This window comes from Alteromonas sp. McT4-15 (assembly GCF_020515205.1).
Taxonomy (GTDB): domain Bacteria; phylum Pseudomonadota; class Gammaproteobacteria; order Enterobacterales; family Alteromonadaceae; genus Alteromonas.
The window spans coordinates 1-57,671 of record NZ_JAJALG010000024.1; the positions used below are offsets into that span (position 1 = coordinate 1).

49 protein-coding genes and 1 pseudogene (1 of these 50 running past the window's edge) are annotated in these 57,671 nt (G+C 44.4%); 17 read left to right on the forward strand and 33 right to left on the reverse strand.

Translation table 11 applies throughout. The features are described from left to right. Positions 1–234: 234 nt before the first annotated feature. The 3 genes from yiaA to LHL20_RS14995 are packed head-to-tail and all read right to left on the reverse strand — an operon-like array spanning position 235 to position 1,934. Positions 235–741: an inner membrane protein YiaA gene (yiaA, locus tag LHL20_RS14985; RefSeq protein WP_201284025.1), complete on the reverse strand. Its 507-nt coding sequence runs from the start codon at positions 739–741 to the stop codon at positions 235–237. Between the two features lie 9 nt (positions 742–750). After that, positions 751–1,551 (reverse strand): DUF2145 domain-containing protein, encoded by an 801-nt coding sequence (locus LHL20_RS14990; RefSeq protein WP_226433883.1) that lies wholly within the window; start codon positions 1,549–1,551, stop codon positions 751–753. A gap of 8 nt (positions 1,552–1,559) precedes the next feature. Continuing rightward, positions 1,560–1,934: a hypothetical protein gene (locus LHL20_RS14995; RefSeq protein WP_226433884.1), complete on the reverse strand. Its 375-nt coding sequence runs from the start codon at positions 1,932–1,934 to the stop codon at positions 1,560–1,562. A 133-nt stretch (positions 1,935–2,067) separates the two neighbouring features. Here LHL20_RS14995 and LHL20_RS15000 point away from each other — a divergent pair, with 133 nt between their 5' ends. Together LHL20_RS15000 and LHL20_RS15005 are read left to right on the forward strand one after the other, a co-directional pair. Beyond that, positions 2,068–2,802 carry a helix-turn-helix domain-containing protein gene (locus LHL20_RS15000; RefSeq protein ID WP_226433885.1) on the forward strand — a complete coding sequence of 245 codons (735 nt, stop codon included), beginning with the start codon at positions 2,068–2,070 and terminating at the stop codon, positions 2,800–2,802. Between the two features lie 99 nt (positions 2,803–2,901). Continuing rightward, positions 2,902–3,120 carry a VF530 family DNA-binding protein gene (locus tag LHL20_RS15005; protein WP_226433886.1) on the forward strand — a complete coding sequence of 73 codons (219 nt, stop codon included), beginning with the start codon at positions 2,902–2,904 and terminating at the stop codon, positions 3,118–3,120. A gap of 93 nt (positions 3,121–3,213) precedes the next feature. On the opposite strand, the gene LHL20_RS15010 is transcribed toward LHL20_RS15005, so the two are convergent. The 14 genes from LHL20_RS15010 to LHL20_RS15075 form a co-directional block, all read right to left on the reverse strand. Next, on the reverse strand, positions 3,214–4,089 hold the full coding sequence (locus LHL20_RS15010) for an MBL fold metallo-hydrolase (RefSeq protein WP_226433887.1): 876 nt from the start codon (positions 4,087–4,089) through the stop codon (positions 3,214–3,216). A gap of 73 nt (positions 4,090–4,162) precedes the next feature. Further along, positions 4,163–4,411, reverse strand: coding sequence for a DUF1653 domain-containing protein (locus LHL20_RS15015; RefSeq protein WP_159627765.1), 249 nt, complete (start codon positions 4,409–4,411; stop codon positions 4,163–4,165). 31 nt (positions 4,412–4,442) lie between these two features. After that, entirely contained in the window at positions 4,443–5,513 is a 1,071-nt protein-coding gene (gene dinB, locus LHL20_RS15020) for a DNA polymerase IV (protein ID WP_226433888.1), read from the reverse strand. Between the two features lie 280 nt (positions 5,514–5,793). Continuing rightward, positions 5,794–9,378, reverse strand: a complete 3,585-nt coding sequence (locus LHL20_RS15025) for an FG-GAP repeat domain-containing protein (RefSeq protein WP_226433889.1) — start codon at positions 9,376–9,378, stop codon at positions 5,794–5,796. A gap of 305 nt (positions 9,379–9,683) precedes the next feature. After that, positions 9,684–9,917 carry a (Na+)-NQR maturation NqrM gene (gene nqrM / locus LHL20_RS15030; protein ID WP_159627761.1) on the reverse strand — a complete coding sequence of 78 codons (234 nt, stop codon included), beginning with the start codon at positions 9,915–9,917 and terminating at the stop codon, positions 9,684–9,686. 9 nt (positions 9,918–9,926) lie between these two features. Beyond that, positions 9,927–10,967, reverse strand: coding sequence for an FAD:protein FMN transferase (locus tag LHL20_RS15035; RefSeq protein ID WP_226433890.1), 1,041 nt, complete (start codon positions 10,965–10,967; stop codon positions 9,927–9,929). Positions 10,968–11,093: 126 nt separating this feature from the next. Then, a complete protein-coding gene (nqrF, locus tag LHL20_RS15040; RefSeq protein WP_202262536.1) occupies positions 11,094–12,326 on the reverse strand; it encodes an NADH:ubiquinone reductase (Na(+)-transporting) subunit F in 1,233 nt (410 codons plus the stop codon). Positions 12,327–12,345: 19 nt separating this feature from the next. Next, entirely contained in the window at positions 12,346–12,954 is a 609-nt protein-coding gene (gene nqrE / locus LHL20_RS15045; RefSeq protein ID WP_014950794.1) for an NADH:ubiquinone reductase (Na(+)-transporting) subunit E, read from the reverse strand. 3 nt (positions 12,955–12,957) lie between these two features. After that, positions 12,958–13,590 carry an NADH:ubiquinone reductase (Na(+)-transporting) subunit D gene (locus LHL20_RS15050; RefSeq protein WP_014950795.1) on the reverse strand — a complete coding sequence of 211 codons (633 nt, stop codon included), beginning with the start codon at positions 13,588–13,590 and terminating at the stop codon, positions 12,958–12,960. A 10-nt stretch (positions 13,591–13,600) separates the two neighbouring features. Continuing rightward, positions 13,601–14,365 carry a Na(+)-translocating NADH-quinone reductase subunit C gene (locus tag LHL20_RS15055; RefSeq protein WP_202262537.1) on the reverse strand — a complete coding sequence of 255 codons (765 nt, stop codon included), beginning with the start codon at positions 14,363–14,365 and terminating at the stop codon, positions 13,601–13,603. Beyond that, positions 14,355–15,557: an NADH:ubiquinone reductase (Na(+)-transporting) subunit B gene (locus LHL20_RS15060; protein WP_159627755.1), complete on the reverse strand. Its 1,203-nt coding sequence runs from the start codon at positions 15,555–15,557 to the stop codon at positions 14,355–14,357. Before LHL20_RS15060 ends, LHL20_RS15055 begins: the two co-directional genes overlap by 11 nt. 3 nt (positions 15,558–15,560) lie before the next feature. Next, complete coding sequence (locus tag LHL20_RS15065; protein ID WP_226433891.1) at positions 15,561–16,901, reverse strand: Na(+)-translocating NADH-quinone reductase subunit A; 1,341 nt, start codon at positions 16,899–16,901, stop codon at positions 15,561–15,563. Between the two features lie 501 nt (positions 16,902–17,402). Beyond that, positions 17,403–18,581: an enoyl-ACP reductase FabV gene (fabV, locus tag LHL20_RS15070; RefSeq protein WP_226433892.1), complete on the reverse strand. Its 1,179-nt coding sequence runs from the start codon at positions 18,579–18,581 to the stop codon at positions 17,403–17,405. A gap of 260 nt (positions 18,582–18,841) precedes the next feature. Further along, positions 18,842–19,462 (reverse strand): FKBP-type peptidyl-prolyl cis-trans isomerase, encoded by a 621-nt coding sequence (locus LHL20_RS15075; RefSeq protein WP_269752166.1) that lies wholly within the window; start codon positions 19,460–19,462, stop codon positions 18,842–18,844. Positions 19,463–19,695: 233 nt separating this feature from the next. Between LHL20_RS15075 and ppc the strand changes: the two genes are divergently transcribed. Further along, positions 19,696–22,317 carry a phosphoenolpyruvate carboxylase gene (gene ppc, locus LHL20_RS15080; protein WP_202262539.1) on the forward strand — a complete coding sequence of 874 codons (2,622 nt, stop codon included), beginning with the start codon at positions 19,696–19,698 and terminating at the stop codon, positions 22,315–22,317. A 63-nt stretch (positions 22,318–22,380) separates the two neighbouring features. Here the strand turns inward: ppc and LHL20_RS15085 are convergent, their stop codons facing one another. Beyond that, complete coding sequence (locus LHL20_RS15085; protein ID WP_226433893.1) at positions 22,381–23,412, reverse strand: alpha/beta hydrolase family protein; 1,032 nt, start codon at positions 23,410–23,412, stop codon at positions 22,381–22,383. Between the two features lie 148 nt (positions 23,413–23,560). On the opposite strand from LHL20_RS15085, the pseudogene LHL20_RS15090 reads away from it, so the two are divergent. Beyond that, positions 23,561–23,806 (forward strand): annotated as a pseudogene (locus LHL20_RS15090) (DUF2071 domain-containing protein); the annotation flags it as partial. Between the two features lie 401 nt (positions 23,807–24,207). Here LHL20_RS15090 and mdh read toward each other — a convergent pair. Next, a complete protein-coding gene (gene mdh / locus LHL20_RS15095; protein WP_159627742.1) occupies positions 24,208–25,146 on the reverse strand; it encodes a malate dehydrogenase in 939 nt (312 codons plus the stop codon). Between the two features lie 236 nt (positions 25,147–25,382). Here mdh and argR point away from each other — a divergent pair, with 236 nt between their 5' ends. Then, entirely contained in the window at positions 25,383–25,847 is a 465-nt protein-coding gene (gene argR / locus LHL20_RS15100) for a transcriptional regulator ArgR (protein ID WP_159627740.1), read from the forward strand. A gap of 74 nt (positions 25,848–25,921) precedes the next feature. Here the strand turns inward: argR and LHL20_RS15105 are convergent, their stop codons facing one another. Together LHL20_RS15105 and LHL20_RS15110 are read right to left on the reverse strand one after the other, a co-directional pair. Beyond that, positions 25,922–26,605, reverse strand: a complete 684-nt coding sequence (locus LHL20_RS15105; protein ID WP_226433894.1) for a type 1 glutamine amidotransferase domain-containing protein — start codon at positions 26,603–26,605, stop codon at positions 25,922–25,924. A 186-nt stretch (positions 26,606–26,791) separates the two neighbouring features. Then, the gene (locus LHL20_RS15110) at positions 26,792–30,001 is read right to left on the reverse strand and encodes a TonB-dependent receptor (RefSeq protein WP_159627735.1); all 3,210 of its coding nucleotides are present in this window, start codon (positions 29,999–30,001) and stop codon (positions 26,792–26,794) included. 382 nt (positions 30,002–30,383) lie between these two features. Here LHL20_RS15110 and LHL20_RS15115 point away from each other — a divergent pair, with 382 nt between their 5' ends. The 5 genes from LHL20_RS15115 to LHL20_RS15135 all read left to right on the forward strand — a co-directional run bounded on the left by LHL20_RS15115 (position 30,384) and on the right by LHL20_RS15135 (position 35,262). Further along, complete coding sequence (locus LHL20_RS15115; RefSeq protein ID WP_159627733.1) at positions 30,384–31,280, forward strand: PhnD/SsuA/transferrin family substrate-binding protein; 897 nt, start codon at positions 30,384–30,386, stop codon at positions 31,278–31,280. Beyond that, on the forward strand, positions 31,277–32,227 hold the full coding sequence (locus LHL20_RS15120) for a hypothetical protein (protein ID WP_226433895.1): 951 nt from the start codon (positions 31,277–31,279) through the stop codon (positions 32,225–32,227). The genes LHL20_RS15115 and LHL20_RS15120 overlap by 4 nt, the downstream gene beginning before the upstream one ends. Positions 32,228–32,406: 179 nt before the next feature. Then, the gene (udk, locus tag LHL20_RS15125; protein WP_014950808.1) at positions 32,407–33,030 is read left to right on the forward strand and encodes a uridine kinase; all 624 of its coding nucleotides are present in this window, start codon (positions 32,407–32,409) and stop codon (positions 33,028–33,030) included. 12 nt (positions 33,031–33,042) lie between these two features. Next, positions 33,043–34,254 (forward strand): NupC/NupG family nucleoside CNT transporter, encoded by a 1,212-nt coding sequence (locus LHL20_RS15130; protein ID WP_159627729.1) that lies wholly within the window; start codon positions 33,043–33,045, stop codon positions 34,252–34,254. 168 nt (positions 34,255–34,422) lie between these two features. Beyond that, entirely contained in the window at positions 34,423–35,262 is an 840-nt protein-coding gene (locus LHL20_RS15135) for a 2OG-Fe(II) oxygenase family protein (RefSeq protein WP_159627727.1), read from the forward strand. Positions 35,263–35,324: 62 nt separating this feature from the next. Here the strand turns inward: LHL20_RS15135 and LHL20_RS15140 are convergent, their stop codons facing one another. Continuing rightward, complete coding sequence (locus LHL20_RS15140; RefSeq protein WP_226433896.1) at positions 35,325–36,479, reverse strand: tetratricopeptide repeat protein; 1,155 nt, start codon at positions 36,477–36,479, stop codon at positions 35,325–35,327. Positions 36,480–36,695: 216 nt separating this feature from the next. Between LHL20_RS15140 and LHL20_RS15145 the strand changes: the two genes are divergently transcribed. Then, a complete protein-coding gene (locus LHL20_RS15145; RefSeq protein ID WP_226433897.1) occupies positions 36,696–37,115 on the forward strand; it encodes an MAPEG family protein in 420 nt (139 codons plus the stop codon). Here LHL20_RS15145 and LHL20_RS15150 read toward each other — a convergent pair. The 4 genes from LHL20_RS15150 to LHL20_RS15165 all read right to left on the reverse strand — a co-directional run bounded on the left by LHL20_RS15150 (position 37,104) and on the right by LHL20_RS15165 (position 41,722). Further along, complete coding sequence (locus LHL20_RS15150; protein WP_226433898.1) at positions 37,104–37,784, reverse strand: 3'-5' exonuclease; 681 nt, start codon at positions 37,782–37,784, stop codon at positions 37,104–37,106. The two genes, LHL20_RS15145 and LHL20_RS15150, sit on opposite strands and share 12 nt — an antisense overlap. Before the next feature lie 31 nt (positions 37,785–37,815). Then, the gene (locus LHL20_RS15155) at positions 37,816–39,645 is read right to left on the reverse strand and encodes a DUF294 nucleotidyltransferase-like domain-containing protein (protein WP_226433899.1); all 1,830 of its coding nucleotides are present in this window, start codon (positions 39,643–39,645) and stop codon (positions 37,816–37,818) included. Between the two features lie 100 nt (positions 39,646–39,745). Continuing rightward, positions 39,746–41,452, reverse strand: coding sequence for a sodium:solute symporter family protein (locus LHL20_RS15160; protein WP_226433900.1), 1,707 nt, complete (start codon positions 41,450–41,452; stop codon positions 39,746–39,748). Between the two features lie 3 nt (positions 41,453–41,455). After that, on the reverse strand, positions 41,456–41,722 hold the full coding sequence (locus LHL20_RS15165) for a DUF4212 domain-containing protein (protein ID WP_159627715.1): 267 nt from the start codon (positions 41,720–41,722) through the stop codon (positions 41,456–41,458). A 258-nt stretch (positions 41,723–41,980) separates the two neighbouring features. On the opposite strand from LHL20_RS15165, the gene LHL20_RS15170 reads away from it, so the two are divergent. After that, complete coding sequence (locus LHL20_RS15170) at positions 41,981–45,427, forward strand: PAS domain-containing hybrid sensor histidine kinase/response regulator (protein WP_226433901.1); 3,447 nt, start codon at positions 41,981–41,983, stop codon at positions 45,425–45,427. A 35-nt stretch (positions 45,428–45,462) separates the two neighbouring features. Here the strand turns inward: LHL20_RS15170 and LHL20_RS15175 are convergent, their stop codons facing one another. Continuing rightward, the gene (locus LHL20_RS15175; protein ID WP_226433902.1) at positions 45,463–46,092 is read right to left on the reverse strand and encodes a mechanosensitive ion channel family protein; all 630 of its coding nucleotides are present in this window, start codon (positions 46,090–46,092) and stop codon (positions 45,463–45,465) included. Between the two features lie 230 nt (positions 46,093–46,322). Between LHL20_RS15175 and rimK the strand changes: the two genes are divergently transcribed. The 4 genes from rimK to LHL20_RS15195 all read left to right on the forward strand — a co-directional run bounded on the left by rimK (position 46,323) and on the right by LHL20_RS15195 (position 49,781). Beyond that, positions 46,323–47,228 carry a 30S ribosomal protein S6--L-glutamate ligase gene (gene rimK / locus LHL20_RS15180; RefSeq protein ID WP_202262553.1) on the forward strand — a complete coding sequence of 302 codons (906 nt, stop codon included), beginning with the start codon at positions 46,323–46,325 and terminating at the stop codon, positions 47,226–47,228. Between the two features lie 62 nt (positions 47,229–47,290). Next, entirely contained in the window at positions 47,291–48,310 is a 1,020-nt protein-coding gene (locus LHL20_RS15185) for a succinylglutamate desuccinylase/aspartoacylase family protein (protein WP_159627744.1), read from the forward strand. Positions 48,311–48,327: 17 nt separating this feature from the next. Continuing rightward, entirely contained in the window at positions 48,328–48,762 is a 435-nt protein-coding gene (locus LHL20_RS15190) for an ATP-dependent zinc protease family protein (protein ID WP_159627707.1), read from the forward strand. A gap of 71 nt (positions 48,763–48,833) precedes the next feature. Next, positions 48,834–49,781 (forward strand): amino acid ABC transporter substrate-binding protein, encoded by a 948-nt coding sequence (locus tag LHL20_RS15195; protein ID WP_226433903.1) that lies wholly within the window; start codon positions 48,834–48,836, stop codon positions 49,779–49,781. A gap of 35 nt (positions 49,782–49,816) precedes the next feature. Here the strand turns inward: LHL20_RS15195 and LHL20_RS15200 are convergent, their stop codons facing one another. Next, positions 49,817–50,461: a response regulator transcription factor gene (locus LHL20_RS15200; protein WP_202262555.1), complete on the reverse strand. Its 645-nt coding sequence runs from the start codon at positions 50,459–50,461 to the stop codon at positions 49,817–49,819. Between the two features lie 15 nt (positions 50,462–50,476). Then, positions 50,477–52,423, reverse strand: a complete 1,947-nt coding sequence (gene acs, locus LHL20_RS15205) for an acetate--CoA ligase (protein WP_226433904.1) — start codon at positions 52,421–52,423, stop codon at positions 50,477–50,479. A gap of 265 nt (positions 52,424–52,688) precedes the next feature. On the opposite strand from acs, the gene LHL20_RS15210 reads away from it, so the two are divergent. Further along, positions 52,689–53,852 (forward strand): DcaP family trimeric outer membrane transporter, encoded by a 1,164-nt coding sequence (locus tag LHL20_RS15210; RefSeq protein ID WP_202262557.1) that lies wholly within the window; start codon positions 52,689–52,691, stop codon positions 53,850–53,852. A 47-nt stretch (positions 53,853–53,899) separates the two neighbouring features. Here LHL20_RS15210 and LHL20_RS15215 read toward each other — a convergent pair whose 3' ends face one another. The 4 genes from LHL20_RS15215 to LHL20_RS15230 all read right to left on the reverse strand — a co-directional run. After that, positions 53,900–55,054 (reverse strand): Na/Pi symporter, encoded by a 1,155-nt coding sequence (locus LHL20_RS15215; RefSeq protein ID WP_226433905.1) that lies wholly within the window; start codon positions 55,052–55,054, stop codon positions 53,900–53,902. Positions 55,055–55,165: 111 nt separating this feature from the next. Continuing rightward, positions 55,166–56,218 (reverse strand): aldo/keto reductase, encoded by a 1,053-nt coding sequence (locus LHL20_RS15220; protein WP_226433906.1) that lies wholly within the window; start codon positions 56,216–56,218, stop codon positions 55,166–55,168. Between the two features lie 62 nt (positions 56,219–56,280). After that, positions 56,281–57,333: a chemotaxis protein gene (locus LHL20_RS15225; protein WP_226433907.1), complete on the reverse strand. Its 1,053-nt coding sequence runs from the start codon at positions 57,331–57,333 to the stop codon at positions 56,281–56,283. 257 nt (positions 57,334–57,590) lie between these two features. Next, positions 57,591–57,671, reverse strand: partial view of a hypothetical protein gene (locus tag LHL20_RS15230; protein WP_159627691.1) — the 3' portion only. Its footprint extends 90 nt past the window's final position; 81 of the gene's 171 nt are visible here — the last part of the coding sequence; its start codon lies beyond the right edge, outside the window; it ends in the stop codon at positions 57,591–57,593.

Sequence of the window (57,671 nt, forward strand, 5' to 3'; positions counted from 1 at the left end):
AGACAAGGAAGTGCACACGTCGTGTAGCCATCTACATAAGTGTGCGCAGACGCAGGATAAATGCTAAACAATTGCTGCCTGAAAGGTTCATCCAAGCGAACCTCATGCGGCTTCACTCGTCGCTAATTTGGAATAACCAAACCACGCAACTCCTTCATTGCCTGATACTCGCTTGGAATGAACAAAAAGTGTACCGCAAAGGTCAACACGCTCTAGCATCTCGTCTTACACTTTTTATTGGCTAACTTTGGCCTTCGTTTGCTCAACTTCCATTAAATATCGAGAGTTGTCGTTCTTTCCCTCTTCAATTTTTTCTTTGGGCTTGTGCTGCGCGGTTGTGCCGTTTAATTCAAGCGCAGCGCCATCTCTCACATTTTTCTGCACAGTAATGGCGGCGAACAAACTTAATGTAAACGCCATACCAAAGAATCCTTTCTCGCTAAGTAGTAGCTCGGCATTTATTAGCCCGATAACCAAGAGCACTATCGCACTTGCTACCGCTACGCCTGAGGCTAAAAAGTAAGCTTTGGTACTTGGAACACCTTCCATTTTATCTCTGACTGTTTTCTGCAAGCTGATCACCGAGAATAGGCCAAACAACATAATGGTGAAGTAGTACCCTTTCTCATTGAGTGCCATTGGCGCGTTGTACAGTCCAATGAAATATGCACCTACACCCACAACTAAGGCTACAATCGACGCTATTCGAAATGCTTTTGTTGGTTTGATACTTTGCTGCATGTCTTTCTCCTAAAGAATTTCCGTTTTACCACTTTGTGTAAACACTACCGCATGACTTGCAAGGTCATATTTCTTCATATAGCGCGCCAGACTGCCAAACGTAGTGGTTTCAATTTTTCTGCCGTGATCTCGGGTTGTTATGCCGTCGCTAAACATGCTAGCCAAACCAAGTTTCGCTCGACTCATATGCACTTTTTGCGCTTCAAAGTACGCTTTTGCATTCACTTTTAATTGCCCGACGTCAGTGGTTGAGTACACTGCTGCATTCAAAACATCTAAAGTGTATTCGGTACAATTTTGTCGTTCACTATTGAACGGGTTAGCGATGACCGAATAGCGCGGATTGTGTAACAATTTAGCTTTATCTTGCAGATACATTTCTACAAGTGCCTCTTGCACTTCTTGTGTAGGGATGATGATCCCGGCCTCTAATGCATATGCCGCCCAGAAGAAATCGACCGGATAATCCGTAACAAGATGGCTAATATCGGGTTGATCTGCATCTTGATATAAATTGTGAATGGCATAGCCCTTTGCAATATCGCCATTATCTAGTTCAATGTTTGAGTAGATGGCAATCGCTGTATGTGTAAAGCGTATGCCATTTGGCAAATCTTCTGCGGGTCGCCCACGTCTGGCAATAATAAATGCTCTTGCCCCCTCAGCGGCAGCATATCTCTCTACCGATTTTGAAAACTGTGCTATGGCTTCAGGTGTAAAGTTGGGTTTGCCTGTTTGTTCACTTCCAGCATAAACAGGCCCAACAGCTACAGAACTCAACACCATTATGAATAGTAAAAAGCGTTTCATACCGTCATCTATCGCGTGGTGGTTGTCGTGACTTTTACTTTGTTTGGCGCAGGGTCTGCCGTAATAATGGTTTCGGTGACCACCAAGGGACCATTGTGATGAGTATTACTTGTATGTGAATGTCTACTTTGTGCTATCGAATCTGCGCTTTCTGCAATCACACTTCCCGTTGCAAGAACCACACTGCCGGTAACGATAATTGGGGCAGCTACTACTGCGCTGGCGACTGTTGCGGTAGAGGCTAGGCCTTCAGACGCAGCAAGTACGCTATGCTTACTTGCTTTACCACTGTGCGTTACTGAATCGTCAGCATAGACAGCGTTGACACAAAGAGCACTGCTCAACGCAGCGGCTAACATCAATGTTAATGGTGTATTTTTCATATCACTCACTCCTAAGGTGGAAAGCTAAAATGTTGCTTTCGTCACTTCCTACACTAGAGAGAGGATTAAATTTCGTAAACCATAATAATTAATGTAGTATTAATTTACACCAAGAGTATAAATATTTAATACCATGAGCCAGATTAATCTGATCTATGACACGCTTAAACAATGTTTACGAGAGCAGCGGATAACCTACAAGCAGCTTGCACAAACACTCAATGTCAGTGAAGCCAGTGTAAAGCGTAATTTTTCACTTCAGGCCTTCACATTGGAAAAGCTCGAGCAAATTTGTGAATGTTTGCACCTATCATTGAGTGAGCTCTTTCAGTTATCGCAAAAGCAGCAAGAAAAGATATCTCAACTCTCTGAAGAGCAAGAGCTCAAACTGCTGGCTAACCCTAAGTTATTGTTAGCTGCTGTATGCGTAAGAGATGGGTGGCGGTTTGATGAAATTATTAGCCACTACAACATTGAAAAAGTGGAAGGTATTAAGCTAATGACAACGCTTGATAAACTCAAACTCATTGAGTTACTGCCTAACAACCGTTACAAGTTGCTCATTGCGCAAGATTTTAGATGGATACCAGGCGGACCGTTGGCGAAGTTTATGGAAAATGAGGTGATGGTGAAATTCATGGCTCCAAAAAAGAATGAACCCTGGATGTTTCGCTCATATCTTCGCGGTCGCTACTCTCCATCCTCAGTAGCCATTATTCAGCGCCGATTGGAACAGTTACGCCAAGAAGCGGCCAAGCTGAGTAGCGAAGACAACGCACTTCCCATTGAAGAACGTCAGCATATAGGCTTACTCATGGCAATGCGGCCTTGGGAGCCTTCGCTTTTTGAGAATATGCGGCGTAGGTAAAGGTTGAGATAAGCCACAATACTTCATGGACAATGTCAGTGTATTACGTGTTTCGTGATAAACTTTGTTTTTAGATTCACAACAAAGCAGCATTTAATAATGGATCAGCAACCTAACAACCCATTACACGGGGTTACCTTAGAAAAGATAGTAACTCAACTGCAGGAACGATATGGTTGGGAGGGCTTATATTACCGAATAAAAATAAATTGCTTTAACAATGACCCTTCAGTGAAATCATCACTAAAGTTTTTGCGAAAAACACAGTGGGCACGAGACAAAGTAGAGCAACTTTATATTCAAACTTTCGCTAACTAATTATCGAGCGTGCTGCATTGTGGGTCTGGGAAAGCAACACGCTCCAATGCGTGGAATGAACCTGCTCACCCCACTAGGTTCTTTGATGGCTACTTAAGCATCGGTATACAAAGTAGTTATCCACTTCTCTTCACTAATGAAGTTCCAGCTCCAGTCAGCCCATTTGTCGTCTAAGCCCATCGCTTTGACCTCTTCGAGGGATTTGCCATCTTGCTTGAGTGATTTAACGTAGCTAAACGTTTCGCTGATCATATTCAAAAAGGTGGTGTATTCCTTCTTGTTACTCAATTTACCATGACCAGGAATAACAACCGTATCGTCATCAATTTTATTAAGTAAGTGCTGCACAGATTCCATATATCCCTCGACGTTACCACCCGCGCCTTGGTCAATATAAGGAAACATACCGTTAAAGAATAAATCGCCAGTGTGTAGTACATCAGGCTGTTCAAACCACACAACGCTATCACCATCAGTATGCCCAACTGGCAGGTGCATCACGTGAACGGTTTCACCGTTGAAGTAAATTTTGATGCCTTCATCATAGGTTACTGTTGGCAGTGCTTCAGGTTTTACTTTTTCATCACTTGCCAAGCGTACACGAACATTCTCGTGCGCAAAAATGGTTGCCCCCTTGTGACTATGGAAAAACGCATTAGAGCCCGTGTGATCACCATGGTAGTGTGTATTGATGACATATTTAGGCTTGTCGCTGCCCAGTTCACCTAGTGCAGATGCAATTTTTTCAGCCAAAGGCGCGAATTGATCATCAATAATAAGTACGCCATCTTCACCAGCAGAAACACCAATATTTCCCCCCATACCAGTAAGCATATGCACAGCCCCTCTTACTTCAGTGGCTTTTACTTCAACATCAGCGAACCTATCTTGCGCGAAAGCTTGATTCAAAGGAGATATGGCCACCAATGCCGCCAATATGAGTGAACGTGAACGAATTGCAGAGTGCATGAGTTATTCCTTGTGTTATGGGCGTATTATTATTCTTAAATAAGACCTTCTACACTATGACCTAATTTCAAAATTAGATCATTTTTTCGTCATTAGGTATATCTCCCACGTAGGCAAACCGCGGTAATGTTTCACCATCTCGGTCAACCGTTTCAATAAACATGTCCAGTGGCCTTACCCACAATGCTCGTTCACCATAGCAGGGTCTATAAACAACAAGTTTAGTTTCATCCTCAGAATGCGTGGCAACCTCGTATACATCGTACAAATTACCTTTATAGTGTTTGTAGCGGCCTGGCGTAATTAACTGTGTGTGATTCATTTTAAAGTCCAATAAATAGTTGTTGGTATGCTTAGAAATCAAAAGGCAATGTAAGTTGCTGTGTTGCGTGCTGTGCGGCAAGTCCAATATGAAGACCCACTAAGCGGATCCCGCGTCCATTAGCCCGTTCAAACGCTTCTTCCATCAACTCATGAAAGTAACGCTCATTAAGCGATGCTTGACGATGTTCTACTGTCGTCAATTGAAAGTCGTTAAATTTTAGCTTTACGCCCTGAGTTCGCAAACGTACGGGTTTGCCCGTGCGTTTGCTGTGATTTTCCATACGCTGCTCAAGCTTTTCAAGTAAATGAGGCAAATAGGCCTTACACTGCTCTAGAGTGTGGATATCCTCGCTCAAGGTACGTTCTACGCCTATCGATTTTCGCTCTCTTGACACCGACAACTCGCGATCATCAATGCCATGTGCACGTTCCCACAACACACTACCAAACTTACCCAGCTCTTTCTGAATGCGCTCAAAAGGATACTGCCTGACATCGTTGCAGGTAGTCAGACCGAGCCTTTGAAGTTTTTGCATAGTGACTTTGCCCACACCGGGGATCTTTTTAAGCGGCATTTCACGAACGAACGCATCAAGCTTTTCAGGAGTTATCACACAAATTCCATCAGGCTTGTTTTCATCACTGGCAACCTTTGCAACGAATTTGCAAGGCGCTACCCCCGCAGAGGCGGTAAGTCCCAACTCACTCTTAATACGTGCTCTTATCTCCTCTGCCATCAACGTGGCACTACCACCACAAAACTGACTGTTAGTAACATCAAGATAGGCTTCATCTAGAGATAATGGCTCTATTAGGTCTGTGTAGTCGGAAAAAATCTTACGTATTTTCTGTGACTCATTGGCGTAGACCTCCATTCGTCCCTTTACCAAAGTAAGGTTTGGGCACAATTTCATGGCATAAGCCGTGGCCATAGCAGAGCGCACACCAAATTTACGTGCGGGGTAGTTGCAGGTAGAGATAACACCGCGCCTGTCGGAGCTCCCCCCAATGGCGATGGGAATATCACGCAGCGCTGGGTTATCGCGCATTTCAACTGCGGCATAAAAACAATCCATGTCGACGTGGATAATTTTTCGCATAACCTGCCTTTGCTATTAACGCCATATTGCGTAAAACTGTACAAATAGACAGTATATTATCAATAGCGTTTAATTACACTATCTCGTTATGAAATATTGGTGTGGTTAACGGGTCCCTCGCCCCATATAAAAGGCAGGAAAGTAAACGAATGCATTTTATTTGGCAGGTCGACAAAACGAGAGTCTTCAATAAAAAACGGCGACACACCAAGGTTGATGTGTCGCCGTTCAATTATAAAATCGCCTATAAAAGTATAAAAATTAACGTAAGCAGAGCGACTTAATCAACTCGGCCTAACCAGTACATCGCCCGAGATGTTGCCATCATCACTTCTAGGCTTCCCTCAGCAGATTTTCTCGCATGTAGAGAGTGACTGCGAGCCGAACCAATTAACGCAGGGCTTTTCCAAATACTAATGCCTTCAACCGTCATTTCGCTGAGTTCAGAAGTACCGTAATACTCCCAATCATCGTCATTCGCAGACGTCACAAGAAGTGTCTGTTCTGTGGCGGTTACTGGATTTGCTGCCATGTCGACGATATCCATACTTACCGAAACGTCTGATGTTTTAGTCAAACTGGTGTCAGTTACTTCATACATAACCAAGGATTGGTTTTGATCGTTATAACAAGCTAGCTCCGAGGCAGCGTCACTATCTGCATTAACAAAGGTAAGACGCGCGCAAGAAATATCCGCACTTGCCTGAATAGAAAAGCCTGACGCTGTTGGCTTAAGTATTTGTGTTATGTCGTTGCCTTGAGACAGTGCCACATACACATTGCCATTCATTGCCACAATATCAAAATCACGGAAATATTGAGTCATTGTGTAAGTCGCCAAGATAACTTGATTGTTTACGTCGATAGCTTTTAACGTGCGACCATCAACATAGACAGCATCTTCAAAACCATCGTTATTGAAGTCGAACGCCTTGATAACTGAAACATCATTTGAATAGCTACCGGTAATCTCATATTGAATAGAGAAGTCATTTAACTGCATTGCAGCAAATGCGCCATCATAGGTTTGTGCAGTAGGTAGGAATAAATCGCCGGCACCGTCATTGTTGTAGTCGGTAGTGACAGCAATACGAGAACCATCCCAGTTAGAAGAAATCTCTTCACTAGTGATGTAATTCCCCGTGTTCTCCATTAGTAAGACCTTGGAGCCATCATAACCGTTACCGGTACTTGGCACGAAGAAAACTGCGCGTTCATCACCAGGATACAAATCAGCCCACCCAGCCGCATTAAAGCTATCTAATTGATGCGTGGTTGCTGTTGTTTTTATTGTTGCAGAAGTTGCCGTGACATCTGCCGTTACGAGTAAATCCTCGCCAGAATGTGTAGTGCCAGTGCCCCACAATAGTTCATTAAGGCCATCATTGTCGGCATCGCCAAGGGTTAGCGAAGACGAACCGTGATCAACCATATCAACGCTAAATACAGAAGTGAGCGTGTTATTAGACAGCTTCATGGCGTGAATATTGCCCCACTGGCAGTCACCTACAAGCAACACGGGAGTACTATCCTCGGTCAGTTTCCCTGAACTAATGTCACAAGTGTTAAAATTCTCAATACTCGTAATCTGAGATTTGTTCTGTGCTGAGTACACATAAATGTAAGACCAACTGTCTGCCCCTACAATTTCTTCAATACCGTCGCCATTTATGTCGGCAACAGCAATGTGGCTAGTACTAAATCCTGAATTCAAAAACCACTGGTTTTCTCCAGATTCAAGGTCATAGACCAAACCAGAATTTGTAACTAATTCTAACTGAGCGTCGGAGTCTACGTTACCCAGTGCAATTTCGTAGCTGTCTTCTGCGGTGAAAGTGAACAACGGCGATTCGGGCGAACCGAGATCAACGACAACAATATCACTGGCTTCACCATAGTCACTTGACGAGTACAAATAGGCCAATTCGTCGTCACCATCGTTATCAATATCGCCGAGAACAGCACTATGTATGTAATTGTCGGTAGTAAGAAGCGTGGTTGCCGTTTCGTCAACGTCGGTAATCACAGATACGCTGTGTTGAGATATCACAATAATATCGGGATAATCGTCGTTATCAAAATCGGTACTGAGAACTTGCTTAACTGTTCCACCTTGCTCGATTATATAGGGATACATCCAGGTTTGGTTATAGCTGCCGTTTTGATAAGACAGCAAGAACACACGGTTTTGAGAATCGGTAGAGAGAACTTCATTTTCACCGTCGTGGTCGAAATCACCAATTACCATTGAATTGTTTATTTTAGGCACTTCAACACCCGAACGTGCTAACTCTTGTACTTCATAGTTAGTCACTGAAACATGGGTTTTGACAACTTCAGCACCGTCTTCACCTGTCGAAAAAGCAAATGCGTAATGCTGGGTTTTAAACAACTGATTGCTCGGCGCCTGCCAAGAAATTAATCCGTCTTCATTAATAGTTGCTCCTGAAGGCGCTGACACTAAAGTGGGAACACCTTGATTGTCGCCAAGGTCAGGGTCAGACACAATTGCTCTGAATTCGATATATTCTCCAGGAGACACTGAATCAGGTAAGTTTTCAAACGCGACCTGTGCTGGGGCATCCGACAGAGTAATTGAAATGCGTCCTGACTCTACAATATTCGCGCTATCTGAGACGACCATAGACACTTCTACTACATCGTTAAATACAGCGCGGTAGGCTGGAAAGGTATCCCCTGTAACGTCTTCTACTAAGCTACCATTTAGATACCAGCGGAAACTGACCGATAAATCTTCGTCTTCTGTATCGCTATCATAATAATAGCCGGGACTGACAGTAATAGGTGTCGTCGTGTCCACTGTGTCCCAGGCGTAAAAATCAGGTGCATAGACAGTTGGTGGGATGGACATGTCAGCAATAGCGACAAGTAATCTATCTGCAAGGTTACCACGAATTAATTCATAGGCTTCAACTATAAATGTACCTACGTCGTAGGTACCGTCGTTATCTGTATCTTCTAAATAACGAATAATGCCTTGTTCGAAAAGTAAGGTTGCAGTTTTATCACCCGCTACAACTACCTCCCCCACAGACATGTAAGGCCATAAATACTCAGGGGACTCTGCTTCGACGGCTAGTTTACCTTTAGAGCCAACATAAAAGTCAAATTCAGCATGGTTAACGCTTTCATTGGGCGAATCAGATATGTTGTAATTCCCCATTAATTTATATTGCTCTGAGCCAATAGTAAACGCGATATATTGGCTGGTGTCTGAGTGATAGCTACTGTTAGTTTCGTTGAAGCCTTCATCGATTGAGACGACGCCTGACAACGTATGAGGTATATCTTCGTTAGTCCAGGTAAGACTGTCGAAATACATACTGTATTTCACAGCGCTCTCTGACACGCTTTCAATGACAATAGCCGTTGAACCGGTAATAGCAACGCCATTGCTGGATAACCAGCAGTTTTGGTAATCCATAGCGATGGTCCCTGTGAGGGTACTGGACAACTTACCGTCATAAGTAACACTACCGCCTTGATCACAGGAATAGGTTTTTTTAATTGTGCCGCCGTTCACGTCATTAGAAAAATCCTGTTCTGCCAGTTCTGGCACTGTCGTGACAGAATCATTAAATAATAAATTAAAGACTTGTTGAACCAATTCTAGTTCTACTTCCGCATTGGCTGTTTTGCCTGTGTACTGGGCGTTTGCAATTGCCCTTGCAGCAGTATTGAGTTGAGACGCGTCGTAGTCTTTCGCGTTTTTGATGATTGTAGATGACGAAACCGAAGAAGAGCCTCCGTTTACCGGCCCCCCAGAATCCGACCCTCCGCCGCCACATGCAGCTAAGGATAATGCGATTATACTGAAGATCCCGATACGTACACTGGGTGTCATAGCTCTTCCTTGATGTTTTATAAATGGTATTGGATTTTTATGTGGCCTAAATTTAACCCAAATACAAATGTGGAGCAACGAAATATGGGCTAAGTAAAGTGAAGAGCCCGCATTAAAAAAGCTTCTCGTCGGCTCATTTGTAAATGATAACTATCCTTTAATTCGCGATCCATAAAGCAAACCTAAAGTTGACTCGAATTACCTGTCCCGATTCCATGGAATGTGTTTGCCTTTCGGAAACAAAAAAGCGCCGTCGATTTACTCAAACAGCGCTTTTAAATAGATAGTTTATATTGCAAGAAACGTTACAAAATTTGATTTTGCTTCCATTCGTTTAGCTTTTTCTGACGCGCTTCTTCTTTTTCCATACGCATCTTTTTGCGATCGCATGGTTCAGGGCAATCACACGCCTTTTCTATACCAAGCGCGCCAAGGCCACCGCAGCTACCAGAAATAGATTTCTTCTGTACCAAGTAACCTACCGCCATTGCTAAAACCATGGCAAGAAAGAAACCAAACGCAAGAATGAATGTAGACATTGCTACCCCCTAATTATGAACTGTCACCAGTTTATCAAATTCTGGCGATGCATACTCGTCAAAACCATCTGCTGTGCGACGAATGAGAAAAACAGCAAGTTGTTCTTGTTCCGCAATGGCAATAGCCTGCTCCCAGCCCATCACGTTGAAGGCAGTCGCAAGACCATCAGCCGTCATTGACGACGGGTGAACCACAGTCACCGACACTAAGTTGTGTGAAATAGGCGAACCCGTCGTTGGATCGATCAAATGCGAATAGCGCTTTCCATCTTCTTCGTAATAGTTACGATAATCGCCCGATGTCGCTACTGCATTAGTCCCAATAGACACAACTTTTTGCACCGCACGTTCAGTAGTAACCGGCTTTTCTATTGCTATAAGCCATTCACTTCCATCACCACGCTCGCCGCGTACGCGCATTTCTCCGCCTATCTCAACAAGGTAGTCTTCAATACCACGTTGTTCCAATATTTCAGCAACTTCGTCAACACCAAAGCCCTTAGCAATGGTCGATAGGTCGACGTAAAGCATAGGGTGTGACTTCTTAAGACCGGTTGGCGTGGTAGAAAGTTTCGCATAGCCCACATAATCTGCTATCTCGTCAATATCAGCTTGTGTAGGCACCTTTTCAGGCCGCTTTGTAGGGCCAAAACCCCACAAATTGACTAAAGGTCCAACGGTAACATCAAGAACGCCGCCACTTAAACGAGCAAGGCGTAGCGCTTCGTTCACTACCACCAATGTATCTGGCGATACTGCAAAATTATCGGTATAGCGATATTGATTAAAGCGAGACAGCTCTGACGTTGGATCATACGTAGACATCATTTTGTTCACGTCCACCAAGCGCGCATCTATTTCAGCTTGCAGTGCATTGGCATCTACGCCGTCTGTCTCTTTTTCATCAACAAGGTATTTAACGTTATAGGTTGTCCCCATTGTTTGCCCTTGCAGATGCACCACTGGGCGCTGCTCATCACTGCAGCTGGCAAGCAACAAGATACCAATGGCGACTACTGCCAAAAAAATTCGCAAAGCAAATCGAACCACGTTGTTGTCCTTAATTCATTTCCATACAGCTTAGACCCTACCCTTATGGGGCTTTGGATCAACTTGAATAAAAAAGGGGCTTGCGCCCCTTTTTATTATTCTTAAATACTAGTTGTAAACAGTAGATTAACCACCGAAGTCATCTAGCATGATGTTTTCGTCTTCAACACCTAAATCTTTAAGCATGTTGATAACGGCTGCGTTCATCATAGGTGGTCCACACATGTAGAACTCACAGTCTTCTGGCGCAGGGTGATCTTTCAAGTAGTTCTCTAGAAGAACTTGGTGAATAAACCCTGTATAGCCTTCCCAGTTGTCCTCTGGCTGAGGATCTGAAAGTGCTACATGCCATTCAAAGTTATCATTCTCTGCTGCTAGTTCATCGAAATCTTCTACGTAGAACATTTCGCGAAGTGAACGAGCACCGTACCAGAAGCTGATCTTACGGTCAGACTTAAGACGACGAAGTTGGTCGAAGATATGTGAACGCATTGGCGCCATACCTGCACCACCACCAACGAATACCATTTCTGCATCAGTGTCTTTAGCGAAGAATTCACCAAATGGACCAGAGATAGTCGCTTTATCACCTTCTTTCAGGCTCCAGATGTACGATGACATCTTACCTGCAGGTAGGCTTAGGTTATTAGGCGGCGGCGTAGCGATACGCACGTTCAGCATGATAATGCCTTCTTCTTCTGGGTAGTTCGCCATTGAGTATGCACGAATTGTTTCTTCGTCAACTTTAGACTCAATATCAAAGAAGCCGAAACGCTCCCAGTCGCCACGATATTCTTCAGGAATATCGAACTCTTTGTACTTAACGTGGTGCGCAGGCGCTTCAATTTGAATGTAACCACCCGCACGGAATGGAACGCTCTCGCCATTTGGAATTTTAAGCTTAAGTTCTTTGATGAACGTTGCTTTGTTATCGTTAGAGATAACTTCACAATCCCACTTCTTAACACCAAATACAGACTCTTCAAGTTCGATTTCCATGTCTTGCTTAACGGCAACCTGACATGAAAGACGACAACCTTCGCGTGCTTCACCTTTAGTGATGTGGTCAAGCTCTGTAGGTAGAATCTCACCACCACCAGAATGTACGTCTACACGACACTGACCACATGAACCACCGCCACCACATGCTGATGATACGAAGAAACCTGCGTCTGCTAGTGCACCTAGTAGCTTGCCACCCGGTGCAGTTTTAATTGCTTTGTCTGGGTCACCATTAATAGTGATAGTTACATCACCAGTTGGTACCAGCTTAGACTTAGCAAACATAATTATAAATACTAGCGCCAATACAATGGCAATGAACATGCCGACGCCAAGAAATATTTCTACATTATTCATTTAGATGCTCCCGAGCTTATTACAGCTGAATACCAGTGAAAGACTGGAAGCCAAGGGCCATTAGACCCGCGATCATGAATACAGAACCCAGACCACGAACACCATCAGGCATATCGGCATACTTCAGTTTTTCACGTACTGCCGCTAGCAATACAATTGCTAGTGCCCAGCCCATACCACTACCTACGCCGTATACGATGCTTTCAGTAAAGTTGTATTCACGTTGAACCGCAAACGCTACACCACCGAAGATCGCACAGTTAACAGTAATTAGCGGAAGGAAGATACCTAGTGCGTTATAAAGCGCTGGGAAGAACTTGTCTAAGCTCATCTCTAGAATCTGAACCAATGCAGCGATAACACCGATAAACGTTAGGAAGTTAAGGAAGCTTAGGTCAGCTTCAGGGAAACCTGCCCAAGCCAATGCGCCAGGTGCAAGAATGTTTACATAAATAACTTGGTTAACCGGTACAGAAATACCTAGTACTACGATAACGGCAACACCAAGACCCATAGCAGTTTTAACTTTCTTAGATACCGCAAGGAAGGTACACATACCCAAGAATAGTGACAACGCCATGTTCTCAACGAAGATTGAGCGAACAAATAACGACAAATAATGTTCCATGACTTACTCCTTAGGCTCAACTTGCTCTGGACGGATAGTACGGATAAACCAAATCATACCGCCGATTAAGAAGAATGAGCTGAATGGTAGGATTAACAAACCGTTACCCTGATACCAACCACCGTTTTGAACCAGTGGAAGAATTTCGAAACCTAAGATAGTACCGAAACCAAATAGCTCTTTAATTGTACCGATAACAATTAGAATGAAAGAGTAACCCAAGCCGTTACCAATACCATCAAGGAAGCTCATCAGAGGTGGGCTCTTCATGGCATAGGCTTCTGCACGACCCATTACGATACAGTTCGTGATTATCAGACCAACGAATACCGACAGCTGCTTCGATATTTCATACGAATAGGCTTTCAGAATTTGGTCAACAACGATTACCAACGACGCAATGATGGTCATCTGGATAATAATTCGAACGCTAGATGGGATCTGGTTACGAATTAGTGAAATAAACAAGTTTGAGAACGCTACAACGCTAGTAAGCGCAAGCGACATTACCAACGCTGTTTCCAACTTGGTTGTAATAGCAAGTGCTGAACAAATCCCTAGTACCTGAAGGGCGATCGGGTTGTTGTCCAGAATTGGCCCAAAGAGGGCCTTTTTCATTTCTTTAGTATCTGCCATGAGACTTCCCTTATGAACGCCATGCTTGGTTCTTCAGGAACTGGCCGAAGCCTTGCTCGCCTACCCAGTAACGTACTGTGTTTTCAACACCGTTGCTGGTTAGGGTTGCACCTGAAAGCGCATCAATAGTGTGAGGATTGCTAGGGTTAGCATTTTTAACTACACGAATAGCAACTTCGCCATTTTCATACAGTTCCTTGCCGTCCCATTTTGCCTGCCAAGCAGGGTTTTGCACTTCACCACCTAGTCCTGGCGTTTCTTTTTGCTGGTAGTAAATAAGCTCGCGAACTGTTTGTCCGTCAGCATCTACCGCTAAGAAACCGTACATAAGATCCCAAAGGCCGCTGCCGTGTACAGGAAGAATGATACGAGATACATCACCTGCCTCGTCGCGCACTAAGTAAACACTTGCCACGTTAGGGCGACGTTGGAAGCCGACATTGCTGCCTTCTACTTTAGTGCTTGTCTCAGTTACCTTTGCTGCTTTGTACATATCGTAATCTTGACTCGGCGCTTCTACGAACGCACCGTTGTCTAGGTCTACGTAACGCTGTTCTACTCGCTCGCTGTACGTGCTTTCAATTGCGCTATTGCTCATGCCCGTTTCATAAAGGCCAGCAGCAGTTAGGATGTTGCTCTTCTTATCTAGAGCTGCGTTTGTTTGCTGTAAAGAGCGAAGGCCAACAGCCGCGCCAGAAACAACAATTGAACAAACTAAACATACGGCAACAACAATACCTACCGTTTTGCCTAAAGATTCTTTCTTAGCCGACACGTGCTACCCTCCGCTTGATATTGCTTTGTGCGACGAAATAGTCGAACAGTGGCGCCCACAAGTTAGCAAATAGAATTGCTAGCATTACACCTTCAGGGAAGGCTGGGTTTAGGACGCGGATTAGTACCGTCATGAAACCAATGAAGATACCATAAGCCCACTTACCTTGGTTTGTGAACGACGCAGAAACTGGGTCTGTCGCCATAAAAAACATACCAAAAGCAAGACCACCAACAACAAAGTGCCAATGTGCAGGCATTGCAAACATAGGGTTAGTATCACTGCCGATTAGGTTTAGCAAGGTTGCGAAGAACGCCACACCAATCGCCACACCAGCAACAATGCGCCAGCTTGCTATACGCATATACATGATGAACAAACCACCAAGAATGATAGCAAGAGTCGACACCTCACCCGCTGAACCTGAGATAGTACCGATGAAGCTATTCATCCACTGATCCATGTTCGCGTAGTCAAGGTTGCCAGAAGCCGCTTGGCTTAGAGACGTTGCACCAGAATAACCATCTGCTGCTACCCATACTTGGTCACCTGAAATTTGCGCTGGATACGCAAAGTAAAGGAATGCACGACCAGACAGTGCTGGGTTAAGGAAGTTACGACCTGTACCACCGAATACTTCTTTAGCAATTACAACACCAAAAGTAATACCTAGTGCAACTTGCCATAGTGGGATAGTAGCCGGAAGCGTTAGTGCAAACAGTACCGATGTTACGAAGAAACCTTCGTTAACTTCGTGCTTACGCACAGAAGCGAAAAGTACTTCCCAGAAACCACCTACCGCAAACGTAACTGCGTAGATTGGAAGCCAGAAACACGCACCGTAGAAGAACAAGCCCAATGTGCCTGCATTCGTCAAGTCACCACCAAGTGCAGCGAATAAGCCCGCTTGCCACGTGTCAGGTAGTGTACCTGCACCAGCTGCAATTGCTTCTTGCGCTTGGAAACCGATGTTGTACATACCGAAGAACATAGCTGGGAATGTTGCCATCCATACCATGATCATGATGCGCTTAAGGTCGATGCTATCACGCACGTGCGTGTTAGCTTTGTTTACTTTACCTGGGGTGTAGAAAATGGTCGCCGCAGCTTCGTAAAGCGCATACCACTTTTCATGTTTACCACCTGGCTCGAAGTTTGGTTCGATCTTTTCTAAATACGCTTTTAAACCCATGACTTAACCCTCTTTCTCTATCGTGGTCAAACAGTCGCGTAAGATAGGCGCATAATTGTATTTGCCAGGGCATACATAAGTACACAATGCCAAATCTTCTTCGTCTAACTCTAAGCAACCCAACGTCTGAGCACCGTCAGTATCACCAGAAATCAGGTCCCTAAGCAGTAGCGTAGGAATGATATCTAGGGGCATAACGCGTTCGTAATTACCAATTGGAACCATAGAACGTTCAGAACCATTGGTAGTTGTTGTCATATCAAATTTCTTGCTGCCACTTAGGTGACCTAAGTAAGCACGAGTCACTGAGTGTTGGTTTGAACCAGGCATGATCCAACCGAAGAACTTCTTCTCGCGACCTTCTTTTAAGAGTGAAACTTGTGTATGGAAGCGACCTAGGAAACCGTGTACGCCCATCGCAGTTGTACCGTTAAGCACAGAACCTGAGATAACACGAACTTCACCGTCTTCTTGCTCGCTAGCAGTAAGTTCAGTTAGGTCTGCACCAATCACTGTACGAACTAAGCGAGGGTTTTTAGCAGCAGGACCCGCTAAAGAAATAACACGACGGCTATCAAGTTCACCTGTAGTCAGCAACGCACCAATCGCCATAACGTCTTGGTAGTTGATGTGCCACACTGTTTTGTTCATGCCAGCAGAATCAAGGTAGTGAATGTGAGTTCCTGGTAGGCCCGCAGGGTGAGGACCGCCAAACTCTTCAACATCAACTGCTGCATCACCGGTTGCTACAGAAGCACCAGGCGCTTTACAAACAAAAGTTTTACCACCGCTCAATTGCGCTAGCGCTTTAAGACCATTTACAAAATCGTCTCGACGCTCAGCAATAATTACAGCTGGATCAGCTGCAAGTGGATTTGTATCCATTGCTGTTACGAAAATTGAACTTGGTACAGAGTCAAGCTTAGGAGATTTGCTAAATGGACGCGTACGCAACGCTGTCCACATGCCAGACTCTACAAGGATTGATTGAAGTTGCTCGCGTGAAGCACTCGCGATCTGGTCAGCTGCAATTTTATCAAAGCTAACAGCATCGTTGCCGTTTACCTTTATAACTACAGACTGAAGAACACGTTTTGCACCACGGTTAACCTCTACCACTTCACCCGCTGCTGGAGCAGTGAATTTAACGCCAGGGTTCTTTTTGTCTTCAAAAAGTACCTGACCTTTCTTCACTACATCGCCAACTTGGACGTGCATGGTAGGGCGCATACCCACATATTCTTCTCCCAGAATGGCAACGCGCGTTGCAGCAGATGCATCAGCAATCTCCTGCTTCGGCGCTCCCTCAATTGGGAGGTCGAGACCTTTCTTGATTTTTATCATATGTAATCGCACTACTCTAATAGAAATACCCTTTTGCATGACCGCAGAAAACCTGCCTGTCAGCATGCAAAAGCGCACTATTAACAGGTGATAAACACCTAATTCATTGATTGTCGGAACTTGCTGTAAAACCTTTGGTCAGCATAACTACAGTCAGCCTGTTATGAAGCTGTAATCATTCATTCCAATTTGCGAGCGTTTTTAATGCGCTCTATTTTTATAGACCACCAGCTGAAATTCACACTTATTTTTATTATTGTGCGCTGCAATCGCTACTGCTGTTTTGGTAGTGGGTAGAAAGCCCCCTACTTAATTTCGGGATTTTAGCATTAACCCACACGTTTGTGCCACGCAATTTCAGAATAAAGCCAAATTTTTCTACAATTTAATGTAAACCTTTAGTCGCAATTAATCGCAAAACTGAGCAAAACTAACGCCAAGGCCAAAAAAAGCCGTCATATCAGACGGCTTCAGTACAAATCAGTAAATATTATTTACGTATTACCAATTAACCATTGGGTCAACATCTTGCTCGTAATCTACGCTTTCAATGTCAAATCCAAACAGTTTTAAAAACTCATGGTGATAGCCCTTATAGTCACTCACATCATGAAAGTTTTCTTGGGTAACATCATCCCAAATGGCTTTTATTTTAGCTTGTGTAGCATCGTTAGTTTCTTTGCCATCCATTCTGTAACGATTAGATTCATCAAGGGTTGGCGTATCACCAAATAGGCATTCGGTAAACAGTCCGAATATTTGCTCAATACACCCTTCGTGCGTCCCTTCTTCTTTCATTACCCTGTAAATCAACGATATATAAAGTGGCATTACGGGAATAGCAGAGCTTGCTTGAGTCACCAATGCTTTTAATGAACTAACGTTCGCTTGAACCAGCAAATCACTGTTTTTGCCAATGATAGCGGCAGCAGCACGATCGAGGTCTTCTTTGGCTTTTCCGATAGTAGCTTGGCCGTAAATAGGCCATGTAAGCTCTTTACCAATGTAGGTGTAAGCGGTTGTTTTACAGCCTTCAGCCAACACATCCGCTTCGCGAAGGAAGTCCATCCAACGCTCCCAGTCTTCGCCCCCCATCACTTTGATGGTATTAAGAATTTCATCATCATTCGCAGGCTCTAGTGACACTTCGTGAACTTTGTCTTTGTCTGTGTCATAGGTCTTTGTTGTATATGCTTGCCCTACAGGTTTTAACGTAGACTTATATGTCACGCCTGTTTCAGGATCGGTTCGACGCGGTGACGCAAGGCTATAAATCACCAAGTCAACTTTGCCCATTTCCGTTTTGATTTTCTCAATCGCTTCGTGTTTTATCTCATCAGAAAACGCATCGCCATTGATGGTTTCAGCGTATACGCCTTTTGCTTTTGCCTGCGCGTGAAAAGCCGCCGTATTGTACCAGCCAGCTGTACCCGTTTTACGCTCTGTAGGTGCCTTTTCAAAACACACACCTAGCGTTTTGGCACCATAGCCAAATGCTGATGTAATGCGCGACGCCAAACCGTAGCCAGTAGAGCTTCCGATCACCAAAACGTTTTTAGGGCCTTCGCCTAAGTCGCCTTTTGCTTCTACATAAGCAATTTGTTCTTCTACCGACGCAGCACAGCCAACAGGATGTGCGTTTGTACAAATGAAGCCTCTTACTTTAGGCTTGATAACCATAATAATTTTCCTTATTTAAGCATGGCGCTATTGTAATGCCGAAGCTACTGATAACAACTCGGAGCAGATAGATACCAACGGACTGTCCGCTGTAAGAAAGTGTGAAAGTATTAAGCTATACCATACCGAAAGGTAGTGTGAAGAAAAGAGATTTTGTTGAAGATTTCTAAAGTGTATTGACGTTTGTGGTACGTTTTTATAGCAAAGACCAAAACGCTCTTGTAAAAAGGAGCGCCGGGCGGCACTCCCTCAAAGGCGAACTAGCCTAGGATGTCAAGTAACTCAACATCAAATACAAGCGTGCTGTAAGGCGCGATAGCGGCACCTGCACCTTGCTCACCGTAGGCAAGATCATGTGGGATATATAGACGATACTTAGCACCCACCTTCATAAGCTGAAGTGCTTCAGTCCAACCTTTGATCACGCCACCCACTGGGAATTCAGCCGGCTGACCGCGTTCGTAAGAACTGTCGAAAGTAGTACCGTTGATAAGAGTGCCGTGATAATGAACGCGAACAGTGCTTGCTGCAACAGGAGTGTCGCCGTCGCCTTCTGCAATCACTTCGTACTGAAGACCAGATTCAGTCACAGTTACTTCATCACGTTTCGCATTTTCTTCAAGGTACTTCGTGCCTTCTTCAATAACCGCTTTGCTAGCTTCTTCTTTAGCCGCTTGCATACGCTTGTGAATTTCACCGAACGCGTCGCGTAGCGTGTCATTGTCAACCTGAGGTGCTTGACCTGCGAACGCATCTTTTAGGCCCGCTACCACAGCATCAATTGCAAGTCCGTCGAAAGGATTTGATTGCAATTGTTGACCCATTTGAAAACCAATGCCGTAACTTGCTTGGGTTTCTACTGTATTGAATGTATCAGTCACGATAACTCCTGAAATTTAATTACAAATGCAGTACAAATTTCAAACAAAACGCATACTGCGAGAATGTTTCTGCATTTTCCGGTGAAAGAGTGTATCACACCAGAAATTATCTTGCTTTGAGCAATACTATGATGGGTGTAAAAGTATCAAAATGTTGTAAATTATAACCGAAAGTGGTTAGACAAGTTGTGAAGGACACAGTATGGTTAAGACCATATATTTAGGAGGATAGCATGCAAACACACTACGATGCTGAACTAAAAGACACCGTTCGTTACCTAGGAAAAACCCTTGGTGAAACTATCAAAAATCAACTCGGTCAAGAGTGGCTTGACCGTATTGAAAAGATCAGAAAGGGCGGCCGAGCGTCTTATCAGGGCGATGCTGCTTGCAGCGAAGAACTGAAAGAAACTTTCAAAAACATGTCTGACAGTGATTTATTAACTGTTGGTCGTGCTTTCGCGCAATTCTTAAACTTAGGTAACATTGCCGAGCAAGAATACAACGCCGCGATGAATGTTGATGCATCGATAGATGCGCTGTTCAAACACCTAGATAAAGCTGAACTTACTGCTGATAAAGTGCAAGAAGCAGTAGCCAAGCTAAACATTGATTTAGTACTGACCGCTCACCCAACTGAGGTAACCCGCCGCACTTTAATTCACAAACATAAAGAGCTGGCAAACTGCTTACAGGCCATTCACCAAGAATCGTTGAGTGATGTTGAGCGTACAAAGATTGAAACACGTATTGCAGATCTCATCGCGCAGGCTTGGCACACAGAAGAAATTCGTTCGGTACGCCCTACCCCTGTTGATGAAGCACGTTGGGGTTTCTCAGTTATTGAGAATTCACTTTGGGAAGCTGTACCAGATTTCATGCGCGAGTTAGACGGCCGCTTAAATGAAGACTATCAAGTATCATTGCCACTCGATGCATCTCCTGTTCAATTTAGCTCGTGGATGGGTGGTGACCGTGACGGTAACCCATTCGTAACGTCAAAAGTCACTGAACAAGTGTTATTACTTGCTCGTAAACGTGCAGCCAAACTATTTGCAATCGACCTAGACCGTTTGCAAGTAGAGCTGTCAATGTATGACTGCAACGACGAGCTTCGCGCAAAAGTAGGTGATGCCAATGAACCTTATCGCGCCCTCCTTCGCCCGTTGGTTGACCGTTTTGTCGCAACGCGTGACGGTATCAGTGACTACCTAGCGGGTAAAAACCCAGATACGTCTAACTGGGTTAATTACGACGAAGAGCTTATTGAGCCACTAATGCTGTGCTACCAATCATTGCTAGATTGCGGCATGCAGGTAGTCGCCAACGGTTTACTGTTAGACACTATTCGTCGTGCCCGCGTATTCGGTGTGCACTTGTTACGTCTTGACGTTCGCCAAGACTCAGAACGTCACGCTGATGTATTTAGTGAATTGACCCGCTACTTAGGTCTTGGTGATTACGCACAGTGGAGTGAAGCTGACAAGCAAGCCTTCTTACTGCGTGAACTTGGTTCTAAGCGCCCGTTATTCCCTGCACAATGGGATGCTTCTGACGACGTAAAAGAAGTACTTGATACCTGCAAAGTAATTGCTAAACACAGCAAGCATGGTTTTGGTATTTATATTATTTCGATGGCGAGTGAGCCATCAGACGTCATGGCAGTACAGCTTCTACTTCAAGAAAGTGGCGTAGATTGGCCAATGCCTGTTGCTCCTTTGTTTGAAACACTAGACGACTTAAACAATTCACCTGATGTCATGCGCAAGCTTTTATCCATCGACTGGTATCGCGGCTATGTGAAGGGCCGTCAGTTCGTTATGATTGGTTACTCTGACTCAGCGAAAGATGCTGGTGCATTAGCTGCAGGCTGGGCACAGTATCAATCACAAGAAGCGTTAGTTGCCATTGCTGAAGAATTCGACGTGAGCCTGACCTTGTTCCACGGTCGTGGTGGTACAATTGGTCGTGGTGGCCTGCCAGCACATGCAGCCATTTATTCGCAGCCTCCGGGCTCGCTAGAAGGTGGCTTCCGCGTGACTGAGCAAGGCGAGACTATTCGTTACAAATTCGGTATGCCGAAGCTGGCTAAGCGCAGCTTGGGTATTTACGCCAGTGCCATCATTGAAGCTATGTTGTTTCCGCCACCGGCACCTAAAGAAGAGTGGCGCGAGCTTATTACGGCAATGGCCGCACAAGGCCGCGATAACTATCGCGCAACGGTAAGACACGATGAAGAGTTTGTGCCTTACTTCCGCGTTGCCACACCTGAACAAGAGCTTGGCAAACTGCCGCTAGGAAGTCGACCAGCTAAACGTAAGCCACAGGGTGGTATTGAGAGCTTACGCGCTATTCCTTGGATCTTTGCATGGGCACAGACCCGCTTGGTATTGCCGAGCTGGCTAGGTGTAATGCGCGCCATTGACAGCGTTAAAAACGAAGAGAACGAAAAGGTGGTGAACGAAATGTTCAGTGAATGGCCGTTTTACCGCTCTCGTCTATCAATGCTAGACATGGTGTTCCACAAAGCCGACCCGCGTATCAGTGAAGCGTATGACGAACGTCTTGTACCTAAAGAGCTTAAGCACTTTGGTGAAGCTCTGCGCACAGAGCTTAAAGAAAGTATTTCGTCACTGCTTGCTATTACCGGTGACGACGACATTATGAAGAACGACCCGCAGGGTAAAGAGTCTATGGAAATTCGCGCAGCGTATTTACAGCCTTTGCACTACCTGCAAATTGAGCTTCTTGATCGCATCCGTAAAGCGGGTGATGAGTCGCAAAATACCAGCTTAGAGCGCGCAATGATGGTGACCATTGCCGGAATTGCCATTGGTATGCGTAACACAGGTTAAGTACGCTAACCCTTCAAATCAAAGAGGCCCGCTTCGTATCACGTAGCGGGCTTTTTTATTGCGTTACTGAAAGTGCTCCGCTAACCAACTATTGATTTCGCTTTCCACCTCATCGCGATAGAAAGTTAAACTGTGATCGCCGTTTTCATAAACAACCAGCTTATGCGAGTGGTTATTGTCTTTTAGCTTTTGTGCTGCCTTAAGCGAATGTGAAACATCAACGCGCACATCTGCACTTCCGTGCACTAGCAAAATAGGTACATTCGGATTTAGCTCATCAATCCATTTTACCGCTGAGCGTTCATCAAGGGCTTTTGTTTGGTTTTGCTCCATATTCGGAACAAGTTTATTAAGCAGCGCCTGCATGTCTGGGCGGCGCGCCACAGTTGTATGTAAATCAGACGGGCCTGCTACAATAACTGCACTAGTAATGTCATTTGTGTTATTTCGAAGCGCCTGCCAAGTCATCATGCCGCCACGACTTACGCCATATAAGGCAATCTTATTGGAGTCGGCATTAGGTAACTGCTTGGCTATTTCAATCAGTCGCAAAACGTCGTTTACATCATCGCCGCCAAATTCATCTTTCCCTTGGCTAAATTTAGCGCCTCGATAATTACTCGCCAAAACAATATAACCCTGTTCGGCGAGCGGCATTAAACGCTCAACCACCGCTATGCGCGTTACATTATGCTTATGGTTACCACCGCGATTATAAATGATCACTGGTAGTTTTTTGTCGCCAACATGCTTTGGTGACACCATAACACCTGAAATCTTTAAACCATCCGATTCATACTCAATCCATTGCGCACTTGTTGTCTTCATAAGCGCATTGAATTTTTTAGGGTTTACCGCTTTTTGCCATCTATCCACATACGCGACTTTTTGGTTATTGCTTTGCGCATGTGCTAACCATGCTTTGTAATCAGTAAAAGGAAGTGCATCGCCTTTAAGGGTTAATGCTTCTGGCAGTTTAGCAAATGCAGTATCTGCTAATGGCGCAGTATTGATTGTAGCTGCAACCGTATTGACGTTTATGCAAAGGGCTAAAAGTGCGATGGAAAGTAAAGCAGTGCGTTTTAAAAGACTCATAACACATCCTTGTTGAATTCAAATAAAAAACAGTCAGAATGAAGTTAGTAAATAACGAAAACGCATGCAACTCAACAAAATACGAACCTGATTAGTAACAAAATTTGTCGTTGTGCATTGAATTAAACGGCCAATTGCGAAGCAGGTTTCTGCTTTAGTCTGTTTACCCCACCCTCTCGCAGGCTTTTATTATCGAAGGGATAACAGACTGGGGACTTACCGCGTCTGGCATAAAGAATTAGCAGTAAAGCCCGCTAAACTTGTATCTGCGAATTTTAAGCTTTTATCTGATCTCGACATTGTCAAAGAGTCAGAACAACACTCGCCTTACAGCGTCCTCATAGAACCCATCAATGAGTTTACTATTTACTTACCCCCCACAGTTATTGGATAACACAAAGAGAATACAAGCCCTTTCAAGTAAGTATCCCGTGACGAGGCCTACATAGATGCAACAAAAAAGGCTGGATTCGTAAGGTCGTAACAGACTGCTCTTTATTAATACTTCAGTGATTAGGCTAATAATATGCCTAGAGTTGGCGGGGCTTTGATAAGTAGACTCTCCTGTGCCAAGGATGCGGTGACGAAGCCTACAAAGAAGCAACAATAAGGCTAGATACGTAAGGTCGTAACAGACTGCTTTGTTTTAAAACTTCAGCGATTGGACTAATGAGATACCTAGAGTTGGCGGGGTTTGATAAGTAGGCTCTCCACCGCAGGGATGCGGTGGCGAAGCCTACAGGGAAGTATTCACGGCGTGCCTACGTTCAAAGGCCTGCCAATGACACTCACCAATTAGCCGTTTACGAAGTCAACACCTAGCTTGATGTCGCCACGTAGGCCTTCAAGCATGTCGTTTTTCGCTTTTTCTTCGAATGCGCTAAGCTCGCCGTATGGTAAGATTTCTTCAACACCGTTTGCGCCTAGGCGAACTGGGTGTGCGAAGAATGCTGCGTCGTCGCTGTCGTCAGTTTGTACGTAAGTGTACTCAACAACGTTCTCACCTTGCATTGCTGCAACTAGAGATAGACAGAAACGCGCTGCTGCTTGACCCATAGATAGGGTTGCAGAGCCGCCGCCTGCTTTTGCTTCAACAACTTCAGTACCTGCGTTCTGGATACGCGTTGTTAGGCTAGCAACTTCTTCGTCTGTGAACTCAACACCTTCAACTTGTGAAAGAAGAGGAAGGATTGTAGTACCAGAGTGACCACCGATTACCGGTACGTGTACAGAAGATACGTCTACACCTTTAAGCTCAGCAACAAACGTTTCAGCGCGGATAACGTCAAGCGTAGTTACACCGAAAAGCTTGTTCTTGTCGTAAACGCCTTTTGCTTTTAGCGTTTCTGCTGCAATCGCAACAGTTGTGTTTACAGGGTTAGTGATGATACCAACACACGCGTTCGGGCAGTTATCAGCTACACCTTCAATTAGGTTCTTAACAATGCCGGCGTTGATGTTGAACAGATCAGAACGATCCATACCTGGCTTACGAGGCATACCCGCTGGAATAAGAACAACGTCAGATCCAGTTAGTGCTTCAGCTAGGTCATCTTTACCGTGACCGGTTACTTTTACTGCAGTGGGGATGTGGCTCAAATCAACAGCAACACCAGGAACAACTGGCGCTACGTCGTAAAGCGCTAATTCTGAACCTGCTGGCAATTGTGTTTTCAACAACAAAGACAGCGCCTGACCAATACCACCGGCAGCACCTAACACGGCTACTTTCATACCATTTCTCCTATGGGATTACTTCACGTATTTAAACGGAACGTCACACTAATGCAACGCGGGGGAAAACTCAATCACCGGATCGTCTTATTAACGTTATTTTTAGCGATTTTTATGCGATATTCATTATCATGAATGATTATGCAAACAAATTGCGCAAAGTCCACCTGTGGGGCACAATATAGCAACATAAAATAAAAACCTTTTTAACGAACGATAGAATAGAAAGAGCGCTAATGGCTAACGCAAAACAAGAGCAACTGATTAAAGCTTTCAAAGAAATACTTAAAGCAGAAAGTTACGGTTCACAAGGCGAAATTGTTGATGCTTTAAAAGCACAAGGTTTTGACAATATTAGCCAGTCTAAAATATCTCGCATGCTAAGTAAGTTTGGTGCAGTACGTACGCGTAACGCCCGAGGTGACATGGTGTATTGCTTACCGCCAGAGCTTGGTATGCCTACAGCAAAAAGCCCGCTTAAACAGTTGGTGCTGGATATTGTCCACAATAACGTAATGGTTATCATCAGGACAAGCCCAGGCGCGGCACAGCTAATTGCACGTCTTCTTGACTCATTAAGCAAGAAAGATGGTGTGCTAGGGACTATTGCTGGCGACGATACTATTTTTATTGCGCCGGCCGATGTATCGAACATTGAAGAGCTTCGTCAACGCGTAGAAGACTTGTTCGAAAACGTATAGGTGTACCTGCCAAATAGCAAAAAGCCGCGAAGCCTTATCTAAGGTTTGCGGCTTTTTTGCATCTAATCGTAACGCTACGACAACAAATTTATAAGCGCGTCAGCAGCCGGACGAGACGATGGCGGATTTTGCCCGGTCACCAACAGTCCGTCACTACACACTTTCACAGCAAAATCATCGGCACTTTCATACTTACCGCCTTTTTTAACCAACTCATCTTCGACTAAGTACGGCACCACATCGGTAAGTTCCATTGCAGCCTCTTCGCTGTTTGAAAAACCGGTTACCGCTTTTCCATCAACTAAGTACTTACCCTCTGGGTCTTTAACATCTTTAAGTACAATCGGTGCGTGGCAGACTGCACCTACCGGTTTTTTCGCTGCAATAGTGTCTTCAATTAGCTTAATTGAATGCGCGTTGTCCGATAAATCCCAAAGTGGGCCGTGCCCACCTGGATAAAACACCGCATCGAACTCGTCGGCTCTTACATCTTCTAGCGGAATTGTTGAGGCTACAGCACTGCGTGCAACTTCATCTTTTGTGTAACGGATAGCATCATCCGTCATGGCATCATCCGCTAGACTGTTGGGGTCAATTGGCACTTGGCCCCCCATAGGCGATGCTAACGTTAAGGTATAGCCGGCATCTTTAAATGCATAGTACGGGGCGGCAAACTCCTCTAGCCACATACCGGTTTTATTACCCGTATCACCCATTAGCTCGTGTGATGTCATTACCATTAATACATGTTTAGACATTATTCCTCCTTGCTTGATTATTTAAATCTTGTACAAGTTGGTTCGCATAAAGAGAGGCGTTAGATCAGTTTTTGGGAAAATCTTAATGAAAGGGAGAGCGGAGTTATTGAATTTTGGATATAAAAAAGTGCCACCCCCGATTAAGGAAAGTGGCACCTAACACTACAATTGGTTCACACCATTGGATTAGAAGTCGTATTTAATACCGAACTGAACTTGCCATACAGACTGGTCAAGAACTTCTAGGTTCTTAATACGGCTGTCGCTGTTCAGGTCAAAGTACTCGTACTGACCATCAACGATGTTTGCAGAAACAACTGCACGCTCATACTCGTAACGAGTACGCTCGATACGACCCCAGTCGTCATTTAGTAAGTTACCAAAGTTCTCGATATCGAAGAACACAGTAAGCTTATGCTCTGGGTAGAAAGCTGGTAGTTGCTGCTGAATACGTACATCGATGATAGTAGACCAACGAGAGTTGTCGCCATTACGCTCAGCGATGCCGCCTTTGTACTGTGCAAGCTCAGAGCTGTTGATGTAATCAATGAACTCTTGCTGAGCAGCTAGGTCGCCACCGAATGACGTAGAAGCAAACAACGGATCGTCGATACCGTTAGGTACGTATAGCAAGTGACCCGCATCATCGTTACGGCTTTCACGCGCACAACGACCGCCACCAACATCTAGCACACACGCGTTGTTTTCGTCGAATGTGTAGCTGTAAGGTTGACCTGAACGACGCTCAGCAAATACAGACACTTTAGTCTCGTAACCGTCGATTAGCTCTTTGCTCCAGTTAAAGCGCATTTTCCATAGGTGCTCAGTCTGGAAGTTAGACGTACCAGCGCGTGGCGCTTGGCGGTCATAAGCTGCGAAGTCAGAGTAGTTTGACGTTGCAGTAGATGAAGTACCGTAGCCCACATCTTCTACATCAGCATATGTATAGCTAGTGAAGAAGTCGAACGAACCGTAAGACGTTTCCCACGCTTTTGACGCAGACAATGCGTATAGCATAGCGTCGCCGTCGTCTACAGAACCTGTAACAATCGCTTCTGGACCTTCGCTACAGTCGTATACGCCACGACCATCTGGTGCTGTACCAACAGGGTTTTCACAACGCTGGTCGTACCAATAAGTCGCATTTTCAAGCTTGTTATATAGAACGTCAGCAGAGAACAACCAACCTTCAAGTACTTCGATTTCTGGCTCGTGCGCAACACCCAAGCTTACTTTCCATGTAGTAGGAATTTCAAAATCTGGTGCTAGTGCGTTTACAGTACCGTCAGGTGCTGTATTCGCTAGTGCATCAAGTACGTTTTGAGGGATATACTGGCCAGTAGCCGCATCAGGTGTAGTTGGTACTTGGTAAGTTTGACCAGAACCGAAGTCTTCATAGTTGTCTGAAATTACACCGTCATTTGAGTAGCTGTTTGAAATCCAAACACTTGGTGCACCACCAGAGAAACGACCGATACCACCACGAACAGTCGTGTAGTCAGACGCATACCACTGGAAAGACACACGAGGAAGAATTACGTCAAGACCGTCGATGTCTGTAGTATTTGTAAAACCGTAACGGTCAACAAAGTTTTGGTTTTCACGGATAGAGCCTTCTGACTCATACCAATCATAACGAATACCAGCGTCGATAGTTAGCTCAGCTGACGCTTCCCATGAATCTTGGAAGTATAGTGAGTTGTAGTTATAACCCCAGATTGCACGAAGGTCATTTTCGTTGTTAGTAACAGCGTTATCATAAAGAAGTGCAGACGCTTGCGCATTTGCTAAGTCTTCAATGCTGTCGAACAAGTATGAACCTTCAGAGTTCTGTGCAAACAAGTTGTCTACGTCTACTTCTTCACGCTCGTAACCAAGTTTAAGGATGTGGTCACCAGTAGTGTAAATACCTACTAACTTAACTTGGAAGAAATCTTGGTCTAGTGAGTTACCGTGACGGAAACGGTCTGGACCAATTGTTAGGTAGTTCTCATCGCCATCTACTTCACGTAGGAAAACAGCAAAGTTAGGGAATTCCGCGCCGTTAAGTGAGTTCTGGCCAGTTTCTTGTGTCGTACTTGCAATCTTGAACTGAGTCGAGAAATTTGACGTCCAGTCAGAGAATACGTGAGCAATGAAGCTTTCAACTTTTTCTGAGCGGTCGTACCATGCAGATGATGCACCTAGTACTTCGTCATTGGTCAGGAAGTTGTTACCGTTTTGTTCATTAATAGAGTTACCTTCAGTACTCATGTAAGTGAACTTAGCACGGTGATCAGCATTGATGTTCCAGTCGATGTTAGCAAGGATCTTTTCGTCCTGTACATCATCTTTCTGGAAGTTACCGATATCGAAGCCCCACACGTCAGATACGATTTGGCCAACTTGTGCAACATCATCCATAGTGATGTTAGCTACTTCGTTTACTGCACCAGAGCCCGCTGGACCACGATTTAGTGGAGCAACAGAATCAAATTTATCATAAGCAACAAAGAAGAATAGCTTGTCTTTGATGATTGGACCGCCAAGTGTTGCAACGAACGTTTTTTCTTCGAAGTCGAAGTTAAACTCTTCATCACCGTTCTTGTCGCCCATCATAGAGTCGTCAGTGTAGTAGTAACCTACTGAACCGTGGAACTCGTTAGTACCTGATTTAGTTACGGCATTGATTGTACCGCCAGTAAAGCCGTTGTACTCAACGTCAAACGGAGCAGTTTGGATTGAAAGTGATTCAATTGCATCGTAAGAAATTGGTGAACGCTGAGTTGGGTAACCGTTAGCGTTAAGTCCGAAACGGTCATTTAGTGCTACACCATCAACAGTTAAAGAGTTGAAACGGTTGTTTGCACCAGCAATTGTTAGTTCTTTCGCACCACCGCTTTGCACGTTAACAGACGCAAACGGGTCAAGTTGAGCAGCATCAGTGATGTCACGGTCGATTGAAGCAACTTGGTTAAGTGCTTCTAAACCTAAGCTTGTGCTCAAGCCTTCGTTAGTATAGCCAGTACCTGCACTGCTGCCCGTTACAACGATAACTTCGGTGCTTTGAGCAGATTCAACAGTGATTGGTAGTGCAAGCGCTTGGTCAAGAGAAAGATAAACGTTCTCTACTTTTGTAGGAACAAAACCGTCGCCTGTAATCGTTACTGTGTATGGACCACCAACACGAAGACCACGTGCTGAGAAGGTACCACTTTCGTTTGTAGTTGCAGTAGATACTGTACCTGATGGTTCGTGCTTGATGGTAACTGTTGCACCAGCAAGGTTTGAACCAGCTTCACTAACAACGTTGCCTCGAATTGCTGACGTTGTTGTCTGCGCCATAACTGTACCAGCTAGGCCAGCAGAAACAGCAACAGCGATAGCAACGCGGCTGAGTTTTGCTTTGAAGTTCATGTGTGTGTTTCCCTTTTTGTTTAAAATTCTTTTTTATGGACTTGCGCAGGGCGTTGTCCCTATCAAGACCATTGACTATTTTAGTACCGCGAGAAATTGTTATCGAGGTTCATGTCAAATTTATTACAGTTTTACATTTTTATTTAACACCAATCGCCCGAGGCTAGTGACTTTGCAAAAAAATACTTGACCACATGGTCAAGTTAATTTACTTGTTATTATTGTTGTCTATCTGCAGCAATTGGACGGTTCTATTCTTGGCAGATGTGCGACTAATAAACAGCGTTTAATAAAAATCAGGTTTACCTATAAAAATAAACCTTATTTCAATAACTTAACGCTTTAAAATAAATTTACCTATTGCAATAAATAACCTTAACTGATGAAATCCCTACATAAATCGTTAATTCATTTGGTCGTTTTTTTGGCGAATTTTAGAATTGTTGCCTCCGGAAAGTGGATATTATTTGTCATCGTCGCTATCGCGTGCGGTGCTTTTAGCTATTTACAAAAAAACAATATTTATAATGACATCACCCCACAAACCGGTCAATTTTTATACTGCAAAACTGAATTAAGTGCGAATAGCGACATTTTTTCAGTGTACGTTACCGATGGCCGCATTGCTGAAATGGCAAGAGACAGATTGTGCGCTGACAGCACAATAAAAAGGCAATTCGGCGAAGTTAAAATTATCATCGGCCAAAGCGACTACGACACCTTTCGCTACATCAACCACGGCGTTGTTGACCTAGCATTAGTGAAAAAGAACGTGGTCGACGCATTTGGCGCTGACCAAATATATGGGTTGTCTAGAGTGGCATCGCACCCTAATTACAGTGCCTTTTTCATTGCGTTACGCGAACGCCCGCAGTTAAATAAAGAATACTTGCTTGGTAAAAAGATTGGTCTATTAGATTACCCCAGTAGTCGCTCAGGCCACATTGTGCCCAAAACTGTTCTACAAAATTTAGGGTTAAGCGACACAAACGTATCAATTGTATATTACAGTTCGCACCAAGAGCTTCGAAGAGCACTGTTAGCAGGTGACGTTGATATTATTTCGTCTTATTGGGCTGAAGATGACAGTGACCGCTTTTCAAGAAATTACGCAACACCGTTACAAGAAAGCATAGGTGGAATGCAGTGGTATCTAAAAATGCAGACACAAAACACCGATTTGTTCTGTGCTATGCAGTCTGTTGTACATGAAATAGCTATGGCTCACCCGCGACCATATTACAAAAATATTACACTTGAAGCGGGGTGTAACAAATGATCAAACCTAAGTTCAAATCACCTGCACGCATAGCGTTGAACTGGGTACTGCTATTTTTGTGCTTACAGACTATCGCACTAATTGGTCAGTACTTTTCATTTAAGGCTGATATTCATGAAGCGCAAGATAAAGTCGAACGTCGCATTAGCCTAGACAGCGCATTTTTAGATGTGGGCAATGAAACGCTTAATACGCCTGTCAATCAGTATGCTATTTATCGCTATTTAGAGAGATTGAATAGCGAGCTCACGAAAGAAGGCTATCCTGTTTTAGTGAGTCATATTCAGGAAATCAGCGTTCAATCTCAAGATTTCACTCAATACCCTGATGTGACATCTACCTTACTGATGAATGCAGAGCAGCACATTGTACTTGAGATGCGCAGTAAGTCGCCATGGAGTGGGGTTGGATTTAGTTTTATAGCATTGCTCTGCTCACTTTTACTCCTTCCAGTATTTGCTATTGTAACGAAAAAGCGTAAGAAAGTATCTGCTGTTGAAGAAGAATTGCTGCCGCCAACACCGAAACTCATTATAAATCTCAAAGACAAAACACTTGCCAACGGTGTTGATGACAAGGTGGTTGCACTGCAGAATAAGCCGCTATGTTTCTATACTGCTTTAGTGAAGTTTTGTATTGAGTACCCCAATCAGCCACTTCCTCCGCATAAAGATGTACCACATGAACTAATGATTCTTGCTAACAAGAGCTTCGGTAGACTGATTGAACTTGGCCATACCAAACGCAAAAGGCCAGACTTCAACGCGAACTTAGACAAAACCTTGAGCGAGATCCGTGCAGCCCTTGATGAGGTGTTTGCCGGGTTCACTGAAGAAAAAGAAATATACTATCCACCCCGGGCTCAGGGCGAGGGCTCTCGCTCTAAGCAACACTCTTATGCCTTGTCGGAAATAAAGTTAGAGGATATTGAAATTATAGGTAATTAGTAGCGAAAACTGACCATTTGGAAAACTTTTTGTGTTTTTTTAAACGCACTGCAATGCCTTGAAAATACAATAAAGTTAAAGCAAAGACCGATCCAAAAACGAAGATCTTGTGAATATAACATTGATTCGCGAGGCCTAAACGCGTATCTTTGCACCAAGAAAACCAGCTTTATAGTACTATGCAATCGCCATTAATTATTGCCATTTCTGGAGCTTCAGGCTCTGGAAAGTCTCTTTTCACAAAAAATTTGTTTAACGGCTTCAGTGCGCAAGGTCGCCCTGTTCAAGTGCTGCGTGAAGATCATTACTATCGCGCACAGGATCACTTGCCCATGGAGCAACGTGAGAAGAACAACTATGACCACCCTAATGCATTTGAACATGAGCTATTAAAAGCACATCTTCAGGCATTGCGTGATGGTCAACCCATCGACTATCCACACTATTGCTATAAGACGCACACTCGACTTCCAGAAACCGAGCGCCTTAACCCTGCGCCTGTGATTATATTGGAAGGTATTATGCTGTTAGCACGTACAGACTTACTTCCTTTGTACGATGTGAAAATCTTTATCGACACCCCGCTTGATATTTGTTTAATGCGTCGAATGATGCGTGACTTAAAAGAGCGTGGTCGTAGCATAGAATCAGTGGCAAAACAGTACGAAGAAACTGTAAAGCCAATGTACCATCAATTTATTGAGCCTAGCCGTTTTACGGCCGATGTTGTGGTAACTCAAGGTGGTAAAAATCAAATTGCATTAGATGTGATCAAATCACACATTCAGCAAGCGCTTCTTTAAGGGAATTCACATATGGTTAGTTTATTGGGCATCGCGCTCCTGTTGGCTATTGCCTTCGCATTATCATCGGCGAAGCGCAGTATTAATTGGCGTACGGTGGGTGGCGCATTTGCTATCCAAGCATCCGTTGGTGCTTTCGTCCTTTATTCTGAACCAGGCAAAGAAGTTTTGTTGGCGGCGACTCAGTTTGTCGCCAACATCATTGCGTACAGCCAAGAAGGCATTAATTTCTTATTCGGCCCAATAGGCGACAAGTCAATCGCGTTTATTTTCGCGTTCAATGTATTGCCCGTTATTGTCTTTTTCTCTGCGTTAATTGCCGTGCTTTATCACCTTAAAGTGATGGGCGTTATCATCAAAGTCATCGGTGGCTTTTTGCAAAAAGCACTGGGAACAAGCCGCCCAGAGTCAATGTCTTCGGCTGCCAATATATTTGTTGGCCAAACAGAAGCACCATTAGTTGTGCGTCCGTTTATACCCCATATGACCAGTTCTGAGTTGTTTGCCATTATGGTGGGTGGCCTCGCCTCTATTGCGGGTTCTGTAATGGCAGGCTATGCAGGTATGGGCGTTGATTTAAAATACCTACTCGCTGCCAGTTTCATGGCTGCGCCGGGTGGTTTATTAATGGCAAAAATCATTCTGCCAGAAACCAGTAAACCCAATGAAAATTTGAATGACGTAGATGCGGAAGATACCGGCTACGCCAATGTATTTGATGCTGCTGCTAGTGGCGCAGCATCAGGCATGCAACTTGCGTTAAACGTAGGTGCCATGCTACTCGCTTTCATAGCACTTATCGCGATGTTCAACGGCCTTGTTGGCTGGACAGCTGCGCTATTTGGCTATGAAAATGTAACGTTTGAAGGGATCCTGGGCTATGTGCTTCAACCTCTCGCATGGGCAATCGGCGTACCATGGGAGGAAGCACAACTTGCAGGTAGCTTTATTGGTCAGAAAATGGTGGTCAACGAATTCGTTGCATACCTCAATTTCTTGGAAAACCAATCACAGCTATCTGAAGCGTCTCAGGCCATTATCACCTTTGCACTTTGTGGTTTTGCAAACTTCTCTTCTATCGCTATTTTGATGGGTGGAATTGGTGCTATGGCACCAACACGCAGAAAAGAAATTGCGCGACTGGGATTAAAGGCTGTTATTGCTGCAACGTTATCCAACTTGATGAGTGCCGCACTAGCGGGCTTTTACCTCTCACTCGGTTAAAATATGTTAAAACAGACTAATTGGTCAATTTTCCACTAGACTAATTGGTCAAGTTTATGTAAATTACGCGCAAATTCCTCGTGGAGTTGATTTGTATCAATTTCACGACTTTTTTCTGTAGCCCGTCTACCTTTATAATGCCGCAGTCAAAATATACGGGATAAAGTTATGCAATTAGTTGCTGTTGATTACCAAGCGGAAAACGCTCAAGAAGAATTCGTGAAGTCACTTCGCGAGACAGGGTTTGGTGTTTTGAAAAACCACCCTATCCAGCAGTCATTGGTTCAAGGTATTTACGATAACTGGCAGGGCTTCTTCGATAGTGAAGAGAAGAATGACTACCTGTACAACAAAGGTAAACAAGACGGATTTTTCCCTCAGAGTGTTTCTGAGGTAGCCAAAGGCTTTACGAAAAAAGATATAAAAGAATATTACCACTATTACCCTTGGGGCCAGTGCCCTGAAGCGTTATTGCCGCAGATTTCTCAGTATTATTCTGAAGCAAACACGTTGGCAAAAGAGCTACTTGGGTGGATAGAGAAGCATTCACCTGCTGAGGTAAGTGCAAAATACAGTCAGCCACTTGGCGACATGATCAAAGATTCAGATCAAACGTTACTACGTATTTTGCATTACCCACCGCTTAAAGGTGATGAAGAAGTAGATGCAATCCGCGCTGCGGCCCACGAAGATATTAACTTGATTACTATCTTACCGGCAGCAAATGAGCCTGGTTTGCAAGTTCAAGCTAAAGACGGTAGCTGGTTAGAAGTGCCTTGCGATTTTGGAAACCTAATCGTAAATATTGGTGACATGCTTCAAGAAGCATCGGGCCATTACTTCCCATCAACTACCCATAGGGTTGTTAACCCAGATGGTGCTGATATGACGAAGTCGCGTATCTCGTTGCCACTGTTTTTGCACCCTAGACCAGATGTTGTTCTTTCAGAACGTCATACTGCAGGGTCATACCTGCAAGAGCGCCTCCGTGAGCTGGGCGTTATATAAATTAAGTTCCTTTTGTAGTGTTATTCTTTGCCGCAGCTAGTCTGCGGCTTTTTTTTGTTTAGTTATCGGCTTGCAAGCGCAGCTATTTTCGACATATAACGCGATCTATCCTGTTCGTTAGGTGAATGCCTTACCGCTTTCTCCAAATAACGCTGGGCGTTATTTATGTCACCAAGCTGATGATAGGTTCTAGCAAGACTAAACAATATTTCATGACGGCTATCGTCGATGCGCAGTGCTCGTTGGTAATGCTCTATAGCCCTTGCATACTTCCCTTCATCATAATCTTGCTCACCCAATATAAAATGATAGTAAGGGTTACTGCGTCGTCTTGCTTCTACCATTTCAGTTATTGCTTTAGCTTCTTCATCTCGCTCTTGGTGAATGTACAAGATAGCCAAGTTTTCCCATGCAGTTAGGTGGCTATCATTGATAGTAAGCGCGTGCTTATAAGCAAGTTCCGCTTGTTCATACGCTCCCACCATTCTGTACAGTACACCTAAATTAACCCAACTTTGTTGGAGTGATGGCGATAGAGTAGCCGCTGCACGAAAGTAGCTGTAAGCTCGACTGTAGCTGTTCGCTACAAGCGCATCAGCGCCTTTATTATTGTAGAACATGGATAACACCCGCTCTTTTGGCACAGCATTGCGCGGAAAGTCACTTTGAATCATTTGTGGGTCGAAATCTATATCTGCATAAGATGAACCAATCGACACCAGTAATGGCTCGTTGGGAACGGAGACGCGTAAGTTAATATGACCATTTAATAAGCTAAAGCCGTCTCTTCTTGTCCAATACTCAGGAATATCAACTTCGTAAAATGTTGCTTTTAATCCTGCATGCTCAGCCAATGCATAGGCCATAATTGACAGTGAGAGGCAATTGGCAGCCCGATTACTAAAAGTTGTATTGGCCGTAGTGTTGGCGCTATTTCGGTAAAGTACGCCGTGTTCTGAACGCCCAAAAATAGATTTCACCAAGCGTTTCACATTTTTTTCCGACGCACTGCTTTCGTATACAGCACGCTCGGCAAACTGCTGCGCCTCTTCATCGAGGTAAAAAATTTCTTCTGGGGTTTCAACAGGAAATAGTCCGTACGACGGAAATAAACTGTCATCAAGTAATGTTGGCGACGCACTTGTCACTTTTCGCTCTGTCGACTGACAGGCCACAAGAAGGGTACACAAGACCACTATAAGTATTCGAGTATTCATCACAGGCACCTCTTGTTACTCGATACATTAAGTATAGTCCCAGCCCTCATATTTACATTTTTTTTACATCCCGTTTTTAGCTCACTTTGTCGCTTAATTGCAATAATTTGTGTACTGGTCGTCAAGTGCTACCTTGTTGCAAAAGTTACTCATCGACTAGCTTTCGATCCATCTCTCCACCTGCCGCGTAACGATTTTAAAGAAATGGAGATTCCTATGTTTATTGTTTACTCATATAGTATTGCCGGTCTACTGGTGATCCTAGCCACCGTATTTTTGCAAAATATCGTTGCCGCAGTAGCGCACCGCAAGCAGTCACATTATGTACCGGGTAAAGTGAGCGAGACGCTCTCTCACGACAGCTTTGTGTTTAGAAGTCACCGAACATTTCATAACTCACTAGAGAATATTCACCAGTTTGTGATACCCGCTTTACTGTGTATTCTACTTGGCGCTCCCACTAACGTTTTGGCTTGGTTGGTATGGATCTATGCCGCTGCTCGCATCATTCATATGACCCTTTATTACGCCATTGCCACCGAAAAAAATCCTAGCCCGAGAAGCTATTTCTATATGCTTGGTGTACTTTGTACCGCAGGCGTTTTTGCGCTGGCCTTCTACGCGTTATTTACCTAGCTTATACCGCCCTAGAGCCTGAGTATGCGATAGTGATTTAAGCGTGTCGCCTGATGTCACCCCAAGCTGGTTTAGCTGTGCAAATAAAAGCTCTAGTGTAGCCAGTGCGTCGTCAAGGGCATTATGCTCGGGGAACGCAGGAAGGTTTAAACGTTGTCGACACACACCGAGTGTTGCACTGTTGTTCGGCAGTACTTGATGTTGTTTATTAAGCTGATACATAGCGAGTTTTAGCGTATCGACATAAACAACTTCAATATCGGGCAGGTTTAGTGCTGTAAATGCCCTATCCAACGCACTTAAATCTAGTGCTGCGTTGTGGAAAACAAGAATACTGCCCTCTAACAAAGGCAATAATGCGTTCATCGCGTGTTTAAGGGTTACGCCTTGTGATACTAGGTCATGGGTAAGGCCGTGAATAACTGGGCTTTGCCCCAAGTCCTCTGGTGTATTCACTACGCAATAGCCACAGCTTGATAGATTGAGTCTGGCGTTTTGGCCTGCTACGTACCCTACAGAAGTAATCGCTGTGGTTGTCGGGTTTAAGCTCGTCAATTCTAAATCAATGGCGACGAACCGGCATTCGCTTAACGTTGTATTAGTTTGCGTAGCAATGGCATTGCTTGGACTCAATTTCGAGAACCAAGACGAAATTAGTTGTGAAATCACATTTTGACCTTCATTACGAACTCACACATTTTTACCCCATACCACCAGAAAATTTCATTACCATAGCTTGGTTAGTGCGCTCAATGGCTTTAAATGCTGCTTTTAGTTGATGCTTTTCTATAGATGATAATGTGCTTACTGAGACGCAGTTATCAGTAACTTTATTTTCTAGCTGATGTCGCCACCTAAGCCTATTTAAGAATAACCATATATCTTTGAGGTTTGCTGCATCTCTTTTAGATAATTGCGATGACTCAGATAGCGCTTCTAATCGAGCAAGGGTATTTGGCATCAATTGCCCATCAGCTAGGGCATAAATGCGCGCAATATTATTGATAAGCGCAACGGCCCGAGTTTTAAGGTCAATACTGTCTTTGTGTTTACGTCCTTTTTCGTAAGTGAAGCGTTGAAATGTAGATAGGGGTACTGCTACATCATTGCTATGGCGCACCAAAGCCGCCAAAAACATATTTTGTTTAAGTAAGGGGGCTCGCTGTTTTTGCATTGCTTTAAACAAGCTACTATCTCCTGCTGCACAGCGTACATCCAAATAGATATTGAAATGCATGATGGCATCTTTTGTTGGCGCAGCAACCCACTGCTTTGCTTCGTCTATGGCTTGTGACAGTGAAAGCCTGAGCGCAGGATTGCTCGCCATAATATTACCGTCACACAGTTTGATCCCGCATTTCGCTAAACCGTTACATACATACTCTGCCATATCAGCAAAGTACTTCGCTTGCTGTTGGTTAGGCTCACTCGCCAGTAGCAGACCATTATCTTGGTCTGATCCCATAGTTTGATCTTCACGAGCCTGCGAGCCATACACCAACCACGCAAACATCATTGGCGCTTTGCCATGCTCTTGCTGGAAAAAACCAATGAGCTTGCGCGTCATAATATCCGTTGCTTGAGATAGTATTTTTCCTGCGATATCAAAATCACCCGCTCGCTTTGCATGAGCAGAAAAATAATGAGGTAGCTGCCAAGAAAGGCGCGTTAACTCATATAAGTTTTCCGCTTTTGAGAGCTCACCAATAATGAATAAAACGTTACCCCGTTGATGCCGAATAATATCGCTCGCTGTTATCATACCTAACGGTTGAGATGACAAATGGTCAATGACGGGAAGATGATGGATGTTTTTTTCAGTCATTAACGCCATGGCGTCAAATAAGGTTCTATTGCCGTTAATTTGCGATGGGTTAACCGTCATAATCTCACTGACGGGTAAATGGGTGTCTAATGATGTCGCCACAACCCTTGAGCGCAAGTCTCTATCAGTCACAATACCGACAAGTTTGGTGCCGTCGGTTACCAAAAGCGACGATACTTTTTGCTCGGTCATCAATTGCGCTGCATTGCAGATAGGTGTGCTTGCGTTGACCGAGACGGGTGCTTTACTAATTACATCGGTCAACCCTTTGTAAAGCCACATGGAATTGCTATCGGCAATAGCATTATTTTGCAGTGCATTATTGCGAAGCCCAACAAAGAAGTTCCCTATTGCCGAAATTTTTAATAATGACGTAACCTGTTCGGCCTCAAAACAAAACACTAAGCCAGGACTATCTACCGTTACCGATAATGCCGTTTTGCGATTGTCCATAATGGCCGGATAACCAAAATAATCGCCTTCACTTAAATGGCGTATTGCCCCCTGACCATCTTCTACAGAGAATTGTCCACTTTGGATTAAATAAAGCTTTGCTGCATCTTGGCTAAGATCAGTCGCATTATCAGCAGTAAGGTAAATTATCTCAGCACCTTTGATCAAATGCGCTCTTTGCTCATCCTCCAGCACATCAAATGGCGCTGAAGTAGAAAGGAAATCTTCAACCTGCTTTGCAATTGCTGCCATATGTTGTCCTCAACATGTCACAACCTTGTGTGAAACAAAAAACCAACCTACTCACTCGCGTCAGTAGGTTGGCAATATTGCTTTTTCAGAGATTTACTACCTAGTGAGCTGACGCTTCGCCTGCTCCTTTCGGATAACGAATGCTCTCTACTAATTCTTGAATCTCTTCAGGCGCTTCGTCAGTTACCTTGAACACAAGGAATGCCACAACAAAGTTCACCAACATACCAAGTGTTCCGATACCTTCTGGCGACACACCGAACCACCAGTTTTCAGGCGTATTAGCCGCAGGGTTAACAAACTTGAAGTAAATGATGTAGGTTGCCGTGAAAGCAAGACCAGAAATCATGCCCGAAATAGCGCCCTTGTCATTCATACGTTTGCTGAAGATACCCATAATAATAGCCGGGAAGAAACTTGATGCCGCCAAGCCGAAGGCGAAAGCGACCACCTGCGCCACAAAGCCCGGTGGATTAATGCCGAAGTAACCTGCAATTACAATGGCCACACCCGCTGCCAATCGCGCATACATAAGCTCCGCTTTGTCGGTGATGTTTGGCATAAAGTTTCGTTTCAATAGGTCATGTGACACTGACGTGGAGATAACCAATAGTAGGCCTGCAGATGTTGACAGAGCTGCTGCTACACCACCTGCCGCGACGAGTGCTATAACCCATGCAGGCAGATTCGCAATTTCAGGGTTGGCTAATACCATGATATCGCGGTCAACTTTCATCTCGTTGCGCTCATCGCCTGAGTAGAACATCTTGCCATCGCCGTTTTTATCTTCAAAACCGATTAGGCCAGTTTGCTCCCAGTTCTTGATCCACGATGGTGCTTCAGCATAGCTCGTACCCGTCATTTCAGAACCGTTGATTGTCTCAATCATGTTCACGCGAGCAAATGCAGCAAGAGAAGGTGCAGTGGTATATAGCAAGGCAATAAACGCAAGCGCATAACCTGCCGATTTACGTGCATCAGCAACTTTTGGAACAGTGAAGAAACGAACAATAACGTGAGGAAGACCGGCTGTACCCACCATTAGCGCGAAAGTAATAAAGAATACGTCGATAGTAGATTTAGTGCCCGAGGTGTATTCGTTAAAGCCCAATTCTACGGACAGCATATCGAGTTTCTGCAGCATGTACATTCCGGAACCATCAGCAAGTGTGGCACCAAAACCTGTTTGCGGAAGAATGTGACCTGTTACCATAATTGAAATAAATACGGCAGGAACGATATAAGCAAAAATCAATACGCAGTATTGCGCTACCTGTGTATAGGTAATGCCTTTCATACCGCCTAGTACGGTGTAGAAGAACACGATAACCATACCGATAACCACACCTGCCACAATGTCTACTTCTAAGAAGCGACTGAATACTACACCTACGCCACGCATTTGACCTGCAACATAGGTAAAGCAAACAAAGATGGCGCAGAATACGGCAACGGTTCGCGCGGTTTGTGAGTAGTAACGATCGCCAATAAAGTCTGGTACCGTGAATTTACCGAACTTACGTAGATAAGGTGCAAGGCATAGCGCAAGCAATACATAGCCACCAGTCCAGCCCATAAGATAAACCGCACCGTCATACCCCATAAACGAGATAAGACCTGCCATAGAGATAAACGACGCTGCTGACATCCAGTCGGCTGCAGTAGCCATACCGTTCATCACAGGAGGTACGCCACCACCCGCTACGTAAAAGTCGTTTGTTGAGCCAGCACGTGCCCAAATTGCAATTGCAATGTATAGTGCGAATGATGCACCAACAATGATAAATGTGAGTGTTTGAACGTCCATGGCTTACTCCTCGTCTACACCGTAGCGTTTATCCATCGCGTTCATTTTTGCCATGTAGACAAAAATTAAAGCAACGAACACATAAATAGAGCCTTGCTGAGCAAACCAGAAGCCCAGTTTAAAGCCAAAGAATTGAATTTCGTTTAATGCATCGACAAACAGTATGCCGGCGCCAAATGATACGATGAACCATACGACCAAAAGCTTGGCAAGGAGTGATAAATTCTCCCTCCAATAAGCTTTTTTGTCTTCTTCGTTTCTAAATGCCATTGTTTCACCCTCATGTCAGGTTAACTAGTTGTTATGTTTTTACATTTTCCTAACGCCCGGCTTTGTTAACGTTATTGCCGCATAACATGGTGGGTTGTAAAAACCACCCAATGCAGCAAAGTCAAGCATTTAGGAGCTCGCGTATTACTCTAGACCTGGCTATGAGAATTCAAAATGAGACCATGGTCGTAGGTAAGACTATGGTCGAAACGTTTATAATGCCGATTAGATTGTTAACACAAGGTTAAAAGGAAAGTTATGGTTTTTGGTTGGGTTACACTGGCAGTGCTTTACCTATTTTTGCTATTTTCATTAGCAAGTTGGGGAGAGAAAAACTCTACTAGAGCGCGCGCTATAACTTCACACCCAGCCATTTACTCACTCGCGTTAGCCATTTATTGCACCGCTTGGACTTTTTTCGGCATGGTAGGCCAAGCCAGTCGCGATACATGGATTTACCTGCCCATAATGCTAGGTCCAATTTTGGTTTACGCATTGGGCTATAAGTTCATTTACAAAATGACTTTGGTGAGTAAGAAACAGCACATTACCACCATTTCCGACTTTATTGCCTCTCGATACGGAAAGCGCCAAACGGTGGCATTGGTAGTAACGCTCATCGCCCTACTTGCTACCATCCCTTATATTGCACTGCAGCTGAAAGCGGTAGGCGCTACGTTTCAGTTACTGACGCAGCAATCCAATAGCGATGTTATTGTTCTTGCTGCAACTATATTTATCGCGGTATTCGCTATTTACTTTGGAACCAGACAAGCCGATGTAACTGAGTACCGCCGAGGCTTAATGCTTGCTATAGCATTTGAATCAACCATCAAATTATTGGCATTAGTGCTCGTTGCCTTTGTGGGTTACAGTGCGTGGAAACGCACAGAAACCGGGCCTTTCTTTGCGAGCTTCGTCAACGAAGCAGCCCTTTCTCAGTTCGGCTCTTTTTCGTTTATAGCGCAAACTGTGATGGCTGCTGCGGCCATTATTTGTCTTCCCAGACAATTCCATGTAGCCATTATCGATAACCTAAGCTTAGGTCATATACGCACTGCACGATGGTTATTCCCTTTGTATCTTGCCGTTATATCAGCCGTTATTCCTGTTATTGCCATTGCCGGCAAGGCCATTTTTGTAGATACCGGTATCGAGCCTGACTCGTATGTATTATCCCTTGCCGTCTTTTCAGAGTCGGCACTTTTACAAGTTATCGTTTTCGTGGGCGGTTTATCAGCGGCAACGGCAATGATCATCGTTGCCACGTTGACGTTGAGTACAATGCTAACCAACGATGTTATTTTGCCGCGCATTCTTGCCTTTAGTGGGCAAGCAGATAGCAAGCAGGATCTTTCTAGCCGTATACGACTTATTCGCCGAATTGTTATTGCCTTTATTCTATTGATGGCATTTTTCTACCACCAGCAAATGACTGGCAGCCGTTCGTTACACTCAATTGGCCTTATCGCATTCTCTTTAGTTATTCAATTACTCCCTGCCATTGTTGGTGGTCTATACTGGAAACGAGCACATGCGCACGGTGTCTATGCAGGTCTAATGATAGGCCTTGTAATATGGGTGCTATGGCTGGTCCTTCCCATTGTGAGTGAGCAAGTATCACAATTGGAACAAAATGAGCTTATTAGCCAAGGAGCGATGATAAGTTTGGCGGCAAATACACTGGTATATACCATTTTTTCTTGGTTCGCCCCTCAACGCCTTATCGACCGAATACAGGCCGAGGCCTTCGTTTCCCCTGCAATATCTGCCAACAATACCGTTAAAACCCAAGCAACTAATGTCACGGTTTCTGACCTTATCACCTTACTATCAACATTCATGGGAACCGGTCGCTGTGAACAATTGCTTGAGCAATATCAGCAGCTAAATCATTGCGAGCTTAATCATGAAGCTACGCCCGACGAGTCTTTTCTTTCATTTTGTGAGCGTGCCCTAGGTGGCGTGATTGGTGCGTCGAGTGCAAAAGTATTACTCGACAGTGCACTTCGTGGAAAGAAGATGGACTTCACTGAAATCATTAACTTTTTCGACGATACCACCCAAGCAATGCAGTTCAATATGACTGCGCTATTAACATCGCTCGAAAATATGGACCAAGGCATCAGTGTTGTCGATAAACACTTGAACCTAGTGGCGTGGAATAAACGCTATGCTGACTTATATCCATACCCAGATAACTTACTTGCAGTTGGTACCCCCATTGAGCGGTTAATTCGATACAACGCCTCTCAGGGCGAATTTGGCACCGACAATGTGGAAGCTGAGGTCGAAAAACGATTAGGGCATTTGCGATCAGGCATGCCCCACCGTTTTACGCGACAACGCAAAGACGGACGCGTAATCGAGATGGTTGGCAACCCACTGCCTGGCGGTGGCTTTGTAACGAGTTTTAATGACATTACCGGTCACGTCGAAATTCAACAGGCACTTGAAGAGTCCAACATTGATCTAGAAGCGCGAATTAAAAAGCGTACCGAAGAAGTGCATTCTATTAATGCCGAGTTGCGCCTTGAAATAGAGCGCCGTTCAGAAGCGGAAAAAGAACTTATTCGTGCAAGAAAGGCGGCTGAAGATGCCAACGCTAGCAAAACGCGCTTTTTAGCACTGGCAAGCCACGACGTCTTGCAACCCCTCAATGCGGCCAAACTGTACGCCAGTGCTCTTGAAGAACAAGACTTATCAGACTCAGCTCACGAGATTATTCAAAAGCTCAATCACAGTGTCACCTCAAGTGAAAACCTAATAGGTACCTTGCTTGATATTGCGCGCTTAGATCAAGGGGAGATGAAACCGGAGCTTGAAGCAATTGATGTATGTGCTTTGTTATCACCTCTTGTGGATGAGATGGCCATGCGTGCCAAAGAAAAAGGTTTGCGCTTCACCGCCAAAATCAGACCTTGCTGGGTTACCGCAGACAAAACCTATCTATACCGCATTGTACAAAACTTACTTTCAAATGCCGTAAAGTATACTGACACAGGCAAAGTACTCTTCACCGTGAAGCCTTTTGGGAATAGGGTTCACTTTAAAGTAATGGACACCGGTATCGGTATATCAAACGAGAAAAAAAGCAGTATTTTTGGCGACTTCTTTCGCGTTAACGACAGTAAAGAGCACGGCCTTGGACTTGGGCTAGGTGTAGTTAGACGACTTAGCCTGCAGCTAAACAGTGATATTCAAGTTAATTCCAAAGTTGGTAAGGGCAGCTGTTTTGCCTTTTCTCTTGAAAAAGCGATGCCAAAGGTGTCTACGGGCGAGTCGACAAGAGCACGGCACACTACGTTCAGTGGTATGGATGTCTTATGTGTAGACGACCAAAGAGAGAATCTCGACGCCATGCAAACCCTACTCACCAAGTGGGGAATAAATGTGGCTCTTGCCAATAACTGGGAAGATGCATTAACCCTGTGCGAGACCATTCAGCCGCAGATATTGCTTATGGATTATCAGCTGAGTCACGATGATAAAAAGAATGGGCTAGCGCTGATTGAAGAAATTAGAACGCGACTGAATGTTGTGGTACCTGCTGCGCTTATCACAGCAACGCCAGATGAAAGCTTAGTTACACAATGCAAAGCGCAAGGCGTAAACTTTTTGTCTAAACCTTTGAAGCCGGCAAAGCTTAGAGCATTATTGCAAAGTATGACGCGTTATATTCGAGAAGCGAAAAATGTGAGTTAAGGGCGATATGCATCGCCCATAACAGCATGAGTATATTATTTACCTAAAAATTCTTCAGGTACTCTATTTTCTTCAACCTTTTGGGCTGGCGGTTCAATTGCAGATTTAGCCACAACCTTGCCCATCGTTCCCCACTTCGCTTTAGGGTTAAGCAAAACAGGTCTAGTTAGAATAAGGTTGTTGGGATACATCAAAGTTTCTCGGTCTGCGGTTACAAGACGAGTACTAAATGGACCTAAATCAGCGATGACACCTTCAATATAATTGTCACCGTCCAAAATACGCACATAGTTGCCTCTTCGATACGCAACGTTGGTCAAAAGGATAAAGTAAGCAGTGATGTTGCTGATAAGAGACCAACTAGCAAATAAGGCTACACCCGTTACGGTCAAGATTGACGTAGACAACACCAGTAGACCGGAGAAATCGATACCCCACGCCAGTAATAGCAATGCTAGAGACAGTGTAGCGACCAACACTCTTGCAGCAAATAGCCCTTTAATCGCGCTGCTCGACTTTAACTTAGATTTTTCGATATTGGTTTCAAGTTTTGGCAAAAGCTTTCGCGACATTGCCAAATAAACTAGTAAAACCACACCGCTCCACACTACGTTTGACTGGTATTCAATTAACCACGTCATAAACGCGTGCCACCACTCATTCATTAAACAAAACCCTAAAAGTAGAAACGTTTTCTTTTATGCTATCGCGATTATGGCAGAACTTCATGCATTAAAAGCAATCGACACAACAAGAATAATTCGTAAGACACACTTTGCACCTTGCATTAGTATGCGCGCAAAAATACTTGTCTAAATTATATTCACGTTCTAACGTGGTATGGGTAAGTAAAAAAAGATTCTAATTATCAAACACAAATTACAGGCTTTTTATAATGCGTATCGCAATACTTTCAAGAAATCCACGTCTTTACTCCACTTCACGCTTAGTGGAGGCGGGACAAGCGCGCGGACATCAGGTGGACGTTATCGACACAATGCACTGCTACATGGACATTACAAGTGCGCGGCCGTCTGTGCGCTACCATGGTAAAAAGCTTCCGTATTATGATGCCGTTATTCCACGTATAGGTGCATCAGTAAGCTTTTATGGTACATCGGTAGTACGTCAATTCGAAATGATGGGGACGTATAGCCTTAACGAGTCGGTTGCTATAAGCCGTTCACGCGACAAATTACGCTCTTTACAGCTTTTATCGCGAAAAGGTATTGGCATGCCTCGTACTGGCTTTGCACACCACCCTGATAAAATTGACGATGTAATTAAAACCGTTGGCGGTGCTCCGGTCGTTATTAAGTTACTAGAGGGCACTCAGGGCATCGGTGTTGTACTTGCTGATACACAAAAAGCAGCTGAGTCGATTATTGAAGCCTTTATGGGCTTAAATGCCAGTATTTTGGTACAAGAATTCATTAAAGAAGCTGGCGGCGCTGATATTCGTTGTTTCGTTGTGGGCGGAAAAGTGGTCGCAGCCATGAAGCGACAAGCGGCTCCCGGCGAGTTTCGCTCTAATTTACACCGTGGCGGCCAAGCAAGCTTGGTACGTTTAAGCCCAGCGGAACGCAAAACAGCCGTAGATGCGGCGAAAACAATGGGATTGAATTGTTGTGGTGTCGATATTCTTCGCTCTAATAACGGCCCGGTAGTTATGGAAGTTAACTCATCACCGGGCTTAGAGGGTATTGAAAAAGCAACCAATAAAGATGTGGCCGCCATGATCATCGAATTTATTGAAAAAAGTGCTGAGCCTCATAAAACGAAAACGCGTGGTAAAGGCTAACATCGCCGTAGCGCAACGTTAGAAATAGGAAAACGTTAGTGGCAAGAAATGCAGTAAAAGACATGCTCACAATTGGTGATGTAGACGTAGCACCAGGTGAAACTAAAAAAATTGAACTGGAAATGCCGCCCTTGTATACGGCTACTAGTATGAGCATCCCCGTTTATGTAAAACGGGGAAAGCGCCCAGGTCCAACCATGTTTGTCAGTGCCGCCATTCACGGTGATGAACTCAATGGTATTGAAATTGTAGGTAGGCTTATTCGCTCTAAGGCTATTTCACGTATTCGTGGTACGTTAATAGCCGTGCCTATGGTGAATGTTTACGGCGTACTGAATCAATCTCGCTATCTGCCTGACAGACGCGATCTTAATCGTAGCTTTCCTGGCAGTAAAAAAGGTTCGCTAGCGGGCCGATTAGCCAACTTGTTTTTTAAGGAAATTGTGAGCAAGTGTGATGTCGGTATTGACTTACATACAGGTGCAATTCATAGAAGTAACCTTCCTCAGATAAGAGCAGATCTTGATGACGAAGATGTACTTGAAATGGCCAAGGCTTTTGGCGTACCCGTGCTATTGAATGCCGAATTACGAGACGGTTCTTTGCGCGAAGCCGCTAGCGAGAGCGGTGTAAAAATGCTGTTGTATGAAGCAGGTCAAGCGTTGCGCTATGACGAGTTTTCTATTCGCGCAGGCGTAAAGGGAATTATTAACACCATGCGTCACTTAGGCATGCTGAATAAGAGTCGTAGTAAAGGACATAGTATTGAGCGCTTTATTGCGCGACAAAGTGGCTGGGTGCGAGCTCCTGAAAGTGGCTTCGTAACCCACTTAGCGCAGCTTGGTGACCACGTTGCAAAAGGCGATAAGCTAGCCATTATCGCAGACCCGTTCGGTAACTATTTAGGTACGTTGGAAAGTCCAGCTGAAGGTGTGGTTATTGGTAAACAAAACATTCCGCTTACTCAAGAAGGTGAAGCGGTTTATCACATTGCCTACTTCTCAGAGCCTGATACAGTGGCTGAGCACGTAGAATTATTACAAGACAATTTATTGCCGCCTCAACAAGGCACTATTGAATAGCATTGGTAGAAAAACCCATGAAAGACAAAAAAATTGTAGGCGCAGTTGAGCTTTGTGATTTACCAAAGCTTGCAATAACAGACCTAAACGTGCGTGTTGATACAGGTGCAGCCACTTCATCGCTGCACGTGGACAATATTGAAGAGTTTGAAAAAGATGATGAACTTTGGATCAAGTTCGATATTCATCCGGATATCCACAATGTAGATCGTGTGGTGCGTCGCGAAGCGCGTGTTGAAGGGCAAAAACGCGTAAAAAGCTCAACGGCAACGCTAGAAAAGCGTTATGTCATAATTACGCCTATAATTATGGACGGAAACCAGTGGGATATTCAGTTAACGCTGACCGATCGCTCTGAAATGACTTACTTAATGCTATTAGGTCGTGAAGCGATGAGCGGTCAATTTATAGTCGACCCTGAATTTGATTTCTTACTGACCGGTAAAGATTAACTACTCAGCTTAAGTACCCCAAGGAGTTGTAGGGGTACTTAAGAGTCAGAAAATGAAATATGGACATTGAGATGACTCTCAAACTCACCCCGGTGCTGCTTCTAGGAGCAGTACTTTTGCCATTGACCAGTGCTGTCGCACAGAATCAACCGAGTGTGGTTAACAATGAGCTGCCACACAGCGTATTAAGGTTGCCAAATGTTCATCCCGGTCGCGACGCAGTATATGCGTATGCAAAGCAACTACTCACCGAAGCGCTAGAAGTCACCGAAGACAGTTACGGTACGTTTGAATTGGTTGTCAACACTCAGGAAACGGCACAAGAAAGACAGCTACGAAGTTTAGAACACAGCATGCTCGACGTAACATGGAGCGTCACCTCTATTGAACGTGAGCAACATTTTCTTCCAGTTCGCATTCCGATTATGGCTGGGCTATTTGGTAAACGCATATTACTTGTGCGCGAAGACGATACCCGCTTCAGCCAAGTGAAAAGCCTTGAGGCACTTCAATCATACCGCGCTGTTTTAGGGTACGATTGGCCTGATACAAAAATATTTAAGGCCAACAATATACCGGTCTTAGAGACAACTTATCGCGCGTCATTCAAAATTGTCTCTGAGAGGTTCGCGGATATGTTTCCGCGCAGTGCAATGGAGATTCAAGAAGAGCTCAGTGATGAGAGTTTGAGTCGCGAACTGGCAATAGAAGATAGCCTTGTTGTGTCCTACCCCAGCCCTATCTTTTTCTTTGTGGGCAGCGATAACCACCAGCTAGCGGGACGAATTGCACAAGGCTTGCTCATTTTATTTGAAACCGGCCGATTTCAAACACTGTTGACACAACAGCCAGGTTACCAACAAAGCATGTCGCTTCTTGAAGGACGAACAGTTATCGAAATAGAAAACCCATTATTAAGCGAGCAGAGCCGACTAGCACTTGAACGCTTCTTACCCGAATTTTCACAATCATTGGAAAACGCTCACCAAAGCCTGCCTCCGCAAAACCAAATAGAGTGAGTACCTACACTCTTTTTAACGCAAGCTTTACATGACTATTGCGAAGGTGGCTCTAGCTCTAATTGCGATGCGATAAGCACAGCTTGAGTTCGGTTGTTAATACCAAGCTTTTTAAATATTGCCGTTACGTGGGCCTTAACTGTAGCCTCTGCAATATCCAAGTTGTACCCAATTTGCTTGTTTAATAGGCCATCTCGCATGTAACAAAGTACTTTGTACTGGGAAGGAGTAAGCGAAGCAACTTTGTCTGCTAATTCAGAGAATGCCTCGTCCACTTCATCAACATTTTCACTTATGTTGTCAGGTAACCAAACGTCACCATCGAGGATTGCCTCTACCGCATTCGCAATGTCGTGGGCGCTGGCAGTTTTAGGAATAAACCCCAGTGCACCTACACTGATTATCTTTGAAATAAGCGCGGTGTCCTCTGTGCCAGAAACCACTGCTACGGGTAGATCGGGGAAAAGCTTACGAATGTGGAGTAAGCCGAACAGATCATTACTGCCCGGCATATGCAAGTCGAGAAGTAACAGGTCGATATCGTCATTATTGAGAATATCGACCGTAGTATTCAAGTCGCCAGCCTCTTTCAATGTTAAGGCGGGCAATGACAACGACAATGCCCCTCTCAGTGCATCGCGATACAGCGGGTGATCATCTGCGATCAAAAGCGTTATCATCGTCTATGTCCTTGATTACTTGTTAAGTCTCTCCTCTATCAGTGTATCAACAACCGATGGATCCGCCAACGTAGAAGTATCTCCCAACTGCTCGTGCTCATTAGCGGCAATTTTACGAAGAATACGGCGCATAATTTTACCTGAACGCGTTTTCGGTAACCCTCGTGACCATTGGATCATGTCCGGAGTTGCTATAGGACTAAGCTCTTGGCGCACCCACGCTTTAAGCTCTTTAGTGAGTGCCTCATCGGCCTCTACCCCTTCGTTCGGCGTTACGTATACGTAAATACCTTGCCCTTTGATGTCATGAGGGAAACCCACAACTGCCGCTTCGGCAACCTTCGGATGAGCCACCAGCGCACTTTCAATCTCTGCCGTACCTAGGCGGTGACCTGATACGTTTAACACGTCATCAACGCGCCCCGTAATCCAATAGAAGCCATCTTCATCACGACGGGCCCCGTCACCCGTGAAATACACGCCTTTATATGCACTGAAGTAAGTATTGATAAAGCGTTGATGATCACCATAAACCGTTCTAGCTTGGCTTGGCCAACTATCTTTAATCACCAAATTACCTTCTGCCACTCCCTCTAGCTCATTGCCATCAGCATCGAATAATGCTGGCTGAATGCCGAAGAAAGGACGCGTTGCAGAGCCTGGTTTCAATTCTGTGGCGCCAGGTAATGGTAAGATCATGTGACCACCAGTTTCAGTTTGCCACCATGTATCGATGATAGGACAGCGACCTTTACCAATAACACGGTGATACCATTCCCATGCTTCAGGGTTGATAGGCTCACCGACCGTACCTAATAGACGCAATGATGAGAGATCGCATCCCTCGGCAGGTACATCACCATGGGCCATTAGTGCGCGAATGGCTGTGGGCGCAGTATATAGGCTATTTACTTTATACTTCTCAACCACTTGTGCAATACGCTTAACATCAGGGTAAGTAGGCACCCCTTCAAAGAATACCTGCGACGCCGCGTTTACCATAGGGCCATACACCATGTAGCTATGGCCTGTGATCCAGCCAACGTCGGCCGTACACCAATATACGTCGTCTTGTTTGTAATCAAACGCATATTTAAATGTCATTGCTGAATATAAAAGGTACCCTCCGGTGGTGTGAACAACGCCTTTAGGCGTGCCTGTTGAGCCCGATGTGTACAAAATAAACAGCGGATCCTCTGCATTCATTACCTCAGGCTCACACTGCGCCGAACAACCTTCTACAGCATCATGCCACCATACATCCTGTTCACTGTTCCATTCTACTTCTGAACCTGTCAGCTTGTGTACGAGAACGTGGGTAATAGAAGGACAAGCGTCGCCAGCAAGTGCTTTATCGACGTTAGCTTTTAATGGGATAGTACGACCGGCACGTCGTCCTTCATCAGCCGTAATCACCACTTTAGCCGCGCTATCATTTATGCGGTCAGCAATAGCATTTGGCGAAAATCCGCCAAAAATCACTGAATGTACAGCACCTATTCTTGCACAAGCCAACATGGCATAAGCTGCCTCTGGCACCATGGGCATGTAAATGGCAATGCGATCGCCTTTTTCAACGCCCATCGCTTTTAACGCATTCGCAAGTTTGCACACCTCATAGTGAACTTGTTGATAGGTAATATCTTGACTATCTTCTGGTGAATCGCCTTCCCAGTGAAATGCCACTTTGGTGGCGTTGTCAGCGAGGTGTCTATCAATGCAGTTATAGCTGGCATTTAATTCACCATCTTCAAACCACTTTATTGATACATCGCTTTCACCAAATACTGTATTTTTGACTTTAGTTGGTGCTGTATACCATTCCAGTGCGCCAGCATGCTCAGCCCAAAAAGCTTCTGGTTGCTCTACCGACTGCTTATACATTGCATCGTATTGAGAGGCCGTCAGGTGGGTAGACTGAAGAATGTTGTCAGGTACAGCATAAGTTTTGCTGGTGGTCATAAAAATTGCCTCCACAATCAAATATGTAAAAATCTTGTTGTATGGTGAAACACTCTAGCCATTCACCCATAAAGCAAAATGAGACTTTGGTCTTAACAGACTTATAAACGCGAAAAGTACTTTTATTTATGGATAGAACGACCTTTCCTTGTACGACTATAGTCTTATGCGACCAAGGGCTTATTTAATTTTGAGATAATACGTACACAATTAGCAATGTTAACGTTGAATTTACATTTAATTAACCACTTTTTTGGAATACACGATGAAAGCTAAAATAAAAACCACAGCAACAGCAGTAGCGCTTTGCTTAGCAGCATCAAGCGGCGCAGTGCATGCAGCCACGATTGGCGACACAAGTGTGAAATTCACAGGTTACGTAAAAGTAGACGCTATGCTGAGTGATTACTCAGACGGCACAATAGCCTCAGGCAGTGTTGGACGAGACTTTTACATCCCTTCACTGACTCCGGTCGGTGGCGTTGACGAAGACGCGCAATTTGATGCGCACATCAGAACTTCACGCTTTCGCTTTGCTACTTCGACGCCTACAGCTGAAGGTGACACAATTAATGGTGTATTCGAACTCGACTTCGTGGTGACCGATGGTGGTAATGAACGTATTAGTAACTCTTATCTTCCTCGTGTACGCCATGCTTATATTAGCTATAAAAACTGGTTGGTAGGTCAAACTTGGACCACTTTCATGGATGTAGGTGCACTACCCGAATCGCTTGATTTCATTGGTACAACTGACGGTATTACCTTTGGTCGTCAGGTCATGGTTCGATACACTAACGGCGGCTTACAGCTTGCACTGGAAAACCCTGAATCGACTATCACACCATTTGGTGGCGGTGGACGCATTGTAAGTGATGACAATAGCTTTCCAGACTTTGTTGCGGCCTACACCTCTAAACACGATTGGGGTTATTGGAAAGTAGCTGGCTTACTTCGCCAACTCTCTTATGACAACGCAGGCGATATCGATGCGGATGAAACCAGTTACGGCGTATCTGTAACGGGTAAGTACAAGCTTTCAAATGGTGATGACATTCGTTTCACATTCCACACCGGTTCAGGTTTGGGTCGTTATTCAGCGCTAAACGCCGCAAACGGTGCAGTGCTCACTGAAAATGGTGACTTAGAAACCATTGATACAACCGGTTATGGCATTGCATATCGTCATGTGTGGAGTGAAAAAGCACGCAGTAGCATAATGTTTTCAGCATTTGAGGCCGACAACGATGTTGCACTAACGGGTCTTGGTGTTACAGAAAGCACTTACAGCACACGTGTTAATTACCTATATTCACCAACCAAAGCCCTTACTGTAGGTGCTGAATATGCCTTTGCCCACAGAGAGGTAGAGTCTGGTTTAGAGGGTGACATGAACCGAATTCAAGTATCAGCAAAGTACGCTTTCTAAAAACGTATGGAATAAAAAACGGCGCACATGCGCCGTTTTTTTTGTTTTTACATAGTGGTAAATATAATGCCCAAGGGCATCACAAAAAATAAGCCACCAATGTATGCTGCGCCATAAAGCTTTCTTTCTGACGCGATAACAGACAATTGATACGATAACGTAAGTGGAATATTTCGCAGAACTGGAATGCCATAAATAATGACCACTCCGAGTACATTATAAATGAGATGGACCAACGCAATTTGAAGTGCAAACCCGCTATTTACACCTACTACGCCAAGTGCTGCTATGAGCGCTGTAATACACGTACCAATATTGGCACCTAGCGTAAACGGATATATGTCTAGCGCTTTTAAAATATCACTCCCAACTAAGGGCACCATCAATGATGTGGTGGTTGAAGATGACTGCACCAACACGGTCATCACTGCACCTGATGCAATGCCTGACAACGGGCCTTTACCAATACTTCTATGCAGTAATTCTTTCGCTTTACCTACCATTAATGCCTTCATGATTTTCCCCATATAGGTAATGGAGAGCATAATTAAAGCAATACCAATAATAATTTTGGCCACGCCAGGATAGATGGAGGGAAGAAACTGTAGCGATTGCGTTGCAAAATCAGTCACCGGCTGCGTTGCCGCTTTAATAGGGTTTACCCCATTAAGCCCCAATGCCTCACCCGTGTGCAGCAAGGCCACCAGTTGACCACTTAAGTATTCTAAAATACCAAATGCCATTTCAAGCGGTAAGAAAATAAGTACTGACAACACATTAAAGAAATCGTGGATGGTCGCGGCATTAAAAGCGCGCTGGAATTCCTCTTTTCGTGCTACGTGTCCAAGGCTTACCAGCGTGTTCGTGATACTTGTACCAATGTTCGCTCCCATCATCATGGGCACCGCAATAGTAATAGGCAGTCCACCAGCAACCATCCCAACAATAATGGATGTAACTGTACTAGAAGACTGAATAAGTGCGGTTGACACCATACCTATGATCAACCCCATTATGGGGTTCGATGCAAAGTTAAAGAGTTCTCTTGCGTGATCGCCCGTAGCGTATTTAAAACCGCTACCTATCATGCTCACCGCAATAAGCATCAGGTAAACAAGTAAGGCAAGTAAAAGCCAGCGCTGCCAATTGTGGTTATTATCTAATGCGGCTTGGTCGGCCAATTGGGGATCTATTGTGGACATAGTCTTTCGCAAGCATACAGAAAAACTCATAGTATGACGTGCATATTACACAAAAATGACGAGCCTGAGCTCGCCATTTTGAAGGTTAAGAAATCATTTTTTAATCGCGTATCAGAACCCTAGAGGGTACGCTCGCAATACATCGTGCACCTCTTCTAGCGTTTTTTGAGGCAGCTGCAACGAAAACGCCGCTATATTTTCTTTCAATTGTTCAATTGACGTTGCGCCAATGATAGTCGACGTTACGCCAGGTACTTGCTGACACCATGCTAAGGCCAACTGTGAAGGTGTAATATCAATACTCTTGGCAACCGCCACATACTTGTCAGTTGCCGCCTGCGCGGGTGCTTTATCTCTAAATAACCCCATGCGCTGAGCAAGTGTCCAGCGAGAACCTTCTGGTCTTGCGCCATTTTGATATTTTCCACTTAACATTCCCGTTGCCAAAGGCGACCACGGCAAGTAAGCAATATCTTCAAGTGCGCACATCTCTATAAGATATGGCCAGTCTTTAGCGTGCAATAAGCTAAATTCGTTTTGTATAGAGACAGGCTTCTCAATGTCCATCTCGCGACATAATTTAAGAAATGTATGTATTCCCCAAGGCGTGTCGTCAGACAAGCCCCAATGTTTTATCTTACCTGCTTCCAAAGCCTGCTGAATGCCCTTGAGAATATCTCGCATTCCTTCAACCTCGCGGTTGCGATCTGTTTTTGTGGGGTCGGTATTATCTGGCCAGTGTTTACCGAAATGCGGTGTAACGCGATTTGGCCAATGCAGTTGATAAACATCAATATAGTCGGTTTGAAGTCGAACTAGTGAATCGTCTAATGCGCGTGTTACAGCATCGGCTGTAATTGGCCCACCTTCTCGTATATAACGAAGACCACTTCCTGCTACCTTTGTCATCAATACCATGTCTGAACGTTTCGCATGGTTTCTTGAGAGCCAATTCCCTAAAATTCGCTCTGTATCACCGTATGTCTCTTTATTGGGTGGTACAGGGTACATTTCCGCTGTATCAATAAAATTCACGCCATTGTCTAGCGCGCAAGCAATTTGCTGATCAGCATCGCTTTGCGTATTTTGAATTCCCCATGTCATCGTGCCTAAACACACCTCAGACACTGATAAGTCGCTAGTTCCTAAGCGATTGAATTTCATGTTGTACTACCTTCAAATTAAACATGCGAAATTATTCGTATAGTCTCAATACTTTCGCTTCGCTATGACGCCTTCTTACTGGCCAATTCAGCCTCAGCACTTGCAAGCCTAGCCTCAATATCCTGGCGTGATTCCACCATCTCATTTGCTAACTCAGCCAATGATTTAAATTCAGCAAAGCCAAGCTGACGCGTATCTATTTTTTGGTACTGCCGTTTAGAGCGGCAAAAGAACATCACAAAGTTAGCAAAAGCGCGATGGAATGTCGCAAAACTCTTGATTAAAACCAGAATTAATACGATGGATGTTAGCGCTGCAATACCCAAACTGTAAATACGCACTTGTGCTTCTTGTTGTTCAATTATGGGTTGCAGAGCGCCATCGATCATTTTTAGTTGAGATTCCACATTATGAGCGCTTTGCCTAAACTCTCCGCGTAAACCCTCGTTGTGGGTAAGGCCAAATGCGGTATAAGTTGCTACAAGTTCGTTCAGCACAGTTTGATATTGGCTAAGTGCTATTAGAAGCTCACCGCCCTCACTATTTGCACTGAGCAATTGGCGACTTAACACATCTAACTGCTTTGCATACTGCCCTTCGTGAGTCAGTTGAAAGTTACGCACTGCAAGCTTCAAGTCAGTAAACAGACTTGTAGAATATGGGTTGCTAATATTTGATGTGAGCGTTTCTTCAATATCGATAATCCGCTTGCGAAGTCCCTGTTCGTTGCTTAACCCAATACGCTCTTGTAAGGACACAACTTGCTGAAAAGTGCGGCTGTAAGCATCTATAGAAACCGACAAGCTTTCAACATCGGTGATGGGAAGCTTGTATTCATTGAATGTGGGGACCAAGGTATCCAAGCGAGTGCTAAACAGCGTCGAGCGCTCGGTAAATTTCTCAAAATAACGTCTGTCGTGCCGTAACAAGAAATCTTTTTCATGTCGGCGCATTTGCAGCAAATCTTGTCCCATCCTAAGCAAGACATCACGCTGTTGATTTAGGCCAATGAGTCGTTGAGTAAAATAATGCTGACTCACTACTAACATGCTCATCCCCATTACACAGATGAGAGTCATTAACACTAAGCGAGACTTAATTGAATCGAATTTCATAAACGCGCTCCTCTAAGGAGAAACCGGGTAAGTACATTGACATCGCGTGGCTGAAAAATACGAGTCAAAGTAATGAAAAGCACTACGTTTACTATAAGTGGGAAACATGACATTTTTTATTAAACCTTCGTCGCAACTTTAAATGAAAGTTAACGATGAAGGCGTAGACTAATTAACGACGATCACGTCGTGTGAAAGGCAATATACTTCGAAAAAAAGAAAACGATAGAGGGGTGGTGAGCAGCCATTCAGCTCACTTATATTTGAATACCTACGTGAAAGTTAATACGCGGTTTTACCGGTTTTACTGCTACACAAACTTGGTCGCCGTAGTAGTT

Coding starts and splice junctions, on each gene's coding strand:
- acs (WP_226433904.1), bottom strand. CDS start 52,423: ATGACCACCAGCAAAACTTATGCTGTACCTGACAACATTCTTCAGTCT.
- LHL20_RS15170 (WP_226433901.1), top strand. CDS start 41,981: ATGGTTTTTGGTTGGGTTACACTGGCAGTGCTTTACCTATTTTTGCTA.
- LHL20_RS15175 (WP_226433902.1), bottom strand. CDS start 46,092: ATGAATGAGTGGTGGCACGCGTTTATGACGTGGTTAATTGAATACCAG.
- LHL20_RS15185 (WP_159627744.1), top strand. CDS start 47,291: ATGCTCACAATTGGTGATGTAGACGTAGCACCAGGTGAAACTAAAAAA.
- LHL20_RS15215 (WP_226433905.1), bottom strand. CDS start 55,054: ATGTCCACAATAGATCCCCAATTGGCCGACCAAGCCGCATTAGATAAT.
- fabV (WP_226433892.1), bottom strand. CDS start 18,581: ATGGTTATCAAGCCTAAAGTAAGAGGCTTCATTTGTACAAACGCACAT.
- LHL20_RS15000 (WP_226433885.1), top strand. CDS start 2,068: ATGAGCCAGATTAATCTGATCTATGACACGCTTAAACAATGTTTACGA.
- LHL20_RS15130 (WP_159627729.1), top strand. CDS start 33,043: ATGGTTAGTTTATTGGGCATCGCGCTCCTGTTGGCTATTGCCTTCGCA.
- rimK (WP_202262553.1), top strand. CDS start 46,323: ATGCGTATCGCAATACTTTCAAGAAATCCACGTCTTTACTCCACTTCA.
- LHL20_RS15010 (WP_226433887.1), bottom strand. CDS start 4,089: ATGCACTCTGCAATTCGTTCACGTTCACTCATATTGGCGGCATTGGTG.
- LHL20_RS15145 (WP_226433897.1), top strand. CDS start 36,696: ATGTTTATTGTTTACTCATATAGTATTGCCGGTCTACTGGTGATCCTA.
- LHL20_RS14995 (WP_226433884.1), bottom strand. CDS start 1,934: ATGAAAAATACACCATTAACATTGATGTTAGCCGCTGCGTTGAGCAGT.
- LHL20_RS15025 (WP_226433889.1), bottom strand. CDS start 9,378: ATGACACCCAGTGTACGTATCGGGATCTTCAGTATAATCGCATTATCC.
- nqrE (WP_014950794.1), bottom strand. CDS start 12,954: ATGGAACATTATTTGTCGTTATTTGTTCGCTCAATCTTCGTTGAGAAC.
- mdh (WP_159627742.1), bottom strand. CDS start 25,146: ATGAAAGTAGCCGTGTTAGGTGCTGCCGGTGGTATTGGTCAGGCGCTG.
- LHL20_RS15120 (WP_226433895.1), top strand. CDS start 31,277: ATGATCAAACCTAAGTTCAAATCACCTGCACGCATAGCGTTGAACTGG.
- nqrF (WP_202262536.1), bottom strand. CDS start 12,326: ATGAATAATGTAGAAATATTTCTTGGCGTCGGCATGTTCATTGCCATT.
- argR (WP_159627740.1), top strand. CDS start 25,383: ATGGCTAACGCAAAACAAGAGCAACTGATTAAAGCTTTCAAAGAAATA.
- LHL20_RS15005 (WP_226433886.1), top strand. CDS start 2,902: ATGGATCAGCAACCTAACAACCCATTACACGGGGTTACCTTAGAAAAG.
- LHL20_RS15135 (WP_159627727.1), top strand. CDS start 34,423: ATGCAATTAGTTGCTGTTGATTACCAAGCGGAAAACGCTCAAGAAGAA.
- dinB (WP_226433888.1), bottom strand. CDS start 5,513: ATGCGAAAAATTATCCACGTCGACATGGATTGTTTTTATGCCGCAGTT.
- yiaA (WP_201284025.1), bottom strand. CDS start 741: ATGCAGCAAAGTATCAAACCAACAAAAGCATTTCGAATAGCGTCGATT.
- LHL20_RS15065 (WP_226433891.1), bottom strand. CDS start 16,901: ATGATAAAAATCAAGAAAGGTCTCGACCTCCCAATTGAGGGAGCGCCG.
- LHL20_RS15060 (WP_159627755.1), bottom strand. CDS start 15,557: ATGGGTTTAAAAGCGTATTTAGAAAAGATCGAACCAAACTTCGAGCCA.
- LHL20_RS14990 (WP_226433883.1), bottom strand. CDS start 1,551: ATGAAACGCTTTTTACTATTCATAATGGTGTTGAGTTCTGTAGCTGTT.
- LHL20_RS15105 (WP_226433894.1), bottom strand. CDS start 26,605: ATGTCTAAACATGTATTAATGGTAATGACATCACACGAGCTAATGGGT.
- udk (WP_014950808.1), top strand. CDS start 32,407: ATGCAATCGCCATTAATTATTGCCATTTCTGGAGCTTCAGGCTCTGGA.
- LHL20_RS15155 (WP_226433899.1), bottom strand. CDS start 39,645: ATGGCAGCAATTGCAAAGCAGGTTGAAGATTTCCTTTCTACTTCAGCG.
- LHL20_RS15085 (WP_226433893.1), bottom strand. CDS start 23,412: ATGAGTCTTTTAAAACGCACTGCTTTACTTTCCATCGCACTTTTAGCC.
- LHL20_RS15200 (WP_202262555.1), bottom strand. CDS start 50,461: ATGATAACGCTTTTGATCGCAGATGATCACCCGCTGTATCGCGATGCA.
- LHL20_RS15050 (WP_014950795.1), bottom strand. CDS start 13,590: ATGGCAGATACTAAAGAAATGAAAAAGGCCCTCTTTGGGCCAATTCTG.
- LHL20_RS15190 (WP_159627707.1), top strand. CDS start 48,328: ATGAAAGACAAAAAAATTGTAGGCGCAGTTGAGCTTTGTGATTTACCA.
- ppc (WP_202262539.1), top strand. CDS start 19,696: ATGCAAACACACTACGATGCTGAACTAAAAGACACCGTTCGTTACCTA.
- nqrM (WP_159627761.1), bottom strand. CDS start 9,917: ATGTCTACATTCATTCTTGCGTTTGGTTTCTTTCTTGCCATGGTTTTA.
- LHL20_RS15165 (WP_159627715.1), bottom strand. CDS start 41,722: ATGGCATTTAGAAACGAAGAAGACAAAAAAGCTTATTGGAGGGAGAAT.
- LHL20_RS15210 (WP_202262557.1), top strand. CDS start 52,689: ATGAAAGCTAAAATAAAAACCACAGCAACAGCAGTAGCGCTTTGCTTA.
- LHL20_RS15015 (WP_159627765.1), bottom strand. CDS start 4,411: ATGAATCACACACAGTTAATTACGCCAGGCCGCTACAAACACTATAAA.
- LHL20_RS15195 (WP_226433903.1), top strand. CDS start 48,834: ATGACTCTCAAACTCACCCCGGTGCTGCTTCTAGGAGCAGTACTTTTG.
- LHL20_RS15160 (WP_226433900.1), bottom strand. CDS start 41,452: ATGGACGTTCAAACACTCACATTTATCATTGTTGGTGCATCATTCGCA.
- LHL20_RS15225 (WP_226433907.1), bottom strand. CDS start 57,333: ATGAAATTCGATTCAATTAAGTCTCGCTTAGTGTTAATGACTCTCATC.
- LHL20_RS15140 (WP_226433896.1), bottom strand. CDS start 36,479: ATGAATACTCGAATACTTATAGTGGTCTTGTGTACCCTTCTTGTGGCC.
- LHL20_RS15220 (WP_226433906.1), bottom strand. CDS start 56,218: ATGAAATTCAATCGCTTAGGAACTAGCGACTTATCAGTGTCTGAGGTG.
- LHL20_RS15110 (WP_159627735.1), bottom strand. CDS start 30,001: ATGAACTTCAAAGCAAAACTCAGCCGCGTTGCTATCGCTGTTGCTGTT.
- LHL20_RS15115 (WP_159627733.1), top strand. CDS start 30,384: ATGAAATCCCTACATAAATCGTTAATTCATTTGGTCGTTTTTTTGGCG.